This is a genomic window from Stenotrophomonas africana, from assembly GCF_013004645.1.
In the GTDB taxonomy this organism is placed as follows: domain Bacteria; phylum Pseudomonadota; class Gammaproteobacteria; order Xanthomonadales; family Xanthomonadaceae; genus Stenotrophomonas; species Stenotrophomonas africana.
On record NZ_JABEME010000005.1, the window covers coordinates 56,951 to 112,643 of the forward strand.

Annotated in this window: 51 protein-coding genes, 1 pseudogene and 2 riboswitches (2 of these 54 cut by a window edge); of the genes and pseudogenes, 29 read left to right on the forward strand and 23 right to left on the reverse strand. The window is 67.2% G+C overall.

Annotation, left to right across the window (positions count from 1 at the left end; genetic code table 11):
- Positions 1–349, forward strand: the 3' portion of a protein-coding gene (locus tag HLA98_RS10640) for a TetR/AcrR family transcriptional regulator (RefSeq protein ID WP_049446699.1). The gene continues 245 nt to the left of window position 1, outside the view; 349 of the gene's 594 nt are visible here — the last part of the coding sequence; its start codon lies beyond the left edge, outside the window; its stop codon occupies positions 347–349.
- A 5-nt stretch (positions 350–354) separates the two neighbouring features.
- Here HLA98_RS10640 and HLA98_RS10645 read toward each other — a convergent pair whose 3' ends face one another.
- Positions 355–1,149, reverse strand: a complete 795-nt coding sequence (locus tag HLA98_RS10645) for a D-alanyl-D-alanine carboxypeptidase family protein (protein ID WP_057500737.1) — start codon at positions 1,147–1,149, stop codon at positions 355–357.
- 118 nt (positions 1,150–1,267) lie between these two features.
- Between HLA98_RS10645 and HLA98_RS10650 the strand changes: the two genes are divergently transcribed.
- The 3 genes from HLA98_RS10650 to HLA98_RS10660 all read left to right on the forward strand — a co-directional run bounded on the left by HLA98_RS10650 (position 1,268) and on the right by HLA98_RS10660 (position 4,589).
- Complete coding sequence (locus HLA98_RS10650; protein WP_057500738.1) at positions 1,268–2,821, forward strand: alkaline phosphatase; 1,554 nt, start codon at positions 1,268–1,270, stop codon at positions 2,819–2,821.
- A 42-nt stretch (positions 2,822–2,863) separates the two neighbouring features.
- Positions 2,864–3,430 carry a GIY-YIG nuclease family protein gene (locus tag HLA98_RS10655; RefSeq protein WP_057500739.1) on the forward strand — a complete coding sequence of 189 codons (567 nt, stop codon included), beginning with the start codon at positions 2,864–2,866 and terminating at the stop codon, positions 3,428–3,430.
- Between the two features lie 259 nt (positions 3,431–3,689).
- The gene (locus HLA98_RS10660; RefSeq protein WP_049446692.1) at positions 3,690–4,589 is read left to right on the forward strand and encodes a LysR substrate-binding domain-containing protein; all 900 of its coding nucleotides are present in this window, start codon (positions 3,690–3,692) and stop codon (positions 4,587–4,589) included.
- 60 nt (positions 4,590–4,649) lie between these two features.
- On the opposite strand, the gene HLA98_RS10665 is transcribed toward HLA98_RS10660, so the two are convergent.
- The 3 genes from HLA98_RS10665 to HLA98_RS10675 form a co-directional block, all read right to left on the reverse strand.
- A complete protein-coding gene (locus HLA98_RS10665; RefSeq protein ID WP_057500740.1) occupies positions 4,650–5,366 on the reverse strand; it encodes an ABC transporter substrate-binding protein in 717 nt (238 codons plus the stop codon).
- Between the two features lie 62 nt (positions 5,367–5,428).
- The gene (locus tag HLA98_RS10670) at positions 5,429–6,952 is read right to left on the reverse strand and encodes a carotenoid oxygenase family protein (RefSeq protein ID WP_057500741.1); all 1,524 of its coding nucleotides are present in this window, start codon (positions 6,950–6,952) and stop codon (positions 5,429–5,431) included.
- A 26-nt stretch (positions 6,953–6,978) separates the two neighbouring features.
- Positions 6,979–7,401, reverse strand: a complete 423-nt coding sequence (locus tag HLA98_RS10675; RefSeq protein WP_057500742.1) for a DUF2141 domain-containing protein — start codon at positions 7,399–7,401, stop codon at positions 6,979–6,981.
- Positions 7,402–7,557: 156 nt separating this feature from the next.
- Here HLA98_RS10675 and HLA98_RS10680 point away from each other — a divergent pair, with 156 nt between their 5' ends.
- From HLA98_RS10680 to HLA98_RS10690, 3 genes are read left to right on the forward strand one after another with little or no spacing between them, the layout of a single operon-like run.
- Positions 7,558–8,658, forward strand: a complete 1,101-nt coding sequence (locus HLA98_RS10680; protein ID WP_057500743.1) for a sensor histidine kinase — start codon at positions 7,558–7,560, stop codon at positions 8,656–8,658.
- The gene (locus HLA98_RS10685) at positions 8,655–9,293 is read left to right on the forward strand and encodes a response regulator transcription factor (protein ID WP_088479103.1); all 639 of its coding nucleotides are present in this window, start codon (positions 8,655–8,657) and stop codon (positions 9,291–9,293) included. Before HLA98_RS10680 ends, HLA98_RS10685 begins: the two co-directional genes overlap by 4 nt.
- Before the next feature lie 22 nt (positions 9,294–9,315).
- Entirely contained in the window at positions 9,316–9,687 is a 372-nt protein-coding gene (locus HLA98_RS10690) for a VOC family protein (protein ID WP_057500744.1), read from the forward strand.
- 65 nt (positions 9,688–9,752) lie between these two features.
- On the opposite strand, the gene HLA98_RS10695 is transcribed toward HLA98_RS10690, so the two are convergent.
- Positions 9,753–10,592 (reverse strand): arylamine N-acetyltransferase family protein, encoded by an 840-nt coding sequence (locus tag HLA98_RS10695; protein ID WP_057500745.1) that lies wholly within the window; start codon positions 10,590–10,592, stop codon positions 9,753–9,755.
- A 202-nt stretch (positions 10,593–10,794) separates the two neighbouring features.
- On the opposite strand from HLA98_RS10695, the gene HLA98_RS10700 reads away from it, so the two are divergent.
- A complete protein-coding gene (locus tag HLA98_RS10700) occupies positions 10,795–13,335 on the forward strand; it encodes a methyl-accepting chemotaxis protein (RefSeq protein ID WP_057500746.1) in 2,541 nt (846 codons plus the stop codon).
- Positions 13,336–13,456: 121 nt separating this feature from the next.
- Here the strand turns inward: HLA98_RS10700 and HLA98_RS10705 are convergent, their stop codons facing one another.
- The 5 genes from HLA98_RS10705 to HLA98_RS10725 all read right to left on the reverse strand — a co-directional run bounded on the left by HLA98_RS10705 (position 13,457) and on the right by HLA98_RS10725 (position 21,744).
- Entirely contained in the window at positions 13,457–15,979 is a 2,523-nt protein-coding gene (locus HLA98_RS10705) for a PepSY domain-containing protein (RefSeq protein ID WP_057500747.1), read from the reverse strand.
- Positions 15,980–16,605: 626 nt separating this feature from the next.
- Positions 16,606–17,169: a TlpA family protein disulfide reductase gene (locus tag HLA98_RS10710; protein WP_057500845.1), complete on the reverse strand. Its 564-nt coding sequence runs from the start codon at positions 17,167–17,169 to the stop codon at positions 16,606–16,608.
- Positions 17,166–19,550 (reverse strand): protein-disulfide reductase DsbD family protein, encoded by a 2,385-nt coding sequence (locus HLA98_RS10715; RefSeq protein ID WP_057500844.1) that lies wholly within the window; start codon positions 19,548–19,550, stop codon positions 17,166–17,168. Before HLA98_RS10715 ends, HLA98_RS10710 begins: the two co-directional genes overlap by 4 nt.
- Entirely contained in the window at positions 19,547–19,885 is a 339-nt protein-coding gene (cutA, locus tag HLA98_RS10720; RefSeq protein WP_049456835.1) for a divalent-cation tolerance protein CutA, read from the reverse strand. The genes HLA98_RS10715 and cutA overlap by 4 nt, the downstream gene beginning before the upstream one ends.
- A gap of 68 nt (positions 19,886–19,953) precedes the next feature.
- A complete protein-coding gene (locus HLA98_RS10725; RefSeq protein WP_057500843.1) occupies positions 19,954–21,744 on the reverse strand; it encodes an endonuclease in 1,791 nt (596 codons plus the stop codon).
- 351 nt (positions 21,745–22,095) lie between these two features.
- Between HLA98_RS10725 and HLA98_RS10730 the strand changes: the two genes are divergently transcribed.
- Positions 22,096–22,383 carry a co-chaperone GroES gene (locus HLA98_RS10730; protein WP_006396661.1) on the forward strand — a complete coding sequence of 96 codons (288 nt, stop codon included), beginning with the start codon at positions 22,096–22,098 and terminating at the stop codon, positions 22,381–22,383.
- A gap of 81 nt (positions 22,384–22,464) precedes the next feature.
- Positions 22,465–24,114, forward strand: a complete 1,650-nt coding sequence (gene groL / locus HLA98_RS10735) for a chaperonin GroEL (RefSeq protein WP_057500842.1) — start codon at positions 22,465–22,467, stop codon at positions 24,112–24,114.
- A 182-nt stretch (positions 24,115–24,296) separates the two neighbouring features.
- Here groL and HLA98_RS10740 read toward each other — a convergent pair whose 3' ends face one another.
- Positions 24,297–25,220 (reverse strand): LysR substrate-binding domain-containing protein, encoded by a 924-nt coding sequence (locus tag HLA98_RS10740; RefSeq protein ID WP_057500841.1) that lies wholly within the window; start codon positions 25,218–25,220, stop codon positions 24,297–24,299.
- Between the two features lie 249 nt (positions 25,221–25,469).
- Between HLA98_RS10740 and HLA98_RS10745 the strand changes: the two genes are divergently transcribed.
- Both HLA98_RS10745 and HLA98_RS10750 read left to right on the forward strand, forming a co-directional pair.
- Positions 25,470–26,105 carry a glutathione S-transferase family protein gene (locus HLA98_RS10745; RefSeq protein WP_057500840.1) on the forward strand — a complete coding sequence of 212 codons (636 nt, stop codon included), beginning with the start codon at positions 25,470–25,472 and terminating at the stop codon, positions 26,103–26,105.
- 13 nt (positions 26,106–26,118) lie between these two features.
- Complete coding sequence (locus tag HLA98_RS10750) at positions 26,119–27,147, forward strand: LLM class oxidoreductase (protein WP_057500847.1); 1,029 nt, start codon at positions 26,119–26,121, stop codon at positions 27,145–27,147.
- A gap of 25 nt (positions 27,148–27,172) precedes the next feature.
- Here the strand turns inward: HLA98_RS10750 and HLA98_RS10755 are convergent, their stop codons facing one another.
- Positions 27,173–28,099 carry a pepsin/retropepsin-like aspartic protease family protein gene (locus HLA98_RS10755; protein ID WP_057500839.1) on the reverse strand — a complete coding sequence of 309 codons (927 nt, stop codon included), beginning with the start codon at positions 28,097–28,099 and terminating at the stop codon, positions 27,173–27,175.
- A 106-nt stretch (positions 28,100–28,205) separates the two neighbouring features.
- Here HLA98_RS10755 and HLA98_RS10760 point away from each other — a divergent pair, with 106 nt between their 5' ends.
- The 8 genes from HLA98_RS10760 to HLA98_RS10795 all read left to right on the forward strand — a co-directional run bounded on the left by HLA98_RS10760 (position 28,206) and on the right by HLA98_RS10795 (position 34,787).
- A complete protein-coding gene (locus HLA98_RS10760) occupies positions 28,206–28,913 on the forward strand; it encodes a response regulator transcription factor (protein ID WP_057500838.1) in 708 nt (235 codons plus the stop codon).
- Positions 28,914–28,945: 32 nt separating this feature from the next.
- The gene (locus HLA98_RS10765) at positions 28,946–30,244 is read left to right on the forward strand and encodes a sensor histidine kinase (RefSeq protein ID WP_057500846.1); all 1,299 of its coding nucleotides are present in this window, start codon (positions 28,946–28,948) and stop codon (positions 30,242–30,244) included.
- Between the two features lie 72 nt (positions 30,245–30,316).
- Positions 30,317–30,817: a MarR family winged helix-turn-helix transcriptional regulator gene (locus tag HLA98_RS10770; protein WP_057500837.1), complete on the forward strand. Its 501-nt coding sequence runs from the start codon at positions 30,317–30,319 to the stop codon at positions 30,815–30,817.
- Positions 30,814–31,554 carry a DNA alkylation repair protein gene (locus HLA98_RS10775; RefSeq protein WP_057500836.1) on the forward strand — a complete coding sequence of 247 codons (741 nt, stop codon included), beginning with the start codon at positions 30,814–30,816 and terminating at the stop codon, positions 31,552–31,554. The genes HLA98_RS10770 and HLA98_RS10775 overlap by 4 nt, the downstream gene beginning before the upstream one ends.
- Positions 31,555–31,609: 55 nt before the next feature.
- On the forward strand, positions 31,610–31,948 hold the full coding sequence (locus tag HLA98_RS10780; protein WP_057500835.1) for a DUF6616 family protein: 339 nt from the start codon (positions 31,610–31,612) through the stop codon (positions 31,946–31,948).
- 89 nt (positions 31,949–32,037) lie between these two features.
- Entirely contained in the window at positions 32,038–32,295 is a 258-nt protein-coding gene (locus tag HLA98_RS10785; RefSeq protein ID WP_005411217.1) for a hypothetical protein, read from the forward strand.
- 295 nt (positions 32,296–32,590) lie between these two features.
- A complete protein-coding gene (locus HLA98_RS10790; protein WP_057500834.1) occupies positions 32,591–33,664 on the forward strand; it encodes a 3-deoxy-7-phosphoheptulonate synthase in 1,074 nt (357 codons plus the stop codon).
- Between the two features lie 274 nt (positions 33,665–33,938).
- Positions 33,939–34,787 (forward strand): hypothetical protein, encoded by an 849-nt coding sequence (locus tag HLA98_RS10795; RefSeq protein ID WP_057500833.1) that lies wholly within the window; start codon positions 33,939–33,941, stop codon positions 34,785–34,787.
- 66 nt (positions 34,788–34,853) lie between these two features.
- Here the strand turns inward: HLA98_RS10795 and HLA98_RS10800 are convergent, their stop codons facing one another.
- Positions 34,854–35,471: a trimeric intracellular cation channel family protein gene (locus HLA98_RS10800; RefSeq protein ID WP_019338935.1), complete on the reverse strand. Its 618-nt coding sequence runs from the start codon at positions 35,469–35,471 to the stop codon at positions 34,854–34,856.
- Between the two features lie 84 nt (positions 35,472–35,555).
- Positions 35,556–35,659, reverse strand: a riboswitch (glycine riboswitch).
- A gap of 13 nt (positions 35,660–35,672) precedes the next feature.
- A riboswitch (glycine riboswitch) is annotated at positions 35,673–35,762 on the reverse strand.
- A gap of 40 nt (positions 35,763–35,802) precedes the next feature.
- Here HLA98_RS10800 and HLA98_RS10805 point away from each other — a divergent pair.
- Both HLA98_RS10805 and HLA98_RS10810 read left to right on the forward strand, forming a co-directional pair.
- Complete coding sequence (locus tag HLA98_RS10805; protein ID WP_049449010.1) at positions 35,803–36,078, forward strand: GIY-YIG nuclease family protein; 276 nt, start codon at positions 35,803–35,805, stop codon at positions 36,076–36,078.
- Positions 36,079–36,225: 147 nt separating this feature from the next.
- Positions 36,226–36,657 (forward strand): nuclear transport factor 2 family protein, encoded by a 432-nt coding sequence (locus HLA98_RS10810; protein ID WP_049449011.1) that lies wholly within the window; start codon positions 36,226–36,228, stop codon positions 36,655–36,657.
- A gap of 83 nt (positions 36,658–36,740) precedes the next feature.
- On the opposite strand, the gene HLA98_RS10815 is transcribed toward HLA98_RS10810, so the two are convergent.
- Complete coding sequence (locus HLA98_RS10815; RefSeq protein ID WP_057500832.1) at positions 36,741–38,021, reverse strand: NAD(P)/FAD-dependent oxidoreductase; 1,281 nt, start codon at positions 38,019–38,021, stop codon at positions 36,741–36,743.
- A gap of 123 nt (positions 38,022–38,144) precedes the next feature.
- Here HLA98_RS10815 and HLA98_RS10820 point away from each other — a divergent pair, with 123 nt between their 5' ends.
- On the forward strand, positions 38,145–38,924 hold the full coding sequence (locus tag HLA98_RS10820; protein WP_010481148.1) for an NYN domain-containing protein: 780 nt from the start codon (positions 38,145–38,147) through the stop codon (positions 38,922–38,924).
- A 114-nt stretch (positions 38,925–39,038) separates the two neighbouring features.
- Positions 39,039–39,659 (forward strand): glutathione S-transferase family protein, encoded by a 621-nt coding sequence (locus HLA98_RS10825; RefSeq protein WP_057500831.1) that lies wholly within the window; start codon positions 39,039–39,041, stop codon positions 39,657–39,659.
- 89 nt (positions 39,660–39,748) lie between these two features.
- Here the strand turns inward: HLA98_RS10825 and HLA98_RS10830 are convergent, their stop codons facing one another.
- Entirely contained in the window at positions 39,749–41,926 is a 2,178-nt protein-coding gene (locus HLA98_RS10830; RefSeq protein WP_129550663.1) for a primosomal protein N', read from the reverse strand.
- A gap of 412 nt (positions 41,927–42,338) precedes the next feature.
- Here HLA98_RS10830 and HLA98_RS10835 point away from each other — a divergent pair, with 412 nt between their 5' ends.
- The 4 genes from HLA98_RS10835 to sppA all read left to right on the forward strand — a co-directional run bounded on the left by HLA98_RS10835 (position 42,339) and on the right by sppA (position 47,594).
- Positions 42,339–43,343 carry a hypothetical protein gene (locus HLA98_RS10835; RefSeq protein WP_129550631.1) on the forward strand — a complete coding sequence of 335 codons (1,005 nt, stop codon included), beginning with the start codon at positions 42,339–42,341 and terminating at the stop codon, positions 43,341–43,343.
- Entirely contained in the window at positions 43,336–43,920 is a 585-nt protein-coding gene (locus HLA98_RS10840; RefSeq protein ID WP_049449016.1) for a DUF3106 domain-containing protein, read from the forward strand. The genes HLA98_RS10835 and HLA98_RS10840 overlap by 8 nt, the downstream gene beginning before the upstream one ends.
- 270 nt (positions 43,921–44,190) lie before the next feature.
- Positions 44,191–45,555: an MATE family efflux transporter gene (locus HLA98_RS10845; RefSeq protein ID WP_049449018.1), complete on the forward strand. Its 1,365-nt coding sequence runs from the start codon at positions 44,191–44,193 to the stop codon at positions 45,553–45,555.
- 116 nt (positions 45,556–45,671) lie between these two features.
- Positions 45,672–47,594 (forward strand): signal peptide peptidase SppA, encoded by a 1,923-nt coding sequence (gene sppA / locus HLA98_RS10850; protein WP_049449020.1) that lies wholly within the window; start codon positions 45,672–45,674, stop codon positions 47,592–47,594.
- A 98-nt stretch (positions 47,595–47,692) separates the two neighbouring features.
- Here sppA and HLA98_RS10855 read toward each other — a convergent pair whose 3' ends face one another.
- Positions 47,693–47,905, reverse strand: coding sequence for a hypothetical protein (locus tag HLA98_RS10855; protein WP_049449022.1), 213 nt, complete (start codon positions 47,903–47,905; stop codon positions 47,693–47,695).
- A 111-nt stretch (positions 47,906–48,016) separates the two neighbouring features.
- Between HLA98_RS10855 and HLA98_RS10860 the strand changes: the two genes are divergently transcribed.
- Positions 48,017–48,793, forward strand: coding sequence for an SDR family oxidoreductase (locus HLA98_RS10860; protein WP_057502029.1), 777 nt, complete (start codon positions 48,017–48,019; stop codon positions 48,791–48,793).
- Between the two features lie 115 nt (positions 48,794–48,908).
- Here HLA98_RS10860 and HLA98_RS10865 read toward each other — a convergent pair whose 3' ends face one another.
- From HLA98_RS10865 to HLA98_RS10895, 7 genes and pseudogenes are all read right to left on the reverse strand, one after another.
- A complete protein-coding gene (locus tag HLA98_RS10865) occupies positions 48,909–49,655 on the reverse strand; it encodes a hypothetical protein (RefSeq protein ID WP_057502028.1) in 747 nt (248 codons plus the stop codon).
- A 35-nt stretch (positions 49,656–49,690) separates the two neighbouring features.
- Positions 49,691–50,368 carry a DUF4124 domain-containing protein gene (locus tag HLA98_RS10870; RefSeq protein WP_057502027.1) on the reverse strand — a complete coding sequence of 226 codons (678 nt, stop codon included), beginning with the start codon at positions 50,366–50,368 and terminating at the stop codon, positions 49,691–49,693.
- Positions 50,369–50,411: 43 nt separating this feature from the next.
- Positions 50,412–51,002 carry an L-threonylcarbamoyladenylate synthase type 1 TsaC gene (gene tsaC / locus HLA98_RS10875; RefSeq protein ID WP_080392961.1) on the reverse strand — a complete coding sequence of 197 codons (591 nt, stop codon included), beginning with the start codon at positions 51,000–51,002 and terminating at the stop codon, positions 50,412–50,414.
- Between the two features lie 98 nt (positions 51,003–51,100).
- Positions 51,101–53,593, reverse strand: a pseudogene (locus tag HLA98_RS10880) (DNA topoisomerase I).
- Between the two features lie 190 nt (positions 53,594–53,783).
- Positions 53,784–54,716: an RDD family protein gene (locus HLA98_RS10885; protein WP_049449036.1), complete on the reverse strand. Its 933-nt coding sequence runs from the start codon at positions 54,714–54,716 to the stop codon at positions 53,784–53,786.
- 49 nt (positions 54,717–54,765) lie between these two features.
- On the reverse strand, positions 54,766–55,518 hold the full coding sequence (locus tag HLA98_RS10890) for a pilin (RefSeq protein WP_049449038.1): 753 nt from the start codon (positions 55,516–55,518) through the stop codon (positions 54,766–54,768).
- A gap of 39 nt (positions 55,519–55,557) precedes the next feature.
- Positions 55,558–55,693 carry the final stretch of a DUF494 family protein gene (locus tag HLA98_RS10895; protein WP_005411195.1) on the reverse strand. Its footprint extends 338 nt past the window's final position, so 136 of the gene's 474 nt are visible here — the last part of the coding sequence; its start codon lies beyond the right edge, outside the window; it ends in the stop codon at positions 55,558–55,560.

Here is a 55,693-nt window from a genome sequence, read left to right on the forward strand (position 1 = left end):
TATCGGCCGCGCCCGGGCGCAGCTGGCTGATCGCGCGGCGGCCATCGCCTCCGGCTACATCGACTGCATCCTCAGCCAGGGCAGTGAAGTGCAGGGCATCCTCGCCGCATTGGTGGGCGCGCCGGAACTGCACGAGGTGCGGCGGCGTTACCAGCAGGACTTCATCGACAACTGCCAGGTCTGGCTGGGCCCGTTCGCTGCCGACGGCACGGTGTCGCTGGCGGGACGCTGGGCGATTCTCGGTGCGGCTGAAACCCTTTCAGAGGGCGTGGCTGCGGGCGCGCTGGACAAGACCGGCGCCGAGGCCGAGCTGCAGCGGCTGATCGTGGCGACGGTCAAGCGTCGCTGAGCCGCTCAGGCGTCGGAGGTGCTGTCGGCCAGCGTGGCGAATCCTGCCGCCAGCTGTTCGCGCACCAGCGCATCGCGTGCGTCGCGGCTGTCGGCGCCCAACACCACCGTGATCAGCCGAACCGGATGCGCGCGTCCCTGCACTGCCCGGCATGCGGTGGCGGCCAGGCAGAAGCCTGCGGCCTGGGTGTAGCCGGTCTTCAAGCCATCCACGCCGTCATCGTCCAGCAGGCCGTTCTGGTTGTTGCGGCTGAAGCTGCCGTGCGCGAACGCGCGCTGGGCGGTGATTGCCAGCATCTGCGGATGGTCATTCATCAGGCAGGCGGCCAGCACCGCCATGTCGTGTGCACTGGACGCATGATGCGGCGTGGTGATGCCGGACACGCTGGCGAACCACGTGCTGCGCAGGCCAAGCCGGCGTGCGTGCTGGTTCATGCGTTCCAGGAATGCCGCCTGTGATCCGTCCAGATGGTGCGCGATGGCCAGCGCCGCGTCATTGCCGGAGACGATCATCAACCCTTCCAGCAGGCGCGCGAGCGTGACCGTTTCGCCGGGCACCAGGCCCATGCGCGTTTCATCATCGGCGACCGCGTGCACGTCGTCGGCGGCGATGGTGACGTCGTCGTCCCACGAGCGCCCGCACTCCTCGACACATTCGTAAGCCGCGTAGGCGGTCATCAGCTTGGTCAGCGAGGCCGGTTGCCTGGCGATGTCCGCGTTGTGCTGGTGAATCACCGCGAAGGTTGCCGCATCGAGGGTGATGGACGACAGCGGCGCACGCGCAGGGGCAGGAGACGGCATGAACGCGTCGACGAAGGAGGGCCTGCAGGATAGCCCGTGGCAGCTGCATGAAGTTGCAATATTGCAACGATATAACGTACCAGTATTGAGGGCCGCCGGTGGCCCGATTGGATCTGCGATGACTGCACGCACGCCACGCCGCTGGTTTCATTCCTCTTTGCTGCTTGCCTTGGCGGCTCTGGGCGGCTGTCAGACGAGCCCCCGCGCCGAGGCCGTTGCTTCTGGCCAAGCGCGCCCGCACAACGTGATCGTGATGATCAACGACGGCGCTGGCTGGGGCACCTGGGATGCGGCGGCTTACTGGCAGTACGGCAGCCGCGAAGGCGCGCCGTATGCGGATTTTCCGCAGCGCCTGGCGGTCACCACGTTCCCGTTGAACAGCAGCAGCCAGCCGACCGGCGACAACGCGCAGACCCTCGGCTACGACGCGGGCAAGGCCTGGGATACCGGGCCGGTGCCGGCGCAGGACCTGCCGTTCGCCGGCTACCAGTACCTGGCAGCGGTGGCGACCGACAGCGCCGCAGCGGGCACGGCGTTGTCTTCGGGCATCAAGACCTACAACAACGCCATCAACTTCAACAACGATGGCCAGCCGGTCGAGTTCAACACGCTGCGCGCCAAGCGCCTGGGCATGGCGACCGGTGTGGTGACCTCGGTACCGTTCGCGCACGCCACGCCCGCCGCGTTCGCGGCGCAGAACGAGTCGCGCAACAACTATCACGCCATTGCGCACCAGATGCTGGCGCAGGGCCACCTGGACCTGGTGATGGGCACCGGCGGTCCTGGCTACAGCGTTGATGGTCGCGCCTGTGACGAGGGTGCCGGCGCGGCGAAGGCCGAAGGCTGCGCGAACCCGTGGGAATGGGTTTCGCAACAGGATTGGCAGCAGCTGGAAGCGGGCAGCACCATTGCCGGCAACCCGTCGGGACCGTGGCGCCTGATCCGCAGCAAGGAGGATTTCGCCGCACTGGCGCAGGGACGGCTGCCGGCCGACCGGCCGCTGATCGGCGTGCCGCGCGTGGCCAACACGCTGCAGCAGGCGCGTCAGCTGCAGGTGCTGGGCAAGGATGCGGCCATGCCTTCAGGTGTGAGGAAGATCGACAGCGTGCCGGATCTCGCGACCATGACCCGCGGTGCGCTGCGGTTCCTGCTGCAGCGTTCGTCCAACGGCCTGTTCCTGATGGTGGAGGGCGGTGCCACCGACTGGGCCGCGCATACCAGCGCCTGTGGCACCGAATGGCACTACGGCCAGTGCGGCGACCAACCGCAGTACGGCCGGCTGATCGAGGAAACCGTGGAGTTCAACGACGCGGTGGCGGCGGTGGTTGAATGGATCGAGCGCAACGGTGGCTGGGAGCACAACCTGCTGATCGTCACCACCGATCACGACAACAGCATGCCGATGGGCCCGGAAGCACAGAACGTTGCCTTCGCGCCGGTACGCAACAACGGCCGTGGACGCATGCCGGGGATGAGCTTCCGTCCCACTGGCAACCATTCCAATGCACTGGTGCCGTTGTGGGCCAAGGGCGCCGGGGCGGAATTGCTGGGCCAGCGCGTGCGGGGCGTCGATGCCGGCTACCGTCAGCACGTGCGCTGGAACGACGGCAGCTACATCGACAACACCGACGTGGCTGCGGCAGTGCAGGAGGCGCTGCAGCGCCCACGGTAACGGCCGGTTGCACCCGGGCTGTTGTCGGGGCAGTCTGCGCACATGCAGTCAGATATCCGCATCGACGGTCGTGTCTTTGCCTACGTCTTCCCCTGTGCGTGGGAAGACTACGCCAAGATCGGCTTTTCACGTGACCCGCTCGGACGCATCAGCGCATTGCACCGGCGTTGGTTCGAGTTCTTCGATCTTGGCGCCGGTGCGCTGGTGGAAGCGGAAAGCGAACGCGATGCGCGGGATCTGGAACTGCAGCTGCGTTCGCCGTTCAAGGCGCACCGCGCGCCGGCGCCGATGACGGTCCAGGACAAGGCTGGCGGTCGCACCGAATGGGTACGCGGTGCCAACCAGGCCCTGTCGCTGGCGGTTGCCGCGTTGGGCGAACAAGGCTATCGCTGTTATCCACTGAAGGCGTGGCTGCGGGCCGCCCTGCGCCTGCGCATGGACCGGCTGCACGACTGGGCCGCGGTGCAGCTTCCGGAAGAGGAAGGCCTGCGGATGCCCGGTGGCCCCGGCGAGGGCGCGCTGCGTGACACCCTCGATGGTTGCAGGGCGCTGGATATCGATCCAATGCCGTGGCTGCCTGCACACGTCCAGCGCTGGTACGCAGGTTGAGCCGCGTTGAGCCGCGTTCAACGGGGGCACGGCGGTTGAGCCGGCGCGGCCGGCTGTGGCGCGCATTGCGGGGCAGGGGTTGACGCGCTGGCCAGCTGGCGTGCCAGCTCGGCGCTGGCCACATGGCCGTGCAGGAACAACAAGCCGCTGAAGATGTTCATGAGCGTGCCTCCACTTGAGTGGATTGCACGATACGGGCAGCATGGACGAGCAAAAAGCGACATTTCCGCAAGCATGCCTTGAGAGGAATTCAAGCCTGATGTCCCGCCCTCCGCTCCATGCCCTGCAAGGCTTCGTGGCCGCCGCCCGGCTCGGCAACCTGTCGCGCGCGGCGGCGTCGATGAACCTGACCGTCAGCGCGCTCAGCCACCAGATGCGGCAGCTGGAAGAGCGGCTCGGGCAGCCGCTGCTGATCCGCCAGCCACGTGGTGTCACCCTCACCCTTGAGGGGCAGCGCCTGCTCGATCAGGTGGGTCCGCATCTGGATGCGATCCACGAAGCCTTCCAACCCTACGCGGCACGTGCCGAGCACGTGCTGACGATCAGCGCGGTGCCGTCGATGGCGTCGGCCTGGCTGGTGCCGCGCTTGGGTCAGTTCGTGGCTGAGCACCCACAGATCGAGATCAACCTGCAGTCGAGTGAACGCCTGATCGATTTCGAGCGGCAGCGCCAGTTCGACGCGGCGCTACGGCTGGGCAGCGGGCAATGGCCGGGCCTGGTGGTGGAACCGCTGTTCGATGAGTGGTTGGTGCCGATGGCGAGCCCGGCGTTGATCGAACGCATGGGAGGTGTTGACCGTGTGCCGTTGACCCAGTGGCCGCTGCTGGGCGATCCCGATGGGGCGTGGGGCGCCTGGTTCGCGTTGAGCGGGCAGAGGCCGCCGTCGCGCTTCGTGGCGGTGCTGGATGATTCGGAGGCGCACCATCGGGCCGCTCTGGATGGCGTGGGCGTGGCTCTTGGCCGGGTGACCCGGGCACGCCTGCTGCTCGATTCAGGCCAGCTGGTGGCACTGTCCAGCCAGCGCCTGAAGACGGCGTGGCCGCATTGGCTGGTGTACCCGCAGCGCTCGGCCAGCCATCGCGGCTTCCTCGCGTTCCGCGACTGGCTGCATGCGCAGGCCGCCGAGCACGTGCGGCACATGGCAGACGCGCACTTGTAGAGTCGAGCCATGCTCGACTGACGTTTCGCAGGAGCAGTCGAGCATGGCTCGACTCTACAGTCACCGGACCAGCGTAACCGCCTGCCCGGCACGCGCGAACGCTTCCTCCAGCAACGGGCCTGCCTTGATCGCCTCCACTGCCTCGAACAAGGCCTGCAGCGCGTCGGCCGGGCGTGAGGCCGGTGCCGCCACTGCCTGCTGGATCGCGGTGAAACGGTCGGCCAGCACGCGATGGCCGGAATGCGTCTGCGCCCATGCGTCCAGCGGCTGGCGTACACCGGCTGCGGCATCCAGACGTTGCTGATCGAACAGGGTGATGGCCGCAGCAGAGGTCTCCGCCCGCTCGATCGTGGCGTGGCGCAGTTCACGGCTCAGGAACAGGTCATAGGCCGCGCCACGCCCCACCGCGATGCGCAGCCCCTCGCGGTCGAGGTCGGCCACCTGCTGCGCAGGGCTGTCCTCGCGAACCAGATAGGTGCCTTCAATCTCCACGTACGGGGCACTGAAGGCAATGCGGTCGGTACGTGCCGGATCGATGGCCAGGAAGGCCAGATCCCAGCCGTCTTCGCCCGCTGCGGCGACCACCGAGGCTGCGGCATCGTGGCAGGTGAAGCGTGCCTGCACCCCCATCCGCTGCGCCAATGCGGTAGCCAGTTCCAGCGAAGGGCCGCGCGGTGAGCGCGCATCGCCCTGTGCCAGCACCGGGTTGCCCAGGTTGATCGCCACGCGCAGGAAACCGTGCGGTGCCAGCGTATTTCGATGGTCGGCCAGGAACATGCAGGACTCCACGGGGCGGGGGAGACCCAGCATGCCAACAACGGTGTCCGTGTGGCGTGGAATCAGCCGCGCGCGGCGAAGGTGCCGTGGAAGCCCAGTGGCACCGCATATGGCAGCCAAGCCTGTGCCAGCGGACCGTCGTCCAGGTGGCGTGCATCCAGCACCGCCAGGCCGCTGCGCTTGTTCACCGGATCAAGCAGGGTACCGATCAACCAGCCATCATCGGCGTTGCGGCTGCCCGGACGCGGTACGAACACATGCTCCTCGGCCATGATGTCCGGCCCGTAGTTCCACAGCTGGCGGCGCCCGCGCTCGATGTCGAACGCGGCTACCGCGTTGAAGTACGGTGCGGTGGCCGGGCCGTCGATGGTCGGCGCGTACAGGCGCGCCCCCCGGGTGTTGACCGAGCGCGGATCGAACAACGGGAACTCCACCGCACTGATGCCCAGTGGCTGCCAGCGCGCCTGTCCACGACGCAGGTCCAGATGCAGCTCGACCAGGCTGGCGCCACTGTTGGCCGCATGTGCGCCGTCACCGGCCATCGCTTCCTTCATCGGCGAGCGTGCCTCGTTGATGTCGTCATGGCGCACGGCGCGCAGCACGATGCCGCCATCGCGGGTGAACGCGTCGCCGAAGTGGTAGATCGCCGCGAACGGAGCCTCGAACCATTGCGCCTTGTCCGGCGCATCCTTGGCGACCACCGCGATACGCACAGCACGCTGCGGTGCAAACTGCATGCGCTCGAAGAAGCTGCCACCTGCGCCGGTGAAATCGAACGGCATCATCACGAACACCAGGTGCTGGTCGGTCATCGCGAACGCGTGCAGATAGCCGTGTTCGGGGGTTTCGATCACATTGGCGCTGCGCAGCTGGCCGTCCGCACCGATGTGCCAGACCAGCAGGCCATGTCCCCCCATCAGGCTGATCGAGCCGAAGTTCCAGAGGCTGCCATCGCGGTCGCGCAGCGGGTGCGCCGAGAACGGCAGCGCGGCCAGATCCGGGCGCCAGGTGACAGGGCCAAGCGTCTGCAGCGAATCGGGGTCCACCTCGAACGCCGAACCGGATTCGCACAGTGCGAACAGGCGGCCATTGATCATCGTCACCGAGGTGTTGGCCACGTTGGCATCATCGTTGTTGCGTACCGCCAGCGCGCCGGGAACGCTGGTGCCGGCAGCCGGATACTGGAAGCGGCCGGCCTTCTGTTCACGGGTGAATTTCGGCGTGGCGACCATGCGCCCGTGATGGGTCAGGCTGCCATCACCATTGAAACGCCAGCCATGCACCATGCCATCGCCGTCGAACCAGTGGTCGTAGCGGAAGCCATCGCGCTCGGTCCACGCCGGGCCATTGCGGTACAGCGTGCCGGCCAGGCCTGGCGGCAGCGTTCCCTGCAACTGCACGGTGGCCGGGCCGAGGCATTCGCTGCCGACGCTGCGCCAGCCGAGCAGCCACGGGTGGTCCTGCATACCCTGCGCGAACCGCGCCGGGTCGCCGGCGAAGGCGGGAGCGCTGCGCAGCGCGGTGGCACCCAGGGCCAGGCAGGCACTGCTGCTGAGCAGGGTACGAAGGAAGCGGCGACGGTCCATGGTGGCCTCGGGTCTGGATGCGGGAATCAGCGCAGGGTGATGTCGATGGCGGCGCCAGCGGCCGGCACATTGACGCGTGCTTCGTCGAAGGTCGGCTTGCGCATCACCTGCGGGTTGTTGCTGAAGCCGTAGCCTTCCACCGGCATGCCGACCAGGTTGGTGTCGAGCTTGCCGTTGTCGTTCTCGTCGTGGGTGAGCAGTACGGCGTAGCTGCCGGCCGGTACGCCCTTGAACGTGAAGTGGGCGCTGTCGCCGCTGGGCGCCGCTTGCTGGGCCTGCACGGGCTTGGCCTTGCCGTCCCAGGCGGCGGCGCTGTCGACCAGCGCAACGCGCAGGGTGCCGGTCTGCGCGCGGACGTCGTGCACGGTCACGGCCAGGTCGGCGGCGTGGGCACTGCCGGCCAGAGCCAGGGCAGCCAGGGCGGTGCTGAGCAGGGCGGTGCGGATCATGGCAGTGGCTCCGGAAGTGTGCGTGGCGGTGTGGAGCCAGTCTGCGCGGGGCGCTGCACCGGGTTCAGGGCCAGTGGTCATCGATTCGACGTGCCAGAAGTCACTTTCTGCGCGGGACCCATTGCCGCCGGCGCGCGCGCCGGTCAGCATCTGGCCATGCCCAGCCTGTTCCGCCATCTCTTGCGTCCTCTCAGCCTTGCCGGCCTGGTTACCGTGCTGGCGGTGGGCCTGTCGTTCGCTGTACAGCGCAACGGTGCCGGGCTGAGCCTGCTGCTGCTTGCCGTGTTCCTGCTGCTGTTCGTGGTGCACGGCTGGGCGTCGATGCCTTCCCGCGTGCGTGCCGTCGCTGCGGTGTTGCAGGCGCTGCTGGCGGTTGCGCTGGTTGCGCTGCAGCCGCGCACTGGAACCGCTCCGGTGCTGCTGGTGGTGTTGGTCGCTCAACTGGCCGAGCACTGGCCGCCGCGCTTCGTGCTGGGTGTTGCGCTGCTGGCCAACCTGGCGGTGTATGCCGTGCTGCGCCACAGCGGCTTCAGTCAGCCGCTGCTGGTGGTGCTGTTGTATGGCGGCTTCCAGGCGTTCGCCGCGCTGACCGCGCACTATGCGCGCAGCACGGCGCTGGCCCGCGATGATCTTGCACGGGTCAATGCCGACCTGCTGGCTACCCGCGCGCTGCTGGCTGACAGTGCACGCGATGCTGAGCGCCTGCGCCTGGCCCGCGAACTGCACGATGTGGCCGGGCACAAGCTCACCGCGATGCGGCTCAACCTGCGCGCCCTGGCCGTCGATCCCGCTCTGGCCGGTAGCGAGGGGCTGGTGCTGGTGGAAAAGCTGTCTGGCGAACTGCTGGCCGATATCCGCCAGGTGGTGCAGTCGATGCGCGATGATCGCGGCCTCGATCTGGCTACGGCATTGCACGCGCTGGCGGCGCCGTTCCCGCGACCGAGACTGCAGCTGCAGATAGGAGAGGGCGTGCGCGTGGGGGATCCGCTGATCGCCGAGACGGTGCTGCGGCTGGTGCAGGAAGCGCTGACCAATGCGGCACGGCACGGCAATGCAGAAACCGTATGGCTGACGATCAACGAAGAGGATTCACGGTTGCGTATCGATATCCGCGATGACGGTCAGCGCGCCGAGCGCATCCGCGAAGGCAATGGCATCGCCGGCATGCGCGAGCGCCTGGCTGCGGTGCGTGGCCGGCTGGAATTCGCGCGCACCGCACAGGGCGGCATGCACCTGACCGCATGGTTGCCGGCATGAGTGGCGCCGCGATCCGCGTTGCCCTGGCCGACGACCAGGCGCTGGTCCGTGCCGGCCTGCGCGCGCTGTTGCAGGGCCTGGGCGTGGACGTGGTGCTGGAGGCCGAAGATGGCCAGATGCTGCTGGACGCGTTGACGGCCCAGCGGGTGGATGTGGTGCTCAGCGATATCCGCATGCCCGGGATGGACGGGATCGAGGCACTGCGCCAGCTGCGCGCGCGCGGCGATGCCACGCCCTGGCTGCTGCTGACCACCTTCGATGAAAGTGATCTGCTGCTGCGCGCCAGCGAGGCCGGTGCTCAGGGCTTCCTGCTCAAGGACGCTGCACCCGCAGACCTGCGCGAAGCAATCGAGCGCGTCGCCGCTGGTGAAACCCTGCTGCTGCCGGTCAGCACCGAGCCGGTGCGCGCCCGTTACCGCTTCCACGACGAAGCACCGCCCACCGATACTTTCGGCGAGCGCGAAGTGGCGATCCTGCGCCTGCTGGCCGGGGGTTACAGCAACAAGGAGATCGCGCGCAGCCTGTTCCTGGCCGAAGGCACGGTGAAGAACTACGTGTCCGCCATACTCGACAAGCTGGGCACCCGCGATCGCACCCGTGCAGTGCTGAAGGCGATTACCCTGCGCATCATCTGAGTGGACGGAGCAAGGAGTGCCAGTGAACCCGATCCTGCATGTAGAGATCCCGGCCAGTGACCTGGACCGGGCCATCACGTTCTACCAGCGATGGCTGCAGGTCGCGATGGACGAACCTATCCTGCTGCACGACTGCCGGATGGCCTACCTGCCGTTCTCCGATGAGGCCGCGGGTGCCAGCATTGCGCTGGTGCACGGCTCGGACTACCAGCCGTCCGAGCAGGGGGCGCGCATCTATATCGGCGTCGATGACCTGGATGCCAGCCTCGACCGTGCGCTTCAGGCCGGGGCCGAGCTGCGCTTCGGCCCGGCTGATGCGGGTGACTGGCGTGTGGCCGAGATCCGCGACAGTGAGGGCAACCGGATCGCGGTGCAGTCGCGCGCGATTCTGTAGAGCCGAGCCCATGCTCGGCTGCTGTTGGCCCAGCCGCTCCAGCTCAGCCGAGCATGGGCTCGGCCCTACAAGGGCGCGGCGCGCGAGCGCTGCAGCCAGTCATTGATGGCCGGGTCCAGCCGCGGGTCGTCCGGCAGCTGCATGCCGAAGCGCTGCTGCAGCACGTCGCGTACATCACCGACATCATGCAGCGGGCGCTTGTCCGGTACCTGCCCGGGGCGGTACTCGGTGTAGTTGCCGCTGCCGATGGTCCGGCGCCAGTTTGGCCCGGTCAGCGATGCACGCAGCTGACCAGGGAAACTGGAGTCGGGATGGGTGCATACGTACCAGTTGCCCACCACGTTGTCGATCGGGGCCGGCGCCTGCAGGTCGAACCGATACATCGCCCGCCAGCCCTCGTTGGACTCGGCCGACAGCACGAAATCACCGTGGTCGGGCAGGCGCTGCAGCAGGTAGCGCTCGTGCGGCGTGGCCTGTGGCTGCGGATCGTGCAGGCGCAGCGGCACGGTCGGGGTCAGGCTGCCGAAACCGGCATCCACCAGCCAGTCATCGCCATCCACCTGCACGCGTAGCAGCAGGTGGGTACGCGCGGTCAGTTCGCCGTCTTGGGCGGCCAGCAGTACGCGCGCGCTCAATGGCTGCGCGTCGAAGCCCAAGGCCTGCAGCAGCGCCAGCAACCCGCCATTGAGCTCGAAGCAGTAACCGCCACGGCGGTCATCAAGCAGCTTGCGCTGCACGCTGTCCAGATCGATCGGCACCGCATCGCGCAGCAGGCAGCTGAGGGTCTCGAAGGGCAGCAGTGCGTTGTGGCGCTGCTGCAGCAGGGTCAGGCCGGCCAGGGTCCGCGGTGGCGGCGCATCCAGCTGCAGGCGCTGCAGGTAGCGGGGGACATCGAGCGTCGTCATGGAGGCACCGGGCGGGGGAGGGGCGTCCACTGTGCTCCCCAAACCGGGGTTGAGGTCAAGCGCGGCGGCCGTGTCATGCCTCCGTCGCCTGCACCCGGTACAAAGGCCGCGTCCGCCAGCGATGGGGGGCGCGGACGAAGAAAGCGCTAAAGTTGCCCTGAATGTGGCCGATACAGGTGCGTCCTTTCGCCTGGAGTCTGTCATGTCGGCCGTTGTCCCCCACCTCCGGTCCCTACGCACGCGCCTTGCTGCGTTGCACTCGGCGTCCCCCGGCCTGCTGCGCTGGCTGCAGCCGCATCGGCTCAGCGTAGCCAACAAGCTCAAGGCGACCCTGTGGATCTGTGGCCTGGGCCTGGTGGCGATCGCCGCTGTCTACGCCTGGACTGGTCATGCCAACGCACTGGCTGCGCGCAGCCAGGCCAGCTACCAGCGCGGCAGCGATCTGGCTACCAGCCTGTCCACGCGGGTGGCCGAAGCGCGTCGCCTGCAGACCCAGTATGCACGCAGTTTCGATGATGCCGACCGCGCGCAGCTGTTGGCCACGCAGAAGGCGTTGCAGACCGATCTGCAGGCGCTGCGCGCGACGCCGATGGATGCTGGCCGGCGCAAGGCCCTGCAGGCGCTGACCGAAGCTGCCGACGCATTCTCGCAGGGTGTGGCCGCCCTGTTCGAACGGGTCGACGAGATGGGCCGTGGTGATGCCGGCATCGCCGCGCAGCTGCAGCAGGCCGCCGACACCCTGCAGGCGCAGGTGGATGTGCAGCAGCGGCCCGCGCTGGCGCTGTCCCTGCAGAAGATGCGAAGGCAGGAGGCACTGCTGCTGCTCGACGGTGATTCCACCCACGCCGACCGTGCCAGCGAGGAGAAGCTGCCGTTCGATCTCGCGCTGGCGGGCCTGCCTGCGGATGTGCAGGACACCCTGCGCACCGGGATGGAGGCGTATCAGGCCGCATTGCTGGGGTATACCGCTGCCCGGGTCGGGCTGGATGTGGAAGCACAGTCGTTGCTGGATACTGCCGCGGGTGTAGCGCCGGCGTTGGCCGCATTCCAACAGGCGCAGGTGGCGGCGCTGGCCAAGGCACAGGCGCGCCAGCAGGCCGGCGCGCGCACGATGAGCGTGCTGTTCGCACTGACCCTGCTGCTGGTGGCCGGCGTGCTGATCACCAGCCTGGTGCTGGTCCTGCGTGCGGTGCGCCAGCCGATCCAGGACACCCTGCGCTTCGCCAGCGACATCGCCGACGATCGCCTGGACACCACCCTGCGCGTCTACAACGCCAATGATGAGATCGGCCAGCTTGCCCAGCGTCTGGTGGACATGCAGCAGCGCCTGCGCGCGCGCATCGAGACCGAGCGTGCCGTGGCGCGCGGCAACACCCGCGTGCGCCAGGCCTTGGACAGCGCGCAGACTGGCCTGATGGTGATCGATGCCGAAGGCCTGGTTGCGTATGCCAATCCAGCCCTGCTGCTGCAGCTGGAACTGCGGGCTGAAGACCTGGTGGGCAGCGATGCGGTGCGCCTGCATCCGGCGCTGGCCGCCCTGGCCGGCGTGCGACAGCGCGAAGAGCGCGAGATCGGCCATGGCGGTGTGCGCTATCAGCTGATCGCCAATCCCATCGTCGATGAAGGGCATTTTCTCGGCGTGGCAGTGGAGTGGCGCAGCCGCGCGCTGGAAACCCTGCTGGAAACCGAAGTGGCGGCGCTGGTCGATGCCGCCGCGCACGGTGACCTGCATGGCCGCATCGCGCTGGAGGGAAAACAGGGCTTCGTGCGCACACTGTCGACCAGCATCAACCGCTTGCTTGCCACCTTCGAGACCAACCTCGGCGATCTGCAGGCGCTTCTGGCTGCGCTGGCCAGCGGCGACCTCAGCGTGCGCATGGAAGGTGAGCTGCAGGGCGTGTTCGCACGCATGCGCGATGATGCCAACGCCACCGTCGCGCAACTGGGCCGCATCGTCACCCGCATCCAGCAGGCGGCGTCCAGCCTCGATACCGGCGTTGGCGAGATCGTCGCCGGTCATCATGACTTGTCACAGCGCACCGAGCAGCAGGCGGCCAACCTGGAAGAGACCGCAGCGTCGATGCACGAGCTGACCGACACCGTCGGCCGCAATGCCGATGCTGCGGGCCGTGCCGACGTGCTGGTCAAGGGCGCAGCAGCTGTGGCCCGGCGCGGCGGCGCGGCGGTCGACCAGGTGGTGGCAACCATGCACGGCATCAGTGAAGCCTCACGACGGATCGGTGACATCACCCAGTTGATCGATGGCATCGCCTTCCAGACCAACATCCTCGCGCTGAATGCTGCGGTGGAAGCCGCGCGCGCCGGTGAGCAGGGCCGCAGCTTCGCCGTGGTGGCCGCGGAAGTGCGCCTGCTGGCACAACGCAGCGCGGAGGCGGCCAAGCAGATCAAGGGCTTGATCGAGGATTCGGTGGCGCGAGTCGGCCAGGGCAACCAGCAGGCCGAACAGGCTGGTACCACGATGGGCGAGATTGTCGGCAGCGTGCAGCAGCTGGCGGACCTCCTGGCCGGTATCCGCAGTGCGTCGCAGGACCAGCATGCCGGCATCGCCCAGGTGAACCAGACCATCGTGCAGATGGAAGCCAATACCCAGCGCAACGCCAGCCTGGTGGAAGAGGCCGGTGCTTCGACAGCGCAGATGCAGGCGCAGGTGCATGCCCTGGCCGAAGCGGTGGGCGCGTTCCGTCTGCAGTCGATGACACAGGCGCGCGCTGCGGCGGCTTAGCTTGCGGTTCCTTGTCGGCTGGCGGGGAATCAGCCGAGCGTAGGCTCGGCTCTACATCGGCTGCAGGAACACTGTAGAGCCGAGCCCATGCTCGGCTCACGCCAGCATTCGGCGGCAGGAATCAATACACGTCGCGTCGGTAGCGCCCGTTCTCCAGCAGCGTTTCCACCACCTCATCGCCCAGCGCAGCGCGCAGCACCTGGTCCACGCCTTCGGCCATGCCCTGCAGCGAGCCGCAGACATGAATCACCGCGCCACGCTGCATCCATTCGCGCAGCGCATCGGCGGCTGCCTGCAGGCGATCCTGCACGTAACCACCTTCGCCATCGCGCGAGAACGCCAGGTCCACCCGCGCGAGATGGCCCTCGGCCTGCCATGCTTCGATCTCGTCGGCGAACAGGAAGTCGTGTGCACGCTGGCGTTCGCCGAACAGCAGCCAGTGCCCGTGCTCACCTGCATGCGCGGCTTCGCGCAACAGGCTGCGTAGGCCCGCGATGCCGGTGCCATTGCCGATCAGCACCATCGGCGCACCGCCAATGCGATGGAAACCGGGGTTGCGGTGCACGCGGGCCACGATGCTGGCACCGACCGGGGCATGCAGCGACAGCCAGCCCGAGCCCAGCCCGGCGCGCCCGGAGGCGTCATGCACCAGGCGTACCACCAGCTCCACCACACCGTCATCCGTACAGGAGGCAATGGAGTACTCGCGGCCGGGCAGCAGCGCCAGCCCGGCCAGCCACAGGCAGGCGTCCTGCACCGCCAGCGCGGTATCCGCGTCGGGCAGCTCACGCTCACTGGCCAGCGCCAGCAGCGTACGTGGTGTGCCGTCCACTAGCAGTGGCTGCTGCGGATCCAGCCCATGCGCTTTCAACACCGCGCTGGCGTGCCGCGCGTTGTGGCGGGGGGCGATATGCAGGATGTCGCCCGCCTGCCATTGCACCTCGGCCGGTGCCGCAAGACGGATGCGCCAGATGGCGCCGCCCATGCTGCCCGGGTTGAGCCGATCGCGGCCGAGCAGCCGCCAGTCATGCATCTGCGTGGCCGCCGGCAGCACGCTGTCATCGGTGGTGATGCCGGTCAGCGCGCCCAGCTGCAGCTGCCATTGGCGCAGGGCCGCTACCGAGGCGGCATCGACTTCGACGCGCTCGAACAACGGGTGCGCGCCGTTGCCGATCAGCCAGCCATCAACCTGGCAGCCGAAACCGCAGTAGTGCGGGTACTGTCGATCACCCAGCGCCAGCAGTGCAAACTGCAGGCCTGACAGGTCGAGTGTCTGTGCGATCAGCCGTCGTGCAGCGCCTCGCGCCGCATCCGGTGGTTCGCCATCGCCGAAGGTGCTCAGTACCAACAGCGCCTGCGCGGTGCGCGCCAGCTGCGCGGCATCGACGCGGGCCAGTGGCAGCACCTGCACCGCATGACCGGACGCCTGCAGCTGCGCGGCTGCGCGCCATGCGAGTTGTTCGCCCAGTCCGCTCTGGCTGGCATGCACCACCAGCCACGGCGTGCCACCGCCATCGGCAGGCGTTGCTGGCAGCGACTGGCGCAGGCCACGCGCGGCGCGCTGGCTGCGGCGCCGGTCCAGGTACAGCATCCATCCGGTAATGAAGAACAGGCTCATGCCCAGACTACTGAGCATCACCACCACGCGCCCGGGCACGCCGAAGTAGCTGCCCGAATGCAGCGCGAATACGCTGGTGGCCAGCTGCGCGCCCGCGCCCTGGCGCGCGTAGGGGCGGGCATCGAGCGTGGCACCCGTGCCCGGGTCGAGCTGCAGCAGATCATGCGCGCGGTCATGCTGGCCGCCGCGCTGCGACGGATCACCGGCCATCACGCGCACATTCAGTGCCTGCCCGGGCTTCTCCGGCAGGCGCAGGTCGATGTACCCGGTGCGCACGCCGGGCAGTGCATACAGCGTGGCTTCGATGCGCTCCAGGTTCAGGGCGGCGTCGGTGGCGACCTTGTGCTTGGCGGCCGGTGCGACGCCCAGCAGGGTGTTGGCGGCACTGCGATACCAGTCGAACGACCACCACAGGCCGGTCAGCGCACTCATCAGGTAGATCAGCAGCACCCAGGTGCCGATCACCGAGTGCAGGCTCCACAGGAAGCCTCGGCCGCTGCGTTTCCATTCCACCGCCAGCCAGCTGCGCCAGTGCCACCAGCGTCGCGGCCAGCGCAGGTACAGCCCGGACAGGGTGAAGAACAGCAGCGCGATGGCGCAGCTGCCGGTGATCCATTTGCCGCGCTCGCCGGCGGCGAGATGCCGATGCAGGTCCTCGACAAAGTCGAAGAACCGCTGTCCGCGCAGGGCACTGAAGCGCTCACCGCTGTACGGATCGAAGTACACCCAGTTTTCCTTGCCGCCGGCAAAGCGCGCAACCGAGGGCCGTTGCCCGGTGGCATCCACGCGCAGGCGCTGCAGCGGGCGTTCACTGCCGGCCTGCAGCAGCGGTACCAGTTCGCTGAGCGCAAGTGGAAGCTGGCCATCGGCATGGTGCTCGGCGATCTCGGCGAAGCCGGGATTGGCCGCCCGCAGCAGTTCATCCTCGAAGGACAGCACGGCGCCGCTGAGGCCCATCACGGCCAGTACGGCACCGGCGGTGATGCCCAGCAGCCAGTGCAGTTGGAACAGGACGTTCTTGAACATCGAAGGAGGAGGGCCCGGAAGGCTGCCGCCCGCATCCTGCGCAACAGCAAATGAGAATTAGTCGCGTAATTCTCCGTGGCGGACGGGCTACGGTCAAGGAGGGTTTTATTGCAGGGCTTGCAGCCCTGCACCCGCCGAATCAACGTCAACATCAACGTCAAACGCTGGCTATCCGTGGGTTGGCGGGGTGGGTCCGGTTGAGGGGGACGCCGTAAACCCATCCATGGGGGCTTGGTCGCGGCATCCATGCCGCTCACACCCCCTCAACCGGACCCACCCCGCCTTCGACAGATTTCCGCGATCTGTCGGAAATACTCTTGGGGTCAGATCCGTTTTTCGTAGGAAAACGGATCTGACCCCGGAATTTCATTCGATATCTGACAGATGTGTCGACCAAGGTCGACACCTACCAACCGCCGCGAAGATCTGTCAGAGGTGGGGCGGTGTCGGAGTGCGGGGTGTCAGCCGCATGGATGCGGCTGCCAAGCTTACAGGGATGTACTTGCAGCGTCCCCGCACTCCGACACCGTCCCGCCATCCCACGAAATGCCAGCTTTGGCTTTGGCTTCGGCTGTTGCCGTTGCATTGAGCAGGGTGCAGGGCTGCAAGCCCTGCAAAAAACACCCTCACTTCACCCAGCCGTCGATCTCGCCGTGGGCGAACGGCCCCAGCTTCGCCTTGACCATCCGCCCCTGCGCATCGAACAGCACGCTGTAGGGCAACAGGCCCTGTGCGTTGCCCAGCTGCACGCTTGCGTCTCGTGGCCCCGGGGTCTCGATCACGATCGGATAATCCACCGGGACCCGCTGCAGGAAACCGCGCACGTCTTCCGGCGTATCCAGCGCCAGGCCCAGCACCTGCACGCCTGAGGCGCCCTGCGCAGCGGCAAAGCGCGCCAGCTCGGGCATTTCTTCAACGCAGGACGCGCACCAGCTGGCCCAGACATTGATCAACAGCGGGCGACCGGCAGCGTGCTGGCGCAGGTCCAGCGGCCGGCCTTCAAGATCGGGCAGCGACAATGCGGGCAGGCGGTCGCCAACCCGCAGGACCGGTACCGCAGCCGCGACAGCAGGCGCCGCTGGCACGGCCTCAGGCGCAGCCGGCACCGGTGCCAATCGATGGCCGGCCCACAGGCCAAGGCCGGCGGCCAACACCGCTGTCCACAGCAGCGCTGGCCGTTGCCACTTCATCGCGCGGTGCGCAGCAGCGCTTCCTCGACCACCGCCTGGGTCAGCAGGGTCGGCAGCACCGTCGGCGGCGCGCCGGGGCCGTACACCACGTACAGCGGCACGCCGACGGCCTTGTGCTCTTCCAGGAACGTGGTGATCTGCGGATCGACGTTGGTGTAGTCACCGCGCATGTACACCGCGTTGGTGCGCTTTAGCAGTTCCTTGAACTCCGGCCGCGACAGCACGGCGCGCTCGTTGGCCTTGCAGCTCACGCACCAGTCCGCGGTCATGTTCACGAACACCACGCGCTTGTCAGCACGCAGGCGGTCCAGCAGTTGCGGCGAGTATTCGACCACGTTGTCAGTGGCCGCCTGCGCGGCGCGCGCCGGCGGTGCCAGCTGGGTCACACCCCAGGCCGGCACCAATGCGCCGATCGCCAGCAGCACGCCGAGCAGGGTCACTGCTCGCGAGCCGGTCCAGCGGTTGCGCTCGAACAGCCACAGGCCGAAGGCGAGCAGCAGCAGGCCGCCCAGCACCAGCGCCATGCCGTCCACGCCACGCTGCTTGCCCAGCACCCACAGCAGCCACAGCGCGGTGGCGTACATCGGGAAGGCCAGCACGTGCTTGAGCGTTTCCATCCACGGGCCGGGCTTGGGCAGGCGGCGCGCCAGCGCCGGCACGAAGCCGATCAGCAGGAACGGCAGCGCCAGGCCCAGGCCGAGGAACAGGAACACGGTCATCGCCTTCAGCGGCGGGGCAATGAACGCGTAGGCAATCGCGCCGCCCATGAACGGTCCCACGCAGGCACTGCCGACCACGCAGGCCAGCGCACCGGTGAAGAAATCACCGGCCGGGCCACTGCGGCTGGCCAGCGACTGGCCCAGATTGCCGATGCCACCGCCCAGGGTGAACACGCCGGACAGGCTCAGGCCTACCGCGAACATGATGTAGGCCAGCGCCGCCACCACGCCCGGGTGCTGCAGCTGGAAGCCGATGCCGACGGCGTTGCCAATCGCGCGCAGACCCACCATCAGCGCACCGATCACCGCGAATGCGACCAGCACGCCCAGCGTGTACCAGAGGGCATGGCTGCGTGCGCGCTGCGGGCTTTCGCCACTCTGCGCCAGGCTCAGAACCTTCAGCGACAGGATCGGCAACACGCAGGGCATCAGGTTCAACACCAGGCCGCCGGCCAGCGCCAGCAGCAGCACCCAGACGAACGAACGGTCCGGGTTCGGCGTACTCGCCGGCGGGCGCGTACGCAGGGCGTTGTCACCGCGTGCGTCCGGGGCGAATTCATTGCCTGCGTCTTCACCGCCGACGGTTGCCGGGTCCGCTGCATCATCGTTGGGCACGGTCGGCAGCAGACGCAGCGGAGCGCCGTTTGCGGCTTCGCGTGGTGCGCCGTTGGCGGCAGGCAGCGGGCTGATCACCTCGTTGCGCGGTGGCACCTGGTCGGCGCTGGCGTTGACCTTGCCGGCCGGAATGGACAGCTTCACCCGGCGGGTCATCGGCGGGTAGCAGATGCCATCGGTCTGGCAGCCCTGGAAAGTCACCACCAGGGTACTGTCGACCGCATCGGTGACGGAGCGGCGCAGCGGCAGCGGCACTTCCACCTGGTTGAAGTAGACCGAGACGTCGCCGAAGTGCTCGTCGCGATGCGACTGTGCGGCAGGCCAGCGCGGTTTGTCGGCCAGCACGCCGGTGCTGCCCTCCAGCTTCAGCGAGGTGCGGTCGCGATACAGGTAGTAGCCCGGCGCCGGGCTGAAGCGCAGCAGCAGGGTGTTGCCGTCACTGGCGATGGCGTCGAAGCCGAACGCTTGTTCCGAGGGCAGTGGCAGCGCCTGGCTGTTGCTGGCTGCACCTGGCAGGCGCAGGCCGCCGCTGTTGCCGGCACCGGCCAGCGGGTTGTTGAACGGGCTGGCGCCGGCGGGGCGCGCGGCAGGAGCGGTGGCCTGTGCCCCGGCACCCGGCAGCGTGACCTGCACCACGCGCTTCTGCGGCGGGTAGCAGACACCGGCATCGGCGCAGCCCTGGTAACGCACTTCCAGGCCGATGGTGCCGGCGGCCTCGGTCGGCGTGCCGGGCAGGGTGGCCTGCAGGCGCTCGCGATAGGTTTCGACTTCGCCGAAGAAATCGTCGTGGTGCTTGTCGCCCCTGGGCATCTGCAGTGTGCCGGCATTGAAGGCCGGATCCGCCTTGACGCTGGTGCGGTGGCGATACAGGTAATAGCCCGGTGCGATCTTGAACTGCAGTTGCACCTGGCCACGTTCGGGGGCGGTCGCGGTCAGCGCGAACGCCTGGTCCACCGGCAGCAGGTCCTTCTCATCCAGAGCGAAGGCGGGCAACGAGAGCCACAACAGGGCGCACAGGGCGGCGCCACGCGCAAACAGAGTCTTCAATCAGTGTCCTCCCGGGTCTGTGCCCGGATCCAGTCCAGATACGCCGGCAGGCCGGCCCGGGTTTCGACCGCGATGCACTCCGGGAGTTCATACGGATGCAGTTCGACGATCCGGGCGATTGCGTCATCAACGCGGCTCGCGGTGGTCTTCACCAGCAGCTGCAGTTCGCTGTCGGTAGTCACCTCGCCCTGCCAGCGATAGGTCGACTGCGCGCCATCGAGGCGCGTCACGCACGCGGCCAGGCGCTCGCCGACCAGCGCGTGCGCGATGCGCTCGGCACTGGCCCGGTCCGGGCAGGTGGTCAACAGCAGCAGGACGGGATCGACGGTCGACATGACCGTCGAGTATAGGGCCGCCGCCGGGTCAGGACCCGGCGGCGGCAGTGGACCGCTGCGTTGCGCGGTCAGTTGGCCAATTGGCAGGTGGCCGGCTTGGCCGAAGTGAACAGGGCCGGGGTCGCCCACTCGGGGTGGTCGATGAACGGGTTGCGGTTGCCCTGGAAGCTGTAGACCACATCGTTGCGGGCACGCTCGGCATCATCCGGCGGATCGGACAGGTGCCAGTCGATCAGGGTCGACAGCAGGCCCATGTAGGCCGGCGAACTGCTGGTCTTGACGATCCTGCTGCGGTCGTCGGTCAGCTCCAGGTCCGGCTCGGACTGGCCGGTGGCTGCATCCTTGCCGCCCTCGTAGCGGATCGCCATGTACATCACCGCACGCGCCATGTCGCCCTTGCGCTTGCCCCACACCTCGAAGGTGCCGGTGTTGCCGTCCGGCGTGCGCACCCAGTTGGAGTTGCCCGGGTAGCCGCCGCTGCCGCCGCCCTGGCCGTTGTTGGCTTCGGTGGCGCGTTCGCCGCAGTTGGCGTCGCACTTGCCGAACGGCTTGTTGCCACGGTCGGCGTTCCACTGCGCGTCGGTCAGGTACAGCATGTGGGTGTCGGTATACGGTGCGTAAGGCAGGCCCTTGTCACCGGTGGTGCTGGCAAAGCCCAGCGAGTTCGGCCAGGTGTGCTCGCGGTTGTACTTCAGGCCACTGCCGCTGCCGGCGCGGTCGGTCACCTTGGCGTAGCTGCGGTTGCGGTACGCATCCAGGATCCTGCCGCTGTTGTTCGGAACCTCGTCGGCGATTTCCAGGATGGTCCACGTACTGGTGCCCGAGCCGCTGTACGGGTAGGCGGTGTGGCCCTTGATGGTGGCGTGCAGCGAGCAGCGAAGCTGGCTGGGGCTGCTGGTGTTGACCCTGGAGTAGTAACCGGCCGGCACGCCGGGGTTGCCCGGGTCCGGATTGCCGCCGGTGGTTGCCACGGTGAAGGCGATGCGGCTGTCGGCAGCCGGGTGTGCGCCCTGCAGGTCGGTGATGCGCGCGGCGCGGATGTCGAAGCGGCAGGCTTCACCGGCCACCAGCGCGGTGTTGGTGGACAGCTTCACATTGCGGCCGCTGGCCGGGTAGGTCAGCGGCACGCTGCCGGAGGTGCCGCAGCTCAGCGCGAACGCGCCGCTGGCCAGGTTCACCGTCTCGCTGAACACCACTTCCAGGTCGGCGGCGGCCGGGAAGGTGCTGCTGCCTTGCGCCGGGGTGGTGGTGGAGACCGACGGCGGCGTGTTCGGACCCGGGGTACCGCCACCGCTGAAGGTCTGGCCGTTGTTGCAGCTGCCAAACGTCTGCTTGGCCGATTCGGCCCAGGTGAAGTGGGCGTACTGGCTGCCGTTGCCGGTCAGCTGCAGCGAGGTGCCCGGCGCCGTGCTGTTGGTCTCGGCCACCGGAATGTTCTGGCTGGTCATGCCGGCGGCAGGGCCACCGGAGGCAGTGATGGCGCCCTCGTAGCTGAGGAACTGGACCACCTTGCCGCTGGCATCGACCAGGGCGATGCCGTCGTTCGGGCCGTTCTGGAGGCCGTTGGTCGGGTAGTTGACCACGGCGATGCTGGCGCTGCCGCAGCCAGCGGCGGTGCCGGCCGGGACCGGGTTGTTGGCGTAGACCGTGGCCGCCGAAGGATTGCTGCCGTTGTAGAGGTAGAGGCGGTAGCCGGACAGGTCCTCGCCCGCGGTAGCGACCACTTCGATGGCTTCGCCGACGTCACCGGCGGCGGTGCTGTCGTCGTAATGCAGTTCGTTGATGAAGACCTCGGCCTGGGCCGGCGCGGCGGCCAGCGCCAGCAGGCAGGCGGCGGCAAGCGGGGACAGCAATCGCATCGACTACTCCTTGTGATTGGGAATGCGCGGCCGAGCCTAAGGCCGATCCAGTGACACTTTGTCGTAAATGAACGTCAGATATCTGACAGTGGGACATCTATCACTAAATAGCACCCCTTGCCCCCTTGGCTTGCCGCACTGCATCCCTATACAGGCGTCCACGCAGGGAGGCAGGTTTCCCGGTCCCGAGAAAAATTTCGGGATCAGCCCTTGAAAGGCCTGTGGAGGTCTCCATCTCTCTCGTGCTCCCGACTTGTCGGGCTTTTTCACGCGCGTTGCTGGCACTCGCCTGGTACGACTGCTAACATCGCCGGACTTTTTTAGACCAATCAATAACTTAAGAGGTCTCTCATGAGCATCAAGCCGCTGCACGACCGCGTTGTGGTCAAGCCGATCGAAGCCGACGAAATCTCCGCCGGTGGCATCGTCATTCCGGATTCGGCCAAGGAAAAGTCCACCAAGGGTGAAGTCGTGGCCGTCGGCCCGGGCAAGCCGCTGGACAACGGCAGCGTGCGCGCTCCGTCGCTGAAGGTCGGCGACAAGGTCATCTACGGCCAGTACGCCGGCAGCTCGTACAAGAGCGAAGGCGTCGAGTACAAGGTCCTGCGCGAAGACGACGTGCTCGCCGTCATCGGCTGAGCCTCGGCGCGACCTGTTTTTCTGTAAGACATCCCCTTTCGTCGCCGGGCCCGGCCCGGTGCAAACATCGAGGTAATCGCAATGGCTGCCAAGGATATTCGTTTCGGTGAAGACGCCCGTTCGCGCATGGTGCGCGGCGTCAACGTTCTCGCCAATGCCGTCAAGGCCACCCTGGGCCCGAAGGGCCGCAACGTCGTTCTGGAAAAGAGCTTCGGCGCGCCGACCATCACCAAGGACGGCGTGTCCGTCGCCAAGGAAATCGAACTGGCTGACAAGTTCGAGAACATGGGCGCGCAGATGGTGAAGGAAGTTGCTTCGCGCACCAACGACGACGCCGGCGACGGCACCACCACCGCCACCGTGCTGGCCCAGGCCCTGATCCGCGAAGGCGCCAAGGCCGTTGCCGCCGGCATGAACCCGATGGACCTGAAGCGCGGTATCGACAAGGCCGTCGTGGCCGCCGTCTCCGAGCTGAAGAACATCTCCAAGCCGACCGCCGACGACAAGGCGATTGCCCAGGTCGGTACCATCTCGGCCAACTCGGACGAGTCGATCGGCCAGATCATCGCTGACGCGATGAAGGAAGTCGGCAAGGAAGGCGTCATCACCGTTGAAGAAGGCTCGGGCCTGGACAACGAGCTGGACGTGGTCAAGGGCATGCAGTTCGACCGCGGCTACCTGTCCCCGTACTTCATCAACAACCAGCAGTCGCAGACCGCTGACCTGGATGACCCGTACATCCTGCTGCACGACAAGAAGATCTCCAACGTCCGTGACCTGCTGCCGGTGCTGGAAGGCGTCGCCAAGGCCGGCAAGCCGCTGCTGATCGTTGCCGAAGAAGTCGAAGGCGAAGCGCTGGCCACCCTGGTGGTCAACACCATCCGTGGCATCGTCAAGGTCGTGGCCGTCAAGGCTCCGGGCTTCGGCGACCGTCGCAAGGCGATGCTGGAAGACATGGCCGTGCTGACCGGCGGCACCGTGATCTCCGAAGAAGTGGGCCTGTCGCTGGAAAAGGCCACCATCAAGGACCTGGGCCGCGCCAAGAAGGTGCAGGTCTCCAAGGAAAACACCACCATCATTGATGGCGTGGGTGACAAGGCTGCCGTCGACGCACGCGTCGGCCAGATCAAGACCCAGATCCAGGACACCTCCTCGGACTACGATCGCGAGAAGCTGCAGGAACGCGTGGCCAAGCTGGCCGGTGGCGTTGCCGTGATCAAGGTCGGCGCTTCGACCGAAATCGAAATGAAGGAAAAGAAGGATCGCGTCGACGACGCCCTGCACGCGACCCGTGCAGCCGTTGAAGAAGGCGTGGTCCCGGGCGGCGGCGTTGCCCTGGTCCGTGCGGTCACCGCGCTGGCCGGCCTGAAGGGTGCCAACGAAGACCAGAACCATGGCATCCAGATCGCCCTGCGCGCGATGGAAGCCCCGCTGCGCGAAATCGTTGCCAACGCCGGTGAAGAACCGTCGGTCATCATCAACAAGGTCAAGGAAGGCACCGGCAGCTTCGGCTACAACGCCGCCACCGGCGAGTTCGGCGACATGCTGCAGTTCGGCATCCTGGACCCGACCAAGGTGACCCGTTCGGCCCTGCAGAACGCGGCCTCGATCGCTGGCCTGATGATCACCACCGAAGCCATGGTTGCCGAAGCTCCGAAGAAGGACGAGCCGGCCATGGGCGGCGCCGGTGGCATGGGCGGCATGGGTGGCATGGGCGGCATGGACTTCTAAGTCCCCGCTTTCACCCCGCAATGAAAAACCCCGCCGCACGGCGGGGTTTTTTTGTGGCCGGGTGGAATCGAAGTAGTAGATCCACGCCATGCGTGGATGCCGCTGCCAACCTGGTATCTACCTGTCACCCTCGCGCCGCTGCCGATATGCGGCCTCGGCAATCGCATCGCTTTCCTGGCGGCTCATCCTGCGTCCGGCAGGGCATGTGCGCCTGCTTCCTGCGGCGTCATCAGTGCTGCATGCAGCCAGGCCATGAACGCAGGTATCGCAGCGTTGGATTCGCCGTCCGCGCGCGTCACCGCGTAGTAGGCGAAAGCCTGTGGCCAGGGCTGGTCGATCACCACCTGCAGCCGGCCATTGGCCAACTCTTCGGCCGCGTGGATGTCGCGTACCAGGGCGATGCCTTGCCCGGCCACCGCCGCGCGGATCAGCAACAGGTCGTCATCGAAGGCAGGGCCACGCTCCAGTCGCTCATCAACGGGCAGATCCAGTGCCTGGAACCACAGCCGCCAGTCGCTGCGGTCGGCGTCCTGCAACAGGGGCAGCTGCAGGCAATCCTGTACCGAGCTGACCGTCGGTGCGCCGGCCAACAATGCTGGACTGGCCACCGGCAGCAGCACCGGTGCCATCAGGTGCTCAGCGTGCAGCCCCGGGTAGCGGCCGAGGCCGTGGCGGATGGCGATGTCCACCCCCTCGCGGCGCAGGTCGACCAGCGCCGCGCTCGAGTCCAGCTGCACGTCCACCTGCGGATGCAACGCACTGAACGCGCCCAATCGCGGCGCCAGCCACTGTGCGGCGAAGCTCGGTGCGGCGCTGATGCGCAGCGTGCGTCGCGTTTCCCAGCGCTCCAGGGTCTGCAGGCTGTGCGAGATCTGCTCGAAGGCGTGCAGCAGCTCCGGGTAAACGCGAGCGCCTGCGGCGCTGAGCACCACGCCATGCCGGGTGCGGTCGAACAGGCTCACGCCCAACCGCTCCTGCAGCTGGCGCAGTTGCTGGCTGATGGCGCCGGGCGTGACCCCCATCACCTCGGCGGCAGCGGTCAGGCTGCCATGGCGGCCGGTTTCAACGAAGGCCCGCAGGCCCAGCAGCGGCAGCACCGCACCCATGTCCATTCTCCTGTAGCCGCGTCGGCACCCGCCGCGCTGAGACAGCATATCGAGCGTGCTGCAGGCTGTCGCGCGCCTGCCGCTCATGTTGAGCTGCGCTCAACTTCCCATGCAGGAGACATCGTTTCCTTCCCGCACCAGCGCTTCCTAGACTGGTTGCACGGCTGCTGCAGCGCCCGTTTCCGCATTGCCCGGCCAGTTTCGTTGAAGACCGGTGCGTGCCGTCGCTCCCTGCCGTCCAGGAACCCCATGAACGAGCCTTCGCTGCACCTGTATTCCGACAGTTCTCCCAATGGCTTCAAGGCCACCATTGCACTGGAAGAGCTGGGTCTTCCCTATCGCCTGCACCACGTGCGCATCGTGGATGGCGAACATCGCCATCCCGATTTCCTGCAGCTCAATCCGCATGGGCGCATTCCCGTGCTGGAGGATCGCGCGCGCGGCATCGTTGTCTTCGAATCGGCGGCGATCCTGATGTACCTGGCCGAACAAGGCAATGCGTTGCTGCCTTCCGAACCGGCTGCACGCTGGGAGACACTGACCTGGCTGATGTTCCATGCCGCCAGCGTCGGCCCGATTCTCGGCCAGCGCGTGCATTTCGAGCATTTCGCGCAAGCACCGGACGCTACGGCGATCGAACGCTACCGCCGCCTGAGCGACAACCTGTTCGCCGTACTCGACAAGCGCCTGCAGGGACGTGAGTGGTTGGCTGGCGATCACTACTCGATCGCCGATATCGCCCACTTCGGCTGGCTGCATATCGCCCGCATCATCGGCATCGATTTCTCGCGGCATCGCCATCTGGATGCGTGGTACGCGCGGGTTGCCGCACGCCCTGCGGTGCAGCGCGGCGTGCAGCTGCCCGAACCGGCGACCGGTCCGTAAGGAGGCCATGCAGATGAATGATTCCATTGCGATGCCGGGCGCGTCGGCGCCCGCCTTTGCCACGCATCCCGGCTACCAGCGCATGTTCCGGGCCGATGCACTGACGCTGGGCATCTACCTGCCGTTGCGTTTCTACCAGGGCGACATGCGCGTGCTGCAGGGTCAGGCGCGGTGGGTGGAGCAGATCGATCGCCACGGCTTTGCCGCGGTATGGGTGCGCGACGTGCCGCTGTTCGATCCGATGTTCGGTGATGCTGGCCAGTTGTTCGACCCGTTCACCTACCTTGCATGGCTGGCGGCGCGCACGCAACGCGTGGCCCTGGCCAGCGGCAGCGTGGTACTGCCCCTGCGCCACCCGATCGATCTGGCCAAGGCGGCGGCATCGATCGATCAGCTGTCCGGTGGGCGACTGGTGATGGGTGTGGCGTCCGGTGATCGACCGCTGGAGTTCCCGGCCTATGGACTGGAGCACGCGGCACGTGGAGAGCGTTTCGCCACCGCAATGAACGAGATGCGCCGTTGGTTGCAGCCGGGCACGGATGGGCGGATGACGCATGCCGGGGCCGAGCAGGGCGTGCAGTTGCTGCCGCCCACGGTCAGTGGCCGTGTTCCGCTGATCGTCACCGGCGGTGCGCGCCAGCCGCTGGAATGGATCGGCCGGCATGCCGATGGCTGGCTGACCTATCCCGAGGCCACCCACGACGCCGCCGGCCCGCAGCGGCTGGCCGCGAAGATCCGTGCCTGGCGCGCGCTGATCCCGGAAGCAGGCTTCCGTCCGCACATGACCAACGAATGGATCGACCTGATGGATGACCCGGATCATCCCCGCACGCCGCTGCAAGGGGGCTATACCCTGCGCACCGGCCGCAAGGGCCTGATCGAGCTGCTGCAGGCCTGGCAACACGCCGGCGTGAATCACGCGGCACTGGGTATCCAGTTCGCCGAACGTCCTGCCGGCGACGTGCTGCAGGAGCTGGCCGAAGAGGTGCTGCCGTTGTTCCCGTCACATCCGGGGCCGGCGCCGCAGGTGATGGACTGGTAGCGCAAGGGCAGGCGGCGGCAGATGCTCAACTGACTGGCCGGCGCAGGCAGATCCGGGCCGCGCCGGCACCGATGTCCACCTGGCCGCCGCGCATTGCATCCGCACCAAGGATCAGCGCCGGCCGACCCTCCAGGCCGATCGCCTTGAACACTGGCAGTTCGCTGATGCGGACCTCCATCGACGGGTGCTGCCAGCCGCCGCCGGTCATGCCGGGCAGGGTGTACAGCCAGGTTGCCTGCTTTCCGCCGCCCAGGCCCTCGGTGCCCTTTTCACGCACCCGCACCCGCGCGTCGCTGCCGTCGGTGCGCAGCCCCAGTGCGCGGGCTGCTTCGGCGTTGAGGACGGTCTGCGCGGCACCGGTATCGACCACGGCGATGGCGTCCACCGCGGGCGCGCCCAGTGCAAGCGTGATGAAGCCGAACTGGCGCAGGCCGTCAGTGCGGCCGGGCAGCGCATTGGGCTGGCAACCCGGTCCTTCCAGGTTCAATCCGCCGGGTGTCCACAGCGACAGTTGATTGCGGCCGAAGTCCCAACGGGTGTCCCAGCGTCCGGTCAGATCGTTGCCGATCAAGCCGTCAATGGCCGGATCATCCTCCTTCGGCAACGACGACAGATCGACCTTCATGGCTTGGGCCTGCAGCTGCCAACTGCCCAGCTGCCAGGACGTGCTGCGTATGCGCTGCAGCCGCGCGGACGCTGCACTGGCCCCTTGGGCCTGTGATACCTCTGCATCCGCATCCTCCAGACCATAGCGTCGCACGACGCGGTCATCGACCAGAGTGGCGCCTGCCGCGCTGTCGACCACGAAGCGCAGCGGTTCGGCACGCCCGTCCAGCGACACGGCCACGGCCGGATGACCGCCCTGCATCCACATCGGCAGGATGTGTTCGGGGGGATCGGACGCCAGCGCAGGCAGCGGGGCAGCAAGCAGGAAGAATGGGATGAGGCGCAAGGGAAGTCTCCGCAGTGATCATGGGTGACCATTGGCGCGCAGCGGCGTATCGCGGGAATATCGGCGTTGATACCGTCCTGATACAGACCTGCCTGATACTGCCCGCATGACGACTCCCGCCCGTGTCCTCGTTGTCGATGACGACGCCAGCATCCGTGATGCCATCGCCGATTGCCTGCTGCTGCACGGCTACCACGTGCGAGTGGCTGCCGACGCAGCGGCGCTGGATGTGCTGCTGCAGATCGAACGTCCGGACCTGATCGTGCTCGACTGGATGATGCCCGGTGAGGATGGCCTGTCGGTATGCCGCCGGTTGCAGGCGCGCGCCATCCCGATCCTGATGCTGTCGGCGATGGGCAGCGCACCGGACAGGGTGATCGGCCTGGAGATGGGCGCGGACGACTATCTGGCCAAACCGTTCGACCCGCGCGAGCTGCTGGCGCGGGTACGTGCGCTGCTGCGCCGGCAGGACAAGCTGCGCGCGCAGGTCGCCAGTGAACTGCGCTTTTCTGGTTGGCGGTTGCTGCCGGAACAACGTCGCCTGCTGGCGCCGGATGGGAACGAGCTGGTGCTCAGCCGTGGTGAATTCAGTCTGTTGCTGGCGCTGGCCGAACGCCCCGGGCGGGTGCTGGGGCGCGAGCAGCTGCTGCAGCTGAGCCGTGGCGAGCCCAGTGACAGCGTCGACCGCGCGGTCGACCTGGCGATCAGCCGCCTGCGCCGCAAGCTCGGGCAGGCTTCACCCGGTGCGGAATCGCTGGTGCAGACATCGCGTGGCGAAGGCTATCGCTTCGACGCCGAGGTACAGCTGCTGTGAGCAGCCGGTGGCCGACCGCGCGTTGGATCACGATGCTGGCCCTGGCCAGCCTGCTGCTGGCGACACTGGTCAGCGTGGCCGTGGTTGGCTGGATGCCTCGGCCCGCGCCGCCACCGATGCAGTTGGACCAGGCCGTGCAGGTGCTGCGAGGGGAACAGGCCGCGGCACCACTGGGCCTGCATCTGGCGACGCAGGATGCGCCACCACAGGGCAGTGCCAGTGACTGGCTCACCCAGTTGGCGGCGCTGCAGATGGGTTTGCCGGTGGAGGATGTTCGGCTGGTATGGAGCGGACAGGGCAAGGCGCCTGATGTGCAGGTCATCGAAGGCGGCGCGCTGCTCGACGCCACGGCGCGGGCCGGGGTACTGAAGGCGCAGGCTGCCGTGCTGACCGCGATGCAATGGCCGCCATTTGAACTGGGCGTGCGCCAGGCCGATGGCCGATGGCAGGTGGTCGGCAGCGATCACAGTGATCTGGCAGCTTGGCGGCGACAGGTGATACTGGCGCTGCTGGGCGGTGCCGTGTTGTTGGCGCCGCTGGCGGCGTGGGCATCGATCCGGCTGGGGCGTCCACTACGACGCTTGGCCGATGCCAGTGCACGTGTGGACCTGCAGGCCGAAACGCCCCTGCCGGATGATGGCCCTCGCGAGGTACAGATGCTGGCCGCCGCGATCGGCACCGGTCGAGAGCGCCTGCGTGCGCAGGCACAGGACATGACCCATATGCTGGCTGCAGTGGCGCATGACCTGCGCACGCCATTGACCGGCCTGCGACTGCGCGCCGAATTCGCGCCCACACCACAGGCGGCGCGGATGGTGGCGGACATCGAGCGCATGGACACGATGATCGAGCAGGTGCTCGACTACGCACGCGGTGAACTGCAGCCGTTGCAGATGCGCCCGCTAGATCTGGCCGCGCTGCTGGAGGAGTGCGTGCAGGCAGCGTTGCTGCGCGGTGTAGAGATCTCCAACCAGGGGCCGGACAGTCTGCCCTGGCACGGCGACGCGCTGCTGCTTCGGCGTGCGTTCGATAACCTTATCGACAACGCCGATCGCTATGCCGGGGCGGTGGAGCTGCGGGTTGCCGTGGTTGAGCGAGGGGTCCAGCTGGAGGTGATGGATCGCGGCCCAGGTATCGCCGAGGGCGACCGAGTACGCCTGCTGCAGCCCTTCCAGCGCAGCGAGAGCTCGCGCAGCCGCGCCACGGGTGGGACCGGGCTGGGCTTGGCGGTCGCCGCCAACGTGGCGCGGCGGCATGCGGGCGAACTGCAGCTTCTGCACCGGGAGGGTGGTGGACTGATCGCGCGTCTGCTGCTGGGAAGGCTCCCCTGATATCGGCTGTGGTTTACAGGTTGCGGCTATTTTTGCGTATGATTAGGCGCCTAACAATATCGCGTGCCTGAGATGATCGAAGCCAAGCACCATGCCCTGATGGATGAGGCACAGCGACGCGGCCATGCCAGCACCGCGCAGCTGCGCCTGTGCTTCCAGCTGCTCTCGTTGTCCTCGTCGATCGATCGCGACTGCGCTACCCGGCTGGCACCGCACGGGCTCAGCGAGGGTCGCTTCATCGTGCTGTTCCTGCTGCATGGGGCCGGCGGCACCTTGCCGCCCCACGTGCTGGCCGAGCGCGCAGGCGTGACCCGCGCCACCATCAGTGGCCTGCTCGATGGCCTGCAGCGTGAAGGACTGCTGCAGCGTCGCAGCGATGCCGAAGATGGCCGTCGCCTGCAGATCGTATTGACCGCACCGGGAATACGCTTGGCCGAGACCTTGTTCGACCAGCACACGCAGTGGATCGGTGGCCTGTTCAATGGTCTGGATACCGATGAACAGCAGCAGCTTTCGCGGCTGCTGCACAAGGTCTGGCAGCACACCGATGCCGGACGAGAGCCTGCAGCATGAGCCCGGCGATTGCGGCGGAACGGCTGCATGCCCTCAACGCTGGCTGCGTTCCCGCCACCCATCTGGCCGAATGCCTGGCAGTGGACTTCGCCGCGCTGCTGAAGGTGGTGGCGCCTGTGCTTGCACCCGAAGCGCTGCAACGCATGCAGGATGCATCAGGCGAGGGCATCACGCTGCGCATGGCCCTGGCTGCGCAACTGCTGCGTGAGGCGGGGCAGGGCGTGCCTGCGCTCTGGCAGCATCACCGCGCCGATACCGTGCGCGGTTGGGCCTGCTACCTGATCGGCAGCGATGCCCGCGCAACGTTGGCAGAGAAGCTGCAGCAGATGCGCACGCTGGCCGATGATCCACACTTCGGTGTGCGCGAATGGGCGTGGCTGGCGCTACGCACGGACATCGTTGCCGCGCCGGTGCAGGCGCTTGAGTACCTGCAACCGTGGACACAGGAAACATCGCCGTACCTGCGCCGCTTCGCCTGCGAAGCGCTGCGTCCGCGCGGTGTCTGGGCCACGCATATCGCGCTGTTCAAGCGGCACCCGGAACATGCATTGCCGCTGCTGGAAGCACTGGCTGACGACCCGGAACGCTATGTGCAGGATTCCGTCGGCAACTGGCTCAATGATGCCGGCAAGACCCAGCCGCAGTGGCTGCGCCAGCTGTGCACGCGTTGGCAGCACGAGCGCCATAGCGACGCCAATGCCTACATCCGCAAACGCGCATTGCGCTCGCTCCGGTAGTGCCGGCCGCTGGCTGGCAACTCCGTAATCTCGTCAACCTCAAGGAAGAACCACCATGTTGCACACCTTCATCGAGCTCTACACCGCCACCCCTGCCTGGACCGCGCTCCCGCCCGAGCAGCGGAATGCCTTCTTCGCCCGTATCGCTGCCGGCATGCAGCAGTTCGATCCAGCCCGCATCACACCGCTGGCGATGGGCCGCATTGCCACGGGCGTACAGCGCGGCACCGATGAGCAGTTCTATGCGGTCTGGCGCTGTGCAAGCCGCGCGGACGCCGATGCGCTGGTGGCCGGCATTGCCGCCACCGGTTGGCATCAGTACTTCACCACCACCAACGCCTTGGGCGCGGACGAGGGGATGGTCCAGCACCTGGCCGATCTGGCCGCCTTGTAGCGGCACCCCGGACGCGCATGGCACATGCGCCTGCCACCCAGACGCGGTAAACAGGACATTGCCCATGTCCATCCGCAGGGAAGTCGATCATGCAGAGCACGCTCCAGGTCACGCTGTTCGGCCCGCTTGGCGACAGCCCGGCGTTGCAGTTGCCGGGGCTGGAGGGGCCGTCGGTGGCCATCCAGGAATCGGCCCTGCGGCGGTTGGTTTCCGACCTCTACACCGCGCGTTCCCTGCTCAACCCCGAGCAGCTGGACGAGGCCCGGCAGGAACTGGATCGCGTGCTGGAACGCTGGGCCGACATCCACGAGGGCCTGCTGCTGGACGTGGAAGTGCATGGCAAATGAGCGACGTTGCGTGGTTGCCGCCGTGTAGGCCGGGCGGGCGCGTATCCCGCTGAACCGCGTCCCCAGTTGCGGATGAAACATTTTGCACTGCGCAAAAGCTGTGCTATCAATAGATCCCATGAACGCAGCCCCCACCAGCTTTTACTGGTATTACTTTCCGAAGCCACTGGCGGAGGAAGGACTGCGCTCACCCTGAAGAAAGCTTCAGACGCATTCCCGAAAGCCGCCAGCGAACCTGGCGGCTTTTTTCATGCCGCCACGCTGGGGACCCCCAACGTTCCGGAGATCTCCCGCAATGCCCCCGCACACCGACGACCTGCGTATCCGCACCATCGAACCGCTGACACCGCCTGCCCAGCTGCTGGCGATGCTGCCCTGTGACGATGAAGCCTCCGACACCGTCAGCGCCTCGCGCGCGGCCCTGCACCAGATCCTGCACGGCCGCGACGACCGCCTGGCGGTGGTGGTCGGCCCGTGCTCGATCCATGACCCGAAGGCCGCCATCGAGTACGCCCAGCGCCTGAAGCCGCTGCGCGACGCGCTGGCCGGCGAACTGGAAATCGTCATGCGCGTGTACTTCGAGAAGCCGCGCACCACGGTGGGCTGGAAGGGCCTGATCAACGACCCGGACCTGGATGGCAGCTTCAGGATCGACAAGGGCCTGCGCATTGCCCGTGGCCTGCTGCGCGACATCAACAAGCTCGGCCTGCCGGCCGGTGTCGAGTTCCTCGACGTGATCTCGCCGCAGTACATCGCCGATCTGGTGGCCTGGGGCGCCATTGGTGCGCGCACCACCGAAAGCCAGGTGCACCGCGAACTGGCCTCGGGGCTGTCGTGCCCGGTCGGCTTCAAGAACGGCACCGATGGCAACGTGAAGATCGCCGCTGACGCGGTGGGTGCGGCGTCCAATCCGCATCACTTCCTGTCGGTCACCAAGCAGGGTGGCACCGCCATCGTGTCGACCACCGGCAACCCGGACTGCCACGTGATCCTGCGCGGCGGCAAGCAGCCGAACTACGACGCGACCAGTGTCGCCGAGGCCTGCCAGGTGCTGGCCAAGGCCAAGCTGCCGACGCGCCTGATGATCGACGCCAGCCATGCCAACAGCCTGAAGAACCCGGAGAACCAGCCGAAGGTGATCGAGGACATCGCCGTTCAGCTGGAAGACGGCGAACAGCGCATCGTTGGCGTGATGATCGAGAGCCATCTGGTCGGTGGCCGCCAGGAACTGGTGGAAGGCCAGCCGCTGGTCTACGGGCAGAGCATCACCGATGGCTGCATCGACTGGGACACCACCGTGACGGTGCTGGAGCGACTGGCCGCGGCCGTGCGCGCCCGTCGCGACGTAAAGGTGTCCGAAGCCGCTTGAGTGCGGCATGTGTGTGGATGGCGGCCAGCGCCTGCGGGGGTGCGGCCGCGATCAGGGTCGGTCGGAGTTGGAGACCGGCCCATCTGCACCGGCGATGCGCCTGGCGCTGCGCATGAGCGACAGCGCCAGGTACATCGCCGGGGTGGTGTGAGACGTAGATCCACGCCATGCGTGGATATCAGCGAGCCACACGGCAGGATTTCGGAAGAGTTGTATGGAGTCCTCCTGCAATTTCGGCCGAAGATGGGGTTCCTCGCCTGACTGGACCCCGCCGATGCGTGTTTTCCCGGATGACAACTTTCTGGATTCAGCTTGTCGGTCGATTTCCGGTAAAGCTGCCAAGGCGCTCGTGAGCTTGAAAGGCGGACGAATCGCAGAAGATGCCGTATCTGTCATCGAAGACTGGTTTGAGCCGTCCCTCAAGAAGGCGCGCCTGCTGGCGGATCTTGATGAGAGAATCAGGATCCACAGCGGCGAAGGGGACCAGGGGCTGCTACGGCCTGCGCTGAAGGTCCGGGCGGTGATCGCGGCATCCCCCGAGCCCGCGCCCGATGACTACGAGCCTTCATTCAAAGTAGTGCCTGCGACGACGCTAGGTGGCGACTGGCAATCCGACTGCGAGACCGACTGCGTGATTGTCGATGGTGACCTGATCGTAGACGGCACGCTGATACTGAACGACTTGAGCGAGACGCTCTGCGTGATCGTACTGGGGAGCCTCAGGGCCCGGAATCTCGACTGTGGTGGTTGGGTGTTCGTGCGTGATGAGCTGGAATGCGATCATCTGTACGCGTGCTCACTCAATGATGGGATTCTGTCCGTAGGTGGCAACATCACTGTTCAGACCTTCCTCGAGACCGGCACCTACACACAAGTGGCGGGGCACCTGACCGCTAGCTACCTCGGCAGCATCCACAACTCCATTGACGTGGAGGGCAAAGTGAACTGTCCAGGCTTCGAAAGACGGTCTGATAGCGACTACTTGTGCGAATGGATCGATCCTGTGTTGCTGGAAGCCGACGATTCCGACGGCGATTGGGGATGTGGACGCCAACGGTATCCGTCGGCTGACTATCCAGAGCGGATACGCGCGGGGGGCAGCCCCATGAAGTTCGTGCTCTAGATCTACGCCATGCGTGGATACCGCTCTTCTGTAGCGCCGGGCCATGCCCGGCGAACACGCCATCGTTCAATGCACTTCGTCGTGATAGACGAACTTCGGCATTTCCCAGCGGTAGTGGATCGCCAGCAGGCGCAGCGCGAAGCCGCCGCCCAGGCAGCACAGGATCGCGGTGGCGTCGGCCACGCCCCAGTGCAGCAGCAACAGGTACGCCGCGCCGGTCAGCAGCGCGATGATCGCGTAGAGCTCCTTCTGGAAGATCAGCGGCACCTCGTTGCAGAGGATGTCGCGCAGCACGCCGCCGAACGCGCCGGTCAGCATGCCGGCGATCAGCACGATCGGCATTGCATGGCCGGCCTCGCGCGCGATCGAGCAGCCGATCAGGGTGAAGGCGATCAGGCCCAGCCCGTCGAGCACCAGAAAGGTGCGGCGGAAGTGGTGCATCCAGCGTGCGACCCAGGTGGCGATCAGTGCCGCACACACGGTGAAGCCGAGGTACTCGGGATGTTTGACCCAGCCCAGCGGATAGTGGCCAAGCAGGATGTCGCGCAGTGAACCACCACCGAGGGCGGTGACGCAGGCGATCATGACCACGCCGAACAGGTCCATGCGGCGGCGGCCGGCAGAAAGTGCGCCGGTCATGGCTTCGGCGGAAATGGCGATCAGGTAGATGACGGACAGCAGCATGGGACAGGCTCCGGGCGCGGTGGGGCCGGCCATGCGCGCATACCGCCATTGCCTGCGCAATGACGGGATGACGATGACCGGTGCCGCTCCCGCTGTCCTTTTGCCTGAGAGTTCAGCGGCATGGGCCGCGTGCCCCTTCGGCGGATGGTCCCGGGCGTGCCCGTTGACCTCTCTCCAGCTCGGCGAGTCGAATGCATGGTTGGTGGGATTCCAGCCCACCGGCCTGAGCGATCATGGGAGCCTGCGCCTTCGGCGGGCGCCAGCGCGGCGCCTCTCTCCTGCATTCGGGCGCCAGTATATCCGCTGCAGTGCAGCACGGCATAATCCGGGCATGGCCCCGTCCCTCCGCCCGTGGTTCCTGTACCTGCTCGAATGCCGCGACGGCAGCTTTTACGCCGGCATCAGCACTGATGTGGAGGCGCGTTTTGCCGCCCACCAAGCGGGCAAGGGCGCGCGCTACACCCGGGCAAGGCCGCCGCTGCGCGTGCTGGCCGTGCGCGAGTACCCGGACCGGGCCGCCGCCTCGCGGGCCGAATGGCAGCTCAAGCAGCAGCCGCGCGAACGCAAGCTGGCCTGGCTGCAGGCGTCGGATCCTGCGCTTCTGTAGAGCCGAGCCCACGCTCGGCTGTTGTTGCTGCTGCCTGATGGTGAAGCCGAGCATGGGCTCGGCTCTACAGTAGGTCCACGCCACGCGTGGATGGGCGCTTCCAGCCATGCCATGATCGCCCCGCGGCCCTCAGCGCTGGAGACCCGGATGTCCACGATCGCCCTGCTGTTCGCTCTCTCCGCAGCAACGAGCCCCGCCGCCGACCCGGCCACCCTCGCGGCCATCGAAGCCACCTGCCACGACTACATCGATGGCCAGCTGGAGGCCGATCCGCAGCGCGTCGCCCGCTCTCTGCACCCGGACCTGGCCAAGCGCGCGGTCCTCGGCGATACGCCCGACGAACGCCTGGGCCTGCGCCGCATGTCGAAGGAAGAACTGGTCTCGCTGACGAAGCAGGGCGCGCTGAAAACTCCGAAGGATCAGTGGGACCGCCGCTGTACGGTGCTGGACGTGACCGGCAACGCTGCCTCGGTACGGCTGGAAACCCCGTGGTTCGTCGACTACTTCCACATGGGGCAATTCGACCAGCGCTGGGTCATCGTCAACGCGCTGTGGTACCCGAAACCGAAGGCGCCGTAGAGCCAAGCCCATGCTCGGCTTCTGCCAATCCGCGCGAAGTGCAGCCGGGCATGGCTCGGCTCCACAGGAACATGCGTGCAGCCCTACCGCCTCGGCCGACGGTCTTCCTGGTCATCACCGAAGATGATGCGCGCGCTGCGCTGGTAGCTCCAGTACGCCACGGCCCAGTTCAGCAGCACCACGATGCGGTTGCGGAAACCGATCAGGAAGAACACGTGCGCGGCCAGCCAGAACCACCAGGCCAGCACGCCCGAAAGCTGCAGCCGGCCCAAGTGCACGATCGCGGCCATGCGGCCGATGGTGGCCAGGTTGCCGAAGTCGGCGTACTTGAACGGACCGGGCTCGGTCTTGCCGTGCAGGCGCGCGCGGATCACCTCGGCCACATACTTGCCCATCTGCTTGGCGGCAGGGGCAACGCCAGGCACCGGCTTGCCGTTGGCCTGGTTCAGCGCGGCCAGATCGCCGGCCACGAACAGTTCCGGGTGGCCAGGCAGGGTGAGGTCGGGTTGCACCTGCACGCGGCCGGCGCGGTCCAGCGGCACGTCCAGCGTGCGCGCCAGCGGTGAAGCGGCCACACCGGCGGCCCACACCACCGTGCGTGCCGGCACGAACTGATCGCCGAGCCTGAAGCCCTGGCTGTCGATGTCGCTCACCGGGGTGCCGGTCAGCACTTCCACGCCCAGTTTTTCCAGTTGCCGGCGCGCCTTCAACGAAAGCACTTCCGGGAACGAAGACAGTACGCGTGGCCCGGCCTCGACCAGCCGCACTTTCGCACTGGCCGGATCAATGTGGCGGAACTCATTGCGCAGCGTATGGCGCGCGATCTCGGCCAGGGTGCCCGCCAGTTCGACGCCGGTAGGTCCACCGCCCACCACGGCGAAGCTCAGCCATGCGGCCTTCTTCTCAGGGTCCGGTTCCGCCTCGGCGCGTTCGAACGCCAGCAGCAGCTTGCGGCGCAGCGCGATGGCATCGTCCAGTGTCTTCAGGCCAGGCGCATCCTCGGCCCATTGGTCGTTGCCGAAATAGGCGTGGGTGGCGCCGGTGGCCAGCAGCAGGCTGTCGTAGTCCAGCGTACTGCCATCGGCCATGCGGATCTGCCGGGCCTGCTTGTCAATGGTCACCACTTCGCCGAGGCGGACTTCCACATTGCGCTGGTGGCCGAGGATGTGGCGCAGCGGTGCGGCGATATCCGGAGCGGACAGACCGGCGGTGGCCACCTGGTACAGCAGCGGCTGGAACAGGTGATGGTTGCGGCGGTCGACCAGGGTGATGCGTATGCGCTCGCGGGCCAGGGCACGGGTGGCCCAGAGGCCGGCAAAACCGCCGCCGACAACAACCAGGTGGGGAACGCGCTCGCGACTCATCGACTCACTCCAGTGGGGGCATTGGGGGAAGCGCCTGGCATCTTCGCATGATGGCCCCCTGTCACGTCAGCGCCCGTGTGGATCGGCGATACTCGGGTTCAGGCAACGGCCCGTGAGGAGCCCATGAGCGAACCGGAAAAGCGCATCGCCCTGTTGATCGACGCCGACAATGCGCCCGCATCGAAGATCGACGAGGTCCTGGCCGAAGTCGCCCGCTACGGCGTGGCGAACGTGCGCCGCGCCTATGGCAACTGGAAGAGCCCGCGGTTGAAGGGCTGGGAGGCGGTTCTGCACGAATATGCGATCCGCCCGATCCAGCAGTTCGCCTACAGCAAGGGCAAGAATGCCTCGGACATGGCGATGGTGATCGACGCCATGGACCTGCTGTACGCGCGCAACCTCGATGGCTTCGCCATCGTGTCCAGCGATGCCGATTTCACCCCGATGGTGATGCGCCTGCTGACCGATGGTGTGAAGGTGTATGGCTTCGGCGAGAAGAAAACCCCGGAGCCGTTCGTCAACGCGTGCTCGAAGTTCACCTACCTGGAAGCGCTGGGCCAGACCCATGCCAGCGTGCCGGATACCGAACAGGCTTCCAGCGAACAGGCATCGAACGAGCCTGTGGCCAACGACGATGCCCGGCCACGCAAGAGCGGTGCGGAAATGCGCAGCGATACCCGGCTGGTGAAGATGCTGCGCCGCGCGGTGTCCTCGGCCGAGGGCGAGGATGGCTGGTCGCATCTTGGGCCCGTGGGTAGCCAGATCGGCAACCAGGCGTCGTTCGATCCGCGCAACTACGGTTACGGCAAGCTCAGTGACCTGCTGGCCGCGATCGGTCTGTTCGAGCTGAAGAAGGACGGCAAGTCATCCTACGTGCGCGCGCTGCCGAAAAAGAACCGGTAGTGCCGGCCGCTGACCGGCAATGCCCGGATGCCAGATCCGGCATGCGGCACGTACACACCCCACCCGATCAGGCGTATCGTTGCCGCTCGCATTGCCAGCAAGGAAAAAACCCGCATGTTGAAGATCTGGGGCCGCCGCAATTCCAGTAACGTCCGCAAGGTGCTGTGGTGCGCCGAGGAAATTGGCCTGCCGTATGAATCCATCGAGGTTGGTGGCAGCCATGGCGGCACGCAGACGCCGGAGTACCTGGCGATGAACCCCAACAGCCTGGTGCCGGTGATCGAAGACCACGGCCTGCCGCTGTGGGAGTCGAATGCCATCGTGCGTTACCTGAGCGCACGCTACGCGCTGGGCACGCTGTACGCCGAAGACCCGATGGAACGTGCCCAGGCCGAGAAGTGGATGGACTGGAGTACCTCGCGGATGGCGCCGCTGTACACCGACCTGATCTGGGGCATCATGCGCACCGCCCCGGCCGACCGTGACGAAGCGCGGATCAATGCCGCCATCGTGCGCGCCGGCGACTACCTGGCGATGGCCGATGCCACGCTGGCCAGGCAGCCGTGGCTGTCGGGCGAGACATTCGCGATGGGTGACATTCCGCTGGGCTCGCTGGTCTATGCCTGGTTCGAACTGCCGATCCAGCGCCCGGAACTGCCGCACCTGGCCGACTGGTACGCGCGCCTGCGCGAGCGGCCGGCCTACCAGCGCGGCGTGATGTCGCCGCTGACGTAAGCGGCAGGGCCGTTGGTAGAGTCGAGCTTGCTCGACTGCTTCTGCATGAGGCAGTCGAGCAAGCTCGACTCTACGCAGCACCGACCGGATCAATACAGGTCCGTCGGATCCACATCCAGCGACCAGCGCACCTTGCGTGCTTCCGGCAGCGCGTACAGCTGCGGTACCAACTGCGAAAGCACCCCATGCAACGGCGGCCGCTGCAACGCCGACAGGAGCAGCTGGGTGCGCTGGTAGCCGGCACGCCGCGGCATCGGCGCCGGCATCGGCCCATAGGCCTCGACTACATTCTGTTCCCCCAGCAGTTGCCGCGCCGCCAGCAGGAACGCATTGGCATGCTCCACCTGCTGTGCCTCGGCGCGCATCAGCGCCAGATGCGCGAAGGGCGGGAATCCTGCGGCCTGGCGCTGGTTCAACTCGGCCTGCGCGAACGGATGGTAGCCACCGCTCACCAGGGTTTCCAGCAGCGGGTGCCCGGGATGATGGGTCTGCAGCCAGACCTCACCAGGATCACGTGCACGTCCCGCGCGTCCTGCGACCTGGATCAGCTGCTGCGCCAGTTTTTCGCTGGCGCGGAAGTCGGCCGAGAACAGGCCCTCATCGATGCCAACCACCACCACCAGGGTCAGCTTGGGCAGGTCGTGGCCTTTGGCCAGGATCTGCGTGCCGACCAGGATGCCGGGCTGGTCGCCCAGTTTCGCCAGCTGCTGTTCCAGCGCGTCACGTCGCGACGTGGTGCCGCGATCGATGCGCACCACCGGGAAATCTGCGAAGGCACTGACCAGATGTTCTTCCAGTCGTTCGGTGCCGATACCCTGCGGCTGCAGCGCAAGGCTGCCACAGGCCGGGCAGGCCAACGGTGCCGGTTGCCGCGCGCCGCAGTGATGGCACTGCAGGCGACGGCCGCCGCCATGCACGGTCATCGGTGCATCGCAGCGGTTGCACGGTGCGGTCCAGCCACAGTCGTGGCACAGCAGCACTGGCGCGTAACCGCGGCGGTTCTTGAACACCAGCACCTGCTGGCCACGCTGCAGGTGTTCGCCGATACCGGCCAGCACGTCAGCCGAAAGGCCATCGTGCAGCGGCCGCTTGCGCACATCGAGGATGCGCACGCGTGGCGGCCGTGCATCACCGGCACGCTGCTTCAGGCGCAGGTGGGTGTAGCGTCCGGCATAGGCGTTGTGCAGCGTCTCCAGTGAAGGCGTAGCGCTGCCCAGCAGCACCGGGATGCCGAGTGCCTTGGCGCGCACCAGAGCGAAATCGCGCGCGTGATAGCGGATGCCATCCTGCTGCTTGTAGCTGCCGTCGTGTTCCTCGTCGACGATCAGCAGGCCGGCTTGCGGCAATGGCGTGAACACCGCCGAGCGGGTGCCGACGATGACCCGTGCCTCGCCACGTGAGGCCGCCGCCCAGACGCGCGCGCGCTCGTTGTCGTTCAACCCCGAGTGCAGTGCATGCACCGCGATGCCGAGGCGGCCGCGGAAGCGTGCCAGGGTCTGCGGGGTCAGGCCGATTTCCGGCACCAGCACCAGCGCCTGCTTGCCTTGGGCCAGGCAGTGGATGATGGCCTGCAGGTAGACCTCGGTCTTGCCGCTGCCGGTCACGCCATCCAGCAGGAAGGGCTGGAAGCCTTCGGCGGCGTTGATCGCGGCCACGGCCTCGGCCTGGTCCGGGTTGAGCGTTGGACCGGGCAGTGGCTGCGCATGTTGGGGCGCCACGCTCAGCGCCACGCGCTCGGCCAGATCACGCTTGGCCAGGCTGCGCGCGGCGGTGCGCCAGTCCTGCATGCGTTCGCCCAGCACGTCCTCATCCACCACGGCCTCGGCCAGCAGTTCTGCCAACTGCCGGGGGCGGCTGCCGGCGCGCAGCTTCCCGCGCTGCAGGCGTCCTTCGGCGGTCAGCTGCCAGCCCCAGTGGTGGGTGTCGGGCAGGGTCTCGCCATGGCGCAGCGGGCCGGGCAGGGCGGTGCTCAGCACCTCGCCGAGAGGGGCATGGGTGTAGCGCGCCAGCCACTGCAGGCTCTGCCACAGCTCACCCTGCAGCAGCGGCTGCGGATCGCACCAGGCCAGCGCCTGGCGCAGGCCCTGACCGTCGTCGGCCTGGCCGTGGCCGACCACCACGCCGACCAGTTCGCGGTTGCCGAACGGCACCTTCACACGGCAGCCGACCGCCGCCGTGGGGGCCTCGCCCTCCGGCGACACGTAGTCGAACAGGCGGGGCAGGGGGACGGGGAGGGCGACCTGCAGGGTCGGAATCGGTGAAAGCATCGGGCCAGTGTAACGGCCCATGCGCGCGCGAATGGCAGGAGCGCGCGTGGCCGGGCAATGCCCGTTGAAGCATAAATGTCACCTAAATATCGGAGTCCATTGGAGATTCAGTCTTATCCACATGTTCTGTGGATAACGTTGTGTGTTAACCGCCAGCGGAAACGCAGAAGGCCGATAGCGACGGCCTCATGCTCGGGTTGGTCAAAAAATAGCCACATGGTAAAAGTCTTCAAAATCAACAATTTAAGTGTGAAACAAAGCTGAAACAGAGTGAATTCAGCTGGATGCCCCAGTTTTCCGCAGTCGGGTCTTGGTGCTGTGCACAACCTGCAGCACGAAGTGCCTGCTGACGCAAGTCCTACGGGCGCCGATGGCCTGCCGCTATCATGCGGGCAGACCTTTGGAGTGACCGATGACGGCTGTGCCCGCCCCTGTTTCCTCGACCGCGGCCGGCGCGCTGTCGGCGTTCCTGCGAGGCGTTGAACGCCGCGCCCTGGTGGTGGCTGAACTGCAGTGCGGCGATGCTGCCCGCGCCGAGCAGACCCTGGTGGCGGTGATGCGCGCGTTTGCGGCGGTCGCCAGTGACCTGCCGATGGCGCAGTGGCCGACCCGCTTCTGGACCCTGCTGGGCCAGCGCCAGGTATTGCGCGAGCCGGTGGGCGGTCAGTGGGCGCCGCCGTTGGCTGCGCTGGGCGAGATGGGATCGCTGCCGCGCCTGGCGCTGCTGCTGCGGGTGGGCGGCAGCCTGGATGAAGGCATCGCGATGCGCGTGCTCGACCAGGATGAGGCCGGCTACCAGCAACTGCTGGCCGACGCCTGCCCGCGCGATGTGCACGGCCAGCCCGATGCCTCGGCTTGGCGCCAGCTGGCCGAACAGGTGCAGGCGCGTATCCGCGACGTGCCGGCCAAGCGCCTGCAGCAGCTGCAGCAACCCGCCGCGCCGGCTGCCAACAATGAAACCCCGACCGCCAGCTGGCGTGCACCACAGCGCGATGAGCGTGCGCCCGCCAGCGGCAAGCGCCGTCGTGCGAATGCCAAGCCGCGCTGGCGCGGCCCACTGATCCTGCTGGTCACGGTGGCGGTACTGCTGGCCGCCGCGCTGGGCTGGCGCTACTGGCAGGGGCATTCGTTCGGCAGCGATGCCCCGTTGCCGGAAGGCGTGGTGGGTGAAGCGGGGCCGGTCACGGTGGAAGCACTGCCGCCAAGCAAGGTCAACGCCACGCCGGACGCGACCCCTGCGCAGGCCGCGGACGACGCCACGATGCTGGCCGACCGCGATTATCCGCTGGTGGCCGATGCCGATCTGTATGCGTGGACGGCGGCCGGTGGCCCACTGCCGGTGGACGAATCGCAATCCAAGCCGAGCCGGCCCGAGCCGGCCAGCGCCACGCTGGAAACCGCTGCTGCCGATGAATAAGACCCTGTTCGCCAGCCTGCTGCTGGCCCTGCCGTTGTCGCTTTCCGCCGCGCCGCAGACCTTGAACGTACCGCTGCCGCCGCCAGTGCCGGGGAGTTCGCCGGCGGCCCCGGTCCCGGCCCCCACAAGCACGACGCCGGCTGCGTTTACCCAGCTCGATGCCCCGCAGCAGCGCCAGCGTCGCGCCGACTACGCGGCCTGGCGCGCCCTGCCCGAGAGCGAACGCGAGCGGATCCGTCAGGCCGCTGCGCGATTCAACGCGCTGCCGGCCGAGCAGCAGCAACGGCTGCGTCAGCAGTTCCAGGCGCAGGACCAGGCATTCCGCGAAGGCTGGCGGCTGGGCCCGCAGCTGGGCCTGGAATTCCCCAAGCTGCACGGCCTGTTCGGGTTTGTGCCGCCGGAACAGCGCGAGGCCGCACTGGCCGTGCTGCGCCAGCTCAGCCCGGCGCAGCTGGCCCAGCTCACCCTGGTCGCGCAACGCACACCACCGCAGGAACGCGACACCGTGCGCAGCGCGTTCCTCGCCGTGCCGCCCGCCGAGCGCGACACCTGGCTCAAGCGCCAAGCGGGGCAGTAAACCGGAAGGCGTAGCGTCGACTGTTGGTCGACTGCTCTTCATACAGATCCGTGAAAAACCCGCGCTGCGCGCGGAAGTCGACTGACAGGCGACTCTACAGGGCGGGCGTTTTCCCCCGGTAACGCGATCGCAACACGTGATGCCGGGGCCCGCTGAAACCCAGCATTCACGCCATGTCATGGGAATGCGCACGCCGCACGCGTAAGATGGCGGCCCGCAACCCGGTGCCTGTGCCCTTCGCGCGCAACCGCAGTTCGCGTCAAGCACCTTATGTCTACTGCAACCTCCACGCCGCGCTTCAGCAAGGAAGTCGGCGCCACCGGTCTGCTCGCCCTGCCGCTTGTGCTCGGGCATGTGTCCACCGGTCTGATCTCCTTTGTCGACAACGTCATTGCCGGCCACCATGCCACCGCGACCCTGGCCGCGGTGACCATCGGCACGGCGCTGTTGTGGCTGCCGATGCTGATCCCGATCGGCACCCTGATCTCGCTCACCGCTTCGGTGTCGCAGCTGCATGGCGCCGGCCGCGAGCGCGAGATCGGCCCGCTGTTCCGCCAGGCACTGTGGCTGGCGTTGGGCCTTGGCCTGATCATGTTCACCTTCCTCACCGTGGTGCCGCCGCTGCTGCCGGCCTTCGGCATCGCACCGGACATCGTGCCGGGGGCGACCGCGTTCCTGCATGCGGTGCGTTGGGGCGGCCCGGCGCTGACCCTGTACTTCTGCATGCGCTATCTGAGCGAGGGCATGCACTGGACGCTGCCGACCATGCTGCTCGGCTTCGGCGGCCTGCTGGTGCTGGCGCCGATGGGCTACGTGCTGGCCAACGGCAAGCTGGGCTTCCCGGAAATGGGCGCCGAGGGCCTGGGCATCGCCTCGGCGGTGATGATGTGGCTGCAGGCGATCGCCTTCGCCACCTACCTGTGGTTCACCAAGCGCTTCGCCCACCTGCAGCTGTTCTCGCACTTCGAAGGACCGCGCTGGTCGGCGATCTGGGATCTGCTGCGCACCGGCCTGCCGATCGGCATTACCGTGCTGATGGAGGGCGGCCTGTTCATCGTCACCGCGCTGCTGATCGGGCGCCTCGGTGCCAACGAAGCGGCCGCGCACCAGATCGCGATCAACGTCGCCCAGCTGTGCTTCATGATTCCGATGGGCGTGGCCGAGGCCACCACCGTGCGCGTCGGCCATGCGGTCGGCCGTGGCGATGGCTTCGGTGTACGCCGCGCGGCCTGGGCCGGCTACGCGATCATCATGGGCACGCAGACGCTGTCGGCGGCGGTGCTGCTGTTCGGCCACGACGCCATCGTCGGTGTCTACACCAATGACCTGGCGGTGGCCGGCCTGGCCTCGACCCTGCTGCTGTACGCGGCCACCTTCCAGTTCCCGGACGGCATCCAGGTGCTGTCGGCCGGTGCGCTGCGTGGCCTGAAGGACACCCGCGTGCCGATGTTCATCGCCATGTTCGCGTACTGGGGCCTGGGCATGCCGCTCGGCGCCGGGCTCGGCCTGGGGTTGGGCATGGGCCCGCAGGGCATGTGGATCGGCCTGATCGTCGGCCTGACCGCCGCCGCCATCCTGATGGGCTGGCGCCTGCGCCGCAGCAGCCTGCGCGTCGGCCAGTCGATGTTGTCCTGATCCGTCCCGCCCGCCATGCCGACCCATGGCGGGCGATCCCCTGACTTGTGTCCGATGCTGCATCACGCGGCACCGGCTATGCTGGCACCACGGCAAGAAGCCATCCGGAGCGTTCCATGAATCAACCCGTGCCCCCGCTGCCCCCGGCGCGTCGCAACCCCGTCGCCAGTTTCTTCATCGGGCTGTGGGACGTCATGAACTTCACCCGCAGGTTGATCCTCAACCTGGTGTTCTTCGGCCTGCTGTTCCTGCTGCTGGTGATGTTCGTCATCGCTGCCGGCATGGGCGCCGGTGCCAGCAAGTCGCTGCAGGACCGCACCACCCTGGTGATCGCACCGGAAGGCCGCCTGGTCGAGCAGTTCAGTGCCGATCCGGTCAGCCGCGCGCTGGCCAAGGCGGTAGGTGACAACGGCGCCGAAGAGATACAGCTGCGTGACCTGCTGCGGGTGATCGAGTCGGCCAAGGAAGACAAGAAGATCGAGCGCGTGGTGCTGGAGCTGGACAAGCTGCAGCCGTCCGGTTTCGCCTCGCTGCGTGAAGTGGCCGCCGCGCTGCAGGATCTGCGCGCCTCCGGCAAGCAGCTGGTGGCCTACAGCGAGAGCATGGGCCAGTCGCAGTACCTGCTGGCCGCGCAGGCCGACGAGGTCTACCTGGACCCGATGGGTTCGGTCGTGCTCGAAGGCCTGGGCCGCTACCGCCAGTACTTCCGCACCGGCCTGCAGGACAAGCTGGGCGTGGACGTGCACCTGTTCAAGGTGGGCGAGTACAAGTCCGCGGCCGAGCCGTACGTGCTCGACGCCGCGTCGCCGGCCTCCAAGGAAGCCGACCTGTTCTGGATGAACGACGTGTGGCAGCGCTACCTGGGCGACATCGCCAAGGCCCGTCGCCTGGACCCGGCACAGCTGGCCGCCGGCATCGACACGCTGCCGGAAGGCATCGCCGCCGCCGGTGGCGACCTGGCCAAGTTCGCCTTGCAGCAGAAGCTGGTGACCTCACTGAAGACGCGCGAGGAGTTCGAGGATCTGATGATCGAGCGCGGCGTGGCTGATGACGATGCCGACGGTGGTTTCCGCAACGTCGACTTCGGCACCTACCTGGGCCAGCTCGATGCGCGCCGCAACCCGGTCGACAACCGTCCGCAGGTAGCGGTGGTGGTGGCCGCCGGCGAAATCAGCGGCGGCGATCTCCCGGCCGGCCGCATCGGTGGCGAATCGACCTCGGCGCTGCTGCGTGCTGCGCGTGACGACGAGAACGTGAAGTCGGTGGTGCTGCGCGTCAATTCGCCGGGTGGTGAAGTGTTCGCCTCCGAGCAGATCCGTCGCGAAGTGGTGGCCCTGCAGGCCGCCGGCAAGCCGGTGGTGGTGTCGATGGGCGACCTGGCGGCCTCCGGTGGCTACTGGATCAGCATGAATGCCGATCGCATCTATGCCGATCCGTCTACCATCACCGGTTCGATCGGCATCTTCGGTATGGTGCCGAACTTCAGCCGCGCGCTGGACAAGATCGGCGTGCATACCGATGGTGTCGGCACCACCCGTTTCGCGGGTGCCTTCGATGTCACCCGTCCGATGGATCCGGCGGTGGGCCAGGTCATCCAGACGGTGATCAACAAGGGATACGCCGACTTCACCGGTCGCGTCGCCGACGCCCGCAAGAAGCCGGTCGAGGCTGTCGACGAAGTGGCCCGTGGCCGCGTGTGGAGCGGTGCACAGGCCAAGGAACGTGGCCTGGTCGATGCCTTCGGTGGCCTGAAGGATGCCGTGGCCGACGCCGCCAGTCGCGCCAAGCTCGGCAAGGCCGATGCCTACCGCGTGCGCTACATCGAGAAGGCAGCCACGCCGTTCGCGCAGTTCGTCAGCGGGTTCGCTGGCAGCCGCGCCGGTGCCTGGATGCTGTCCGATTCGGGCATGGCGCGGATGATGCTGGCACGCACGATGCCGGAAGTGGACACTCAGTTGCGCTTCGTCGAGAACGCGGCCCGCGAAAAGGGCAATGGCGCACCGGTGAAGGCGTTGGCGTACTGCTTCTGCGGGTTCTGATCGGCAACGGCAACGAATGAAAACGCCCGGCCTTGGCCGGGCGTTTTCATTCATGGGGCCGGATCCCTCTGCAGCGAAAAGGGCTCTGACCCCACAGGTCACTGCGTCGCTTCGGCCTCGGCCTTGCGCTCACGCGCGGCGGCATCGTCCACGGTTTTCTGCACGCCCTTGGCGCGGTCCAGCGGCTCATGCATCGCGCGCGCCATCGCCTGAGGTGCCGGTGGCTTCTCCGGGTTCGGCGTCGGCGGCCGCTGGCAGCCCGCCAGCAGCAGGCTGGCCAGCACGGATGTGGACAGGATCAGGATGCGCATGGCGGCTCTCCGCGGTGGGCGTACGGGCAGTGTCGCATCTCCGGCAGGGCGCCGCCGTGAGCGCGTATCCTTGCGGCATCGAAATGCAGTGGGCACGGCCCCGGAGGACACATGACCCAGCAACGGTGGCGCCTGGACGGCCAGACAGCCCTGATCACCGGCGCCAGCGCCGGCATCGGCCTGGCCATCGCGCATGAACTGGCGGGGCTCGGTGCCGACCTGATGATCGTCGGCCGCGATATCGACATGCTGGAGACCGCGCGCGACGAACTGCTGGATGTGTATCCGCAGATGCAGGTGAATGCGCTGGCCGCCGATGTTTCCGACGACGAGGACCGCCGCCAGATCCTGGACTGGGTGGAGGACCACAGCGATGGCCTGCACATCCTGGTCAACAATGCCGGCGGCAACGTCACCAAGGCGGCCACGGAGTACTCCGAGGACGAATGGCGGAAGATCTTCGAGACCAACCTGTTCTCGGCGTTCGAGCTGTCGCGCTACGCGCATCCGCTGCTGGCCCGCCACGCGTCGTCGTCCATCGTCAACGTCGGCAGCGTGTCCGGCCTGACCCACGTGCGCAGCGGTGTGGTCTACGGCATGACCAAGGCGGCAATGCATCAGATGACCCGCAACCTGGCAGTGGAGTGGGCCGAGGATGGCATCCGGGTCAATGCGGTGGCGCCGTGGTACATCCGCACGCGGCGCACGTCCGGCCCGTTGTCGGACCCGGATTACTACGAGGACGTGATCAACCGCACGCCGATGCGCCGCATTGGCGAGCCGGAGGAAGTGGCCGCCGCCGTGGGCTTCCTGTGCCTGCCGGCGGCCAGCTATGTCACCGGCGAGTGCATCGCGGTGGATGGGGGTTTCCTGCGCTACGGGTTCTGATCGCTCTGCTGTAGTGCCGAGCCCATGCTCGGCTGCATTCCGCCAACGGCAGCCGAGCATGGCTCGGCTCTACAACAGATCCACCCCATGGGCAGATGCGGCTATGCCGCCGCTGTCACCCCGGCACCGGGCAGCTGCTGGCTTCCAGCACGCCCTGCAGCCGCTCGCGTTCACCGCGCGCGGTACCGCGGTTCTCCGGCGCGGCAAAGCGCTCACGGCCGCGGGCATCGCGGAAGCGCTGCTGCCAACCACCGCAACGCTGCGCTTCGGGAAGCGCTTCGCAGTGGTCACGCACCACTTCACAGCTGGCAGCATTCACTGGCGTCACTCCACCCAGGCCCTGTACCGTCATCAGCTCGCAGCGGCCGGGCGCGGCCTCGTACTCGTACAGGTAGCCGCCACCCTGGCTGTCGGTGCACTGGAAGATCGGAGGAAGCGGCGGCTTCGGTGGACCGTCACCTGCGGTGGTGCGGGCCTCGGCATCGCGGCGCAGCATCGCGCTGTCGAGGATCTGGTCGTCTCCCTCGTGTTCGACCATGCCTGCCTCCATGATCGTGCGTCCTTCGTCCGCGCGTCGTAGTTTCGCTGGGGCACCCGGGGTAACGGCCGGTCCGGCCGGCACCGGCGCGGGTGTTTCGACGGGGGCGGGTGCAGGCTCGGCGGTCACCGGTGCAGCGGCCGCCGGCTGCGTGTTGGCCGGGTCGGGTATGCGCAGCACCTGCTGCTTGCTGCCGGTGGGGCACGGCGTGCGCTGCAGGGTGGGGACGTCACTGCTGCTGGAGGTACAGCGGTAGATCACGCCCTCTTCGGCCAACGTGCTTGCGGGCAGCAGCACCAGGAGCAGCCAGATCACTCGGTTCATGCGCACAGCGTACAGGCTGCGACGGCGTGCTGCGCTCAGCGTTCGCAATCGCGCGACAGGCGCGCATCGATGCCGCGCTGTTCGTTGCTGATGGCGGTGCGTTCGCTCTGCAGTGCGCTGTTGTAGCGCCGGTCCAGATCCCAGCGACGGTCGCGCAGGCGCGCGCAGACTTCCTGCGGCGGCAACGCATGGCAGCTGTCGCGGACCAGCACGCTGCCGGCCGGAACCTGCACGCCCATGCTGATCGAAGGGGGGCGATAACCTGCGCCTTCGCCGATCGGCGTGCCGATGGCCGGGCGTGGTCCAGGGTAGGCCGGGCCACGATGACCGTGTGGCAGCCAGACGCTGGTCCACAACGGTACCCAACGCGGATTGCCTTCGTTGTTGTCGCTGGTATAGCGCTGGCCGTCTTCGCTCACGCACTCGTACATCGGCTGCGGCGGCTGGATGTAGACGTGGCGGACTTCGCGCTCGCGGATGACCGGGGTTTCGCTGGGCGGCGGAGGCGTGGCATCACTGCGCATCACCCGTGGAGCGGGATCGCGCGGGCGCTGCAGGTCGCGCACCTGCTGGCGGCCGCTGTTGCAGGGCGTGTCCTGCAGGGCAACGGCCCCGTTGCTGGCAACGCAGCGGTACACCCGCACGTCGTCGGCGGCGGGCACCGTCCACGGCAGCAGCAGGCACAGGCTGAGGGTGGCGCGCAGCAGGGTCATGGCGGCAGGGTGCGTGATTGTCCGCAGCAGCGCAATCGCCGGCTCAGGAACGCAGCACGTTGCCGCTGAGCGCGTCGCGGATCGGGGTGGGTTGGGCCAGGCCACCGGTCTGCCCATCGAGGATGCCGTCGAGTAGGCGCAGCAGGCGCGGGTCCAGCTCTTCGCGGCTGCGTGCCGGTGGTTCTCCGGCCAGGTTGGCGCTGGTGGAGACCAGCGGGCCGCCCCAGGCGCGGCAGAGTTCGGCCACCAGCGGGTGCGCGCTGATGCGCATCGCGATACCACTGTGTTCACCGGTGACCCAGGGCTGCGCGCGCGGGCCGGCGGGAAGGATCCAGGTGTTGGCGCCGGGCCAGCTGGCCAGCACGGCGCGTTGGCGGGCGTCGGGCAGCGCCTGCAGGCGCACCCAGCCTTCCAGCTGCGCCAGTTCGGCCGCGACCAGGATCATGCCTTTCTCGATCGGGCGCTGCTTCAGCCGCAGCACCATGTGCACTGCCGCTTCGTGCGAGGGATCACAGCCCAGGCCCCAGACCGCTTCGGTGGGGTAGGCGATCACGCCGCCCGCGCGGAGCGTGGCGACAGCAGAGTCCAGGTTGAGTTCTTTCATGGCGGCGACCGGCCCGGCGTGGGCCTCCATTATCTCCCTGCTGCGTGCAGAAGGGGTGGTGGGTGCGGACGGTAGGTGCGGACCGTTGGTCCGCACACCTTGCCACCTCACCCATGCATGGCGTGGATCTACTTCGCAGCCTTCTTGACGGCCTTCTTCGCCGGGGCCTTCTTTGCGGCCGCCTTCTTCACCGCTTACTTGGCCGGGGCCTTCTTGGCAGGCGCTTTCTTGGCAGCGGCCTTCTTCGGCGCGGCTTCCTTCTTCACCGCCGCCTTTTTGGCCGGTGCCTTCTTCGCAGCGGCTTTCTTGGCGCCGAAGCCCTTGCGCACCGGCTTGCCGGTTTCTTCCATCAGCTGCTGCACTTCGGCCAGGGTCAGCGATGCCGGTTCGCGATCCTTGGGGATCTTGCCGTTCATCTTGCCATCGCTGATGTACGGGCCGAAGCGGCCGTTCAGCACCTGGATGTCGCTGCCCTCGAACTCCTTGATGATCCGGTTGCGCGCGATCTCTTCCTTCTCTTCGATAAGGAACACGGCGCGGGCCAGGTCGATGGTGTACGGGTCGTCTTCCTTCTTCAGCGAGGCATAGGTGCTGCCACGCTTGGCGAACGGACCGAAGCGACCAATGCCGACGCTGACCGGCTCGCCGTTGTCCTCGCCCAGCGCGCGTGGCATCAGGAACAGTTCCAGCGCGTCTTCCAGCGAGATGGTGTGCATCGACTGGCCGGGGCGCAGCGAGGCGAACTTCGGCTTCTCCTCGGCGTCCTCGGCGGTGCTGCCGATGGCCGCGTAAGGCCCGAAGCGGCCGAGGCGTACGCTGACCGGCTTGCCGGTCTTCGGGTCGGTGCCGAGCTCGCGCGCGCCACTGGCCTCGGCACGGTCGACTGATTCCTTCTTGTCTTCCACCAGCTCCTTGAACGGCTCCCAGAAGCGGGCCATCAGCGGGATCCACTCTTCTTCGCCACGCGAGACGGCGTCGAGCTCGTCTTCGAGCTTGGCGGTGAAGTCGTAGTCCACGTACCGGGTGAAGTGGCTGGACAGGAACTTGGACACCGCACGGCCGACGTCGGACGGGCGGAAGCTGCGGCCTTCCATTTCCACGTACTTGCGGAACAGCAGGGTCTGGATGATCGAGGCGTAGGTCGAGGGACGGCCGATGCCGTACTCTTCCAGCGCCTTCACCAGCGCCGCTTCGGTGTAGCGCGGCGGCGGCTGGGTGAAATGCTGTTCGGCCTGGATGCGTTCCAGCGGCACGCGGTCGCCGGGCTTCATCGCCGGCAGCTTGCGGCCTTCGTCCTCGTCCTCGGCGCTCTTGTTGTCCTTGCCTTCTTCGTACACGGCCAGGAAGCCGGGCACCACCACGGTGGTGCCGCTGGCACGGAACACGTGTTCGCTGCCGGCGGACAGGTCGACGCTGACGGTGTTGAGCGTGGCCGGAATCATCTGGCAGGCCACCGCACGCTTCCAGATCAGCTCGTACAGCTTGCGCTCGTCATCGGTCAGGTAGCGCGCGACCTGCGCAGGTGTGCGTAGCGCCGAGGTCGGCCGCACCGCTTCGTGCGCTTCCTGGGCGTTCTTCGACTTGGTCTGGTAGGTGTTCGGCTGGTCCGGCAGCGAGGCGATGCCGTAGTCGCGGGCGATCACATCGCGGATCTCGGCCAGCGCGTCCTGCGACAGGTTCACCGAGTCGGTACGCATGTACGAGATCAGGCCGACGGTGCCTTCGTCGCCAATCGCCACGCCTTCATACAGCTTCTGTGCCACCTGCATGGTCTTGCGGGTGGTGAAGCCGAGCTTGCGCGAGGCTTCCTGCTGCAGGGTGGAAGTGGTGAACGGCGGCGCCGGGCGGCGCTTGCGCTCCTTGCTGGCCACGTCGGTGACGTGCAGCGAACCCTGCGCGGCCTGCTGGATGCGCATGCGCGCCGCTTCAGCGGTGTCGCCATCGGTGATGGTGAACTGCTCGAACTTCTGCCCGTCCAGCTTGATCAGCTTGGCGTTGAAGTGCTGCGACGGGTGCGCGCACTCGGCGGCGATCGACCAGTACTCGCGGGCGATGAAGGCTTCGATCTCTTCCTCGCGCTCGACGATCATGCGCAGCGCCGGGCTCTGCACGCGGCCGGCGGACAGGCCGCGCTGGACCTTGCGCCACAACACCGGCGACAGGTTGAAGCCGACCAGGTAGTCCAGCGCGCGGCGCGCCTGCTGGGCATCGACCAGGTCACTGGCGATCGCGCGCGGCTGGCTGATCGCTTCCTTGATGGCGCGCGGGGTGATCTCGGTGAACACCACGCGCTGCATCGGCTTGTCCTTGACCAGCCCGCGTTCCTTCAGGATCTCGGCGATATGCCAGCTGATCGCTTCACCCTCGCGATCCGGGTCGGTCGCCAGCAGGATGTCGTCGGCGCCCTTGGCGGCCTTGGCGATCGCATCGACGTGTTTCTCGTTCTTGTCGATCACGTCGTAGTGCATGGCGAACCCGTTGTCCGGGTCGACCGCGCCTTCCTTCGGAATCAGGTCACGCACATGCCCATACGAGGCCAGGACCGTGTAGTCCTTGCCGAGGTATTTGTTGATCGTCTTGGCCTTGGCCGGCGATTCGACGATGAGCAGGTGCTTGGGCATGTCGGGAAGGTCTGTGGGCGAACCGGAGGAAGGGGCCGCTAGGGTGGAGCAAACGGCCGCATTAGTGAAGCGGCCACGGGCAAATCCATAAACTGAACGCCCGGTAATGTGCCGGGCGTTCAGTTTCACCTTATTAGAGGAATCACGCCCGGACAGCCCGTGTCAAGCAGCGAGGCGTGAGGATGGCCGTTCAGGAGGCCATCTTGGCGATGAAGCCGACTGCGAATACCAGCAGGGCCAGGCCCACCAGCGACAGCAGGCCGGTCAGCACCAGCACCAGCACGGTGACCGTCCCCAGCTCCCGGCGCTGCAGCTGCGGCTGGTCGGTGTAGGCCCAGCGGTCGACCACCAGGGTGTCGCAGATCATGTCGTGCAGGCCCTGCTTGCGCTCGGTGAACGCCGCCATCAGGAAGCCGATGCCGAGGGTGAAACTGCTCAGCAGCATGGCCCAGTAGCGACCAAATGCGCGCGCCTTGGTCAGGCGTTCGCCATTGCTGCGCACGACCTTGATGCCGACCGCCATCTTGCCCAGCGTGGCACCGCCCTTCGAGGCATGGAACCAGGTGTAGTACGCCATGCCGATGGCGAAGTTGATCAGCGCGCTGGACAGCTGGGCGACCACTTCGATGGCCGATTCGCCGCTGCCTATCGCGCCCATGCTGGCGCCGAGCACCACGCCGAGGATGGCGCCGATGATGCTGCCGGGGATGACCAGCACGAAGTAGTCGATCATGTAGGCGGCCACGCGCTTCCAGAAGCCCGCGTAGACCACTTCGCCACCCATCACCGGCTGGGCATGACCAGCGGCACCGGCCGCTGCCGGGGCGCTGTAGGGCGAACTGCTGAGCGCGCCGGTGCCCGGCAGGGGGGCGCTGCCGTTGTCGATGGCAGCATAGTCGCCACGCAGGTCGAAGCCGCCGCTGCTGGTGGCCGTGCTGGCGTCGGCCAGCGTCTGCAGTCCGAGTTCGTCGACCACCTGGCGCAGCGCAGCCCACTGCGCCATGCCTTCGCGCCAGACCAGGGTGTCCAGGTTCAGTTGGCCGCGCTGGAAGCGCTGGCGGATCTCCTGGACCGGTAGCGGGCCCTGGCGTTGCTGTCCTTCGGCGTAGTACCACTCAGTCATTGCATGTTCCCTGTTGGGTCGTCCTTGGAGGTGCCGGTGCGCGCGCGGTTCAGCCGCGGCACGACGGCGGCAGGTACTTGTCGTCGCTTTCGCCGCTGCATTCCCAGCGGCCGCTGTCGCGATCGTATTCCAGCCACAGCAGGTCGCCATCGGGTTTCTTGCCGGGTACGGCCAGGGTGGCCTCGATGCCGCAGTGGCCGTTGTTGAAGCGGCCGATGTTCACCGCCGACAGGCCGGCCTGGGTGAAGTCGCCCGGGGCCGGGAAGCCGGCGTCGTTGGCACCGGGGCACCGGCCTTCGTCATCGGCGAAGTGCTGCACCTGGTCCTTCAACGGCTGCAGTGCGGTCACGGCGCCGGCGACCTTGGCGCGCACGGTGTAGTCGTTGTAGGCAGGCAGCGCGATGGCGGCCAGGATGGCCACGATCGGTACCAGCACCAACAGCAGGCCGCCGCCGATGATGGCGGTCAGGGCACAGCCGGACAGCTTCTTCTTCGGGGGCGGCAGGGCGGTGGCCGATGCACTGGTGGTGTAGGGCGTGGATGGCGGCAGCACCGGCGGCTGCGGCGGAGGCGGTGCCACCGGTTCCGGTTCGGGTTCCACGGGGGGCGCGGAAGCGTCCAGCGCCGGCACGATCAGGCCGAGTTCGTCGACCACGGTGCGCAACGGCTGCCATTGCGGCAGTCCGTCGCGCCAGACCAGGGTGTCCAGGGAGATCTGGTTGTTGCGGAACAATTCGACCAACTGTTCCGCCGGCAGCGGACCCTGCTGCCGGTTGCCTTCTGCATGGAACCACTCGCTCACGGGGACGCTCCTGAATGCGCTATGCCCCCAAGTGTACGGTCAGTGCAGGGGTTCTGGCTCGTCCATGAACATCTGCGTCTCCATCCAGGCATACGCCGCCTCGGAGCCGGGCTGGTTGAACAGCACCATCAGGACGACCCACTTCAGGTCATCCAGGTCCAGTTCGTCCTGGTCC

Excerpts from the sequence above, each read along its gene's own strand:
- HLA98_RS10645 (WP_057500737.1), bottom strand. The coding sequence starts at position 1,149 with ATGCCGTCTCCTGCCCCTGCGCGTGCGCCGCTGTCGTCCATCACCCTC.
- HLA98_RS10650 (WP_057500738.1), top strand. The coding sequence starts at position 1,268 with ATGACTGCACGCACGCCACGCCGCTGGTTTCATTCCTCTTTGCTGCTT.
- HLA98_RS10655 (WP_057500739.1), top strand. The coding sequence starts at position 2,864 with ATGCAGTCAGATATCCGCATCGACGGTCGTGTCTTTGCCTACGTCTTC.
- HLA98_RS10660 (WP_049446692.1), top strand. The coding sequence starts at position 3,690 with ATGTCCCGCCCTCCGCTCCATGCCCTGCAAGGCTTCGTGGCCGCCGCC.
- HLA98_RS10665 (WP_057500740.1), bottom strand. The coding sequence starts at position 5,366 with ATGTTCCTGGCCGACCATCGAAATACGCTGGCACCGCACGGTTTCCTG.
- HLA98_RS10670 (WP_057500741.1), bottom strand. The coding sequence starts at position 6,952 with ATGGACCGTCGCCGCTTCCTTCGTACCCTGCTCAGCAGCAGTGCCTGC.
- HLA98_RS10675 (WP_057500742.1), bottom strand. The coding sequence starts at position 7,401 with ATGATCCGCACCGCCCTGCTCAGCACCGCCCTGGCTGCCCTGGCTCTG.
- HLA98_RS10680 (WP_057500743.1), top strand. The coding sequence starts at position 7,558 with ATGCCCAGCCTGTTCCGCCATCTCTTGCGTCCTCTCAGCCTTGCCGGC.
- HLA98_RS10685 (WP_088479103.1), top strand. The coding sequence starts at position 8,655 with ATGAGTGGCGCCGCGATCCGCGTTGCCCTGGCCGACGACCAGGCGCTG.
- HLA98_RS10695 (WP_057500745.1), bottom strand. The coding sequence starts at position 10,592 with ATGACGACGCTCGATGTCCCCCGCTACCTGCAGCGCCTGCAGCTGGAT.
- HLA98_RS10700 (WP_057500746.1), top strand. The coding sequence starts at position 10,795 with ATGTCGGCCGTTGTCCCCCACCTCCGGTCCCTACGCACGCGCCTTGCT.
- HLA98_RS10705 (WP_057500747.1), bottom strand. The coding sequence starts at position 15,979 with ATGTTCAAGAACGTCCTGTTCCAACTGCACTGGCTGCTGGGCATCACC.
- HLA98_RS10710 (WP_057500845.1), bottom strand. The coding sequence starts at position 17,169 with ATGAAGTGGCAACGGCCAGCGCTGCTGTGGACAGCGGTGTTGGCCGCC.
- cutA (WP_049456835.1), bottom strand. The coding sequence starts at position 19,885 with ATGTCGACCGTCGATCCCGTCCTGCTGCTGTTGACCACCTGCCCGGAC.
- HLA98_RS10725 (WP_057500843.1), bottom strand. The coding sequence starts at position 21,744 with ATGCGATTGCTGTCCCCGCTTGCCGCCGCCTGCCTGCTGGCGCTGGCC.
- HLA98_RS10730 (WP_006396661.1), top strand. The coding sequence starts at position 22,096 with ATGAGCATCAAGCCGCTGCACGACCGCGTTGTGGTCAAGCCGATCGAA.
- groL (WP_057500842.1), top strand. The coding sequence starts at position 22,465 with ATGGCTGCCAAGGATATTCGTTTCGGTGAAGACGCCCGTTCGCGCATG.
- HLA98_RS10740 (WP_057500841.1), bottom strand. The coding sequence starts at position 25,220 with ATGGGTGCGGTGCTGCCGCTGCTGGGCCTGCGGGCCTTCGTTGAAACC.
- HLA98_RS10745 (WP_057500840.1), top strand. The coding sequence starts at position 25,470 with ATGAACGAGCCTTCGCTGCACCTGTATTCCGACAGTTCTCCCAATGGC.
- HLA98_RS10750 (WP_057500847.1), top strand. The coding sequence starts at position 26,119 with ATGAATGATTCCATTGCGATGCCGGGCGCGTCGGCGCCCGCCTTTGCC.
- HLA98_RS10760 (WP_057500838.1), top strand. The coding sequence starts at position 28,206 with ATGACGACTCCCGCCCGTGTCCTCGTTGTCGATGACGACGCCAGCATC.
- HLA98_RS10765 (WP_057500846.1), top strand. The coding sequence starts at position 28,946 with ATGCTGGCCCTGGCCAGCCTGCTGCTGGCGACACTGGTCAGCGTGGCC.
- HLA98_RS10770 (WP_057500837.1), top strand. The coding sequence starts at position 30,317 with ATGATCGAAGCCAAGCACCATGCCCTGATGGATGAGGCACAGCGACGC.
- HLA98_RS10775 (WP_057500836.1), top strand. The coding sequence starts at position 30,814 with ATGAGCCCGGCGATTGCGGCGGAACGGCTGCATGCCCTCAACGCTGGC.
- HLA98_RS10780 (WP_057500835.1), top strand. The coding sequence starts at position 31,610 with ATGTTGCACACCTTCATCGAGCTCTACACCGCCACCCCTGCCTGGACC.
- HLA98_RS10785 (WP_005411217.1), top strand. The coding sequence starts at position 32,038 with ATGCAGAGCACGCTCCAGGTCACGCTGTTCGGCCCGCTTGGCGACAGC.
- HLA98_RS10790 (WP_057500834.1), top strand. The coding sequence starts at position 32,591 with ATGCCCCCGCACACCGACGACCTGCGTATCCGCACCATCGAACCGCTG.
- HLA98_RS10795 (WP_057500833.1), top strand. The coding sequence starts at position 33,939 with ATGCGTGTTTTCCCGGATGACAACTTTCTGGATTCAGCTTGTCGGTCG.
- HLA98_RS10800 (WP_019338935.1), bottom strand. The coding sequence starts at position 35,471 with ATGCTGCTGTCCGTCATCTACCTGATCGCCATTTCCGCCGAAGCCATG.
- HLA98_RS10805 (WP_049449010.1), top strand. The coding sequence starts at position 35,803 with ATGGCCCCGTCCCTCCGCCCGTGGTTCCTGTACCTGCTCGAATGCCGC.
- HLA98_RS10810 (WP_049449011.1), top strand. The coding sequence starts at position 36,226 with ATGTCCACGATCGCCCTGCTGTTCGCTCTCTCCGCAGCAACGAGCCCC.
- HLA98_RS10815 (WP_057500832.1), bottom strand. The coding sequence starts at position 38,021 with ATGAGTCGCGAGCGCGTTCCCCACCTGGTTGTTGTCGGCGGCGGTTTT.
- HLA98_RS10820 (WP_010481148.1), top strand. The coding sequence starts at position 38,145 with ATGAGCGAACCGGAAAAGCGCATCGCCCTGTTGATCGACGCCGACAAT.
- HLA98_RS10825 (WP_057500831.1), top strand. The coding sequence starts at position 39,039 with ATGTTGAAGATCTGGGGCCGCCGCAATTCCAGTAACGTCCGCAAGGTG.
- HLA98_RS10830 (WP_129550663.1), bottom strand. The coding sequence starts at position 41,926 with ATGCTTTCACCGATTCCGACCCTGCAGGTCGCCCTCCCCGTCCCCCTG.
- HLA98_RS10835 (WP_129550631.1), top strand. The coding sequence starts at position 42,339 with ATGACGGCTGTGCCCGCCCCTGTTTCCTCGACCGCGGCCGGCGCGCTG.
- HLA98_RS10840 (WP_049449016.1), top strand. The coding sequence starts at position 43,336 with ATGAATAAGACCCTGTTCGCCAGCCTGCTGCTGGCCCTGCCGTTGTCG.
- HLA98_RS10845 (WP_049449018.1), top strand. The coding sequence starts at position 44,191 with ATGTCTACTGCAACCTCCACGCCGCGCTTCAGCAAGGAAGTCGGCGCC.
- sppA (WP_049449020.1), top strand. The coding sequence starts at position 45,672 with ATGAATCAACCCGTGCCCCCGCTGCCCCCGGCGCGTCGCAACCCCGTC.
- HLA98_RS10855 (WP_049449022.1), bottom strand. The coding sequence starts at position 47,905 with ATGCGCATCCTGATCCTGTCCACATCCGTGCTGGCCAGCCTGCTGCTG.
- HLA98_RS10860 (WP_057502029.1), top strand. The coding sequence starts at position 48,017 with ATGACCCAGCAACGGTGGCGCCTGGACGGCCAGACAGCCCTGATCACC.
- HLA98_RS10865 (WP_057502028.1), bottom strand. The coding sequence starts at position 49,655 with ATGAACCGAGTGATCTGGCTGCTCCTGGTGCTGCTGCCCGCAAGCACG.
- HLA98_RS10870 (WP_057502027.1), bottom strand. The coding sequence starts at position 50,368 with ATGACCCTGCTGCGCGCCACCCTCAGCCTGTGCCTGCTGCTGCCGTGG.
- tsaC (WP_080392961.1), bottom strand. The coding sequence starts at position 51,002 with ATGGAGGCCCACGCCGGGCCGGTCGCCGCCATGAAAGAACTCAACCTG.
- HLA98_RS10885 (WP_049449036.1), bottom strand. The coding sequence starts at position 54,716 with ATGACTGAGTGGTACTACGCCGAAGGACAGCAACGCCAGGGCCCGCTA.